Raw genomic sequence first — 57,671 nt, forward strand, 5'->3', positions numbered from 1 at the left:
CGGAGATCGAAGCGGCAGCAAGTGACATGGGTCCTGGTACCTACACGTCGATGACACAAGTCGCATCCGAGTATCTCGGATTGCCAGTAGAAAAAATTCGGTTCAGTCTCGGACACTCGGATTTTCCGTCAACTCCCCCGCACGGGGGATCGCAAACAATGGCCTCTGTCGGGTCTGCTATAAGAGCCGCGTGTTTAGACGTGCAGGCTAAAGCTCTCGAAGAAGCGATCTCGACTAAAGGGAAGTTTGCCGGACGGAAGGCCGATGTGCTCGACTGGAGAAACGGAGCTCTTTTTGAAAAAAGAAGCGAGACTGGCGGTATTTCATACAGTTTGATCATGGCAGATAGCGGCCTCGCCGAGATTGTAGGATCAGCAAATGTAACGCGAGATCCAAGCGCCTCCAGGTCCTACTCTATGCACTCGTTTGGTGCCGTTTTCGCCGAGGTGGCTGTTGACCCCGACGTTGCGATTATTCGCGTGAGGCGCGTCGTTGGCGCATATGGTGTGGGAAGAGTGGTTAATCCAAAGCTTGCAAGGAGCCAATGCATTGGCGGTATGATTGGTGGAATCGGCATGGCCATTATGGAGCGGACTGTGCTCGATCCCAGGGATGGCCGCCCCATCAACGCGCATTTAGCTGATTATCTTGTACCGGTAAACCTCGACACGCCCCACCTTGAAGCGCACTTCATTGATGAAGACGATACCATTGTTAATCCACTTGGCGTGAAAGGGCTAGGCGAAATCGCCATTGTTGGAATCGCTCCGGCAGTAGCAAATGCGATTTTTCACGCAACTGGGAAAAGAATCCGAGAACTTCCGATAACGATCGAGAGCCTTATCTGAAGCGTAAGTTCAATGTCTGAAACTACATTCTCAGGTATTAGTCTGGTCCAGAGTCAGGCAACACGCACACGAATGACAATCAGATACGAGCGTCCTACCTCGAATACGGCGCGTGGCGGCAAGGAGCGGGCCTGTTCAAGCTTGACCTACCGCAGGTGATTTAGGACGCATCAAAAGATCTTTCCCCTGCCATGCCCAAGTGGATCGCTGGCCTATTGCCGACTTCGGTCAATTGGAACAGCGCATAGGTGAGGTCACGAAAGAAATCGCTTCGATCGCCGATCGGGAAGATGTTGCGCGGCGGCTTATGACAAGCATTGGAGCCTTGGGAGCCACCGCACTTCTGGCGGCGGTTGGCAGTGTCGCCAGTTCCAGAGAGCCCGCGACCTGACTGCCTGGCTTGGTCTTGTCCGTCGAGAATATTTGACCGGTGGAAAGCAGAAGCTTCTCGGCATCAGCAAGTGGGGAAACCGCTATTCGCAAACTGCTTGTCCATGGCGCTTGGTCCTGCTTTCGGCGTCTTGATCGAACGAGTGATCGACTGGGAAGCTGGCTTGCCTCTAAGCTCGGATGCATCCCAATAACGCCGTCGTTGCACTTGTCGCTAAGATCGCCCGGACTGTTTGGGGCGCACTGACCAAGCCTGGAGAACTCTACGAACAGGGATCCTGCATCACCCGACGCTCCTGGCTCGATTGCAAGTTCGGGAATAGTGATGACGAAACAGTGGATCAACACGCCGTAAGTCCTGTTCAAAAAAAGCGGCCTTCGTGCCCGAACCATTTATTGGAAACGGCGTGTGCGTATCTCATCATGGCCTGGCTGCAACGGCAGCCCACTCGCGACAGGCCGGATACATTTATGATACTGGAATCGTCATTTGCGATGTCGCTGCACGGATGGGGCGGACCATAATTTTTTTTAAGCGACATCCTTCAAAATAGCATTATCATCTCGGTCAGCAGCTTCTTCACCTTGGCGTTCTCATCTTCCAGAGCCTTCAGCTTGCGGGCATCGGAAACCTCCATGCCGCCAAACTTCGTTGTATTGTGAAAAGTCGCTTCGGATATTCCGTGCTTGCGTCTGCCGTCCTCAGGCCGCTCTCCGGCTCATTCAATATCCCGATGTTCTGTTCGTGTGTAAACCGCGAATGCTTCATGCTGTCCGTCTCCTCAGTGTAACGGACTGCACCAAATTTGGAGGAAAATCAGGGGCTCAGGTCACCGCCCGGTGCCTGGTCACTGTAGGCCGATTCGTAAGCCGCAGGTAATGAAACAAAATCCGCGGGAGTAAAGGATTATGAAATTTCGCGAAGAAATATCGACAGGTTTTCACACAAATTTGCAGCGTATAACATGCCCTCAAGTCACAACATCGCTATCCTCATAACCAGTCGCTCACCGAAAATCGTGGACGGTAAAGACACTAATTTTAAGATCGTCCTGGGGCCAGAGGATCATTGTTCATGACAAAAAACGCTCCAAAACTCACCCATGCCACAGGTGCACCGGTGGTTGACAACGTAAACACCCAAACCGCTGGGCCCCGCGGGCCGGCTCTACTACAAGACATATGGTTGATCGAAAAGCTGGCGCATTTCGACCGCGAAGTAATCCCTGAACGCCGCATGCATGCAAAAGGATGGGGCGCGCACGGTACCTTCACCGTGACTCATGACGTCACACGCTTTACTAAGGCGGCGATCTTCTCCGAGATCGGAAAGCAAACACCCATGTTCGCGCGATTTTCTACCGTCGCTGGCGAACGCGGCGCGGCCGACGCAGAACGTGACATCCGTGGCTTCGCATTAAAATTTTACACAGGAGAAGGAAACTGGGATGTCGTTGGCAATAACACACCGGTCTTCTTCTTCAGGGACCCGCTCGGTTTTTCTGATCTCAACCACGCGATCAAACGTGATCCCCGCACGGGCATCCGATCCGCGGATAACAACTGGGATTTTTGGTCATTCCTTCCGGAAGCCCTTCACCAAGTAACGATCATTATGTCCTCCCGCGGGATTCCGAGAAGCTTTCGCCACATGCATGGCTTTGGCGGTCATGCCTTTTCATTTGTAAACACCGCAAATGAGCGCGTGTGGGTTAAGTTCCATTTTCGAACTCAGCAAGGGATCGAAAATCTATCGGATGAAGAAGCCGAAGCTCTTGTCGGCAAGGATCGCGAGAGCCACGGGCGGGACCTCTTTGACAATATCGAGGCCGGCAATTTCCCAAAGTGGAAGCTGTTCATTCAAGTGATGACGGAACAGCAGGCGCGCCATCACCGGCACAATCCGTTCGATCTCACCAAGGTGTGGTCTAAAGCGGAATACCCGCTGATAGAAGTCGGAAATTTCGTGCTAAACCGAAATCCGGAAAACTATTTCGCTGAAACAGAACAGGTTGCTTTTTCGCCCGCAAATGTTGTTCCGGGCATTGGCTACTCGCCCGACAAGATGCTTCAGGGGCGCCTCTTTTCATACGGCGATTCCCAGCGCTACCGCCTGGGTGTCAACTACAACCATATTCCGATCAACGCACCGAAGTGCCCATTCCAAAGTTATCATCGCGACGGGCAGATGCGCACCGATGGCAATCTTGGCGCAACGCCCACCTACTGGCCGAATTCCAAGGGCGCCTGGATTGGTAACGAACCCGAGCGGAAGGAGCCCCCACTGCCACTCGAGGGCGATGCAACATGGTGGGATCACCGTGTTGAAAATGATTATTACGAGCAGCCTGGCGAACTTTTCCGCAATATGAATCCGGCAGAGCAGCAGGTCCTTTTCGACAATACCGCCCGTGCAATGGGGGATGCCCGTCCCGAGGTTAAGCAGCGCTACATCGAATTTTGCACGAAGGCCGACCCCGCTTACGGCACAGGTGTTACCCTCGCCGTAGAACGTCTCAACATTACCACCCTGTGAGGTACACGAAAATGGGAAATGCAGAAATCATTGCTGGTATCAAAATACCTGATAGTCAGATGGCCAAGGCCGTGACTGAGCTGGTTCGGGATACAGAAACCGACCTTCTTTATAACCATTCGCGCCGCGTATTCTTGTTTGGGGCGATCACCGGAGAACGCAAGCGGCTGAAATACGATCCCGAGTTACTCTACGTCGGTACGATGTTCCACGACATGGGACTATTCGATTCCTATGCGAGCGAGACTGAACGTTTCGAAGTCGATGGCGCCAACACGGCACGTAATTTTCTGAAATCGTACGACATTCCGGAAAGAGATGTTGACGACGTATGGGATTCGATTGCGCTGCATACGACGCCGGGCATTCCCCAGCATAAACGCCCCACTGTGGCATTGGTTACGGCAGGCGTCGAGATGGACGTTCTTGGTATCGCCTATCACGATTTTTCGGACAAAGAACGCGAAGAAGTTTGCGCCTGCCATCCGCGTGGCCTGCGCTTCAAGCACGCTATTCTCTCCGCGTTCTGCTACGGCACCATTCGCAAGCCAGGTTCGACCTTCGGCAACGTCAAGGCCGATGTTCTTGAGCGCATGGACCCAACCTACAAGCGCGAGAATTTCACCGAAATTATTATGGGATCAGCGTGGGATAGCTAACCCAAGAATACAGTCTGTTCACCGGACGGTTGCACAGCTAGCCCCCAAGCCCAGCAATCGTCCATTGCCATCGGAGGCCTACTCCTCAAACTGGCCTCCGATGGCCTTACAGCGTCACGATGGCGACGGCTACCCCGGGTCTGCCGTCGCCATCGTGACGCGCTTACGCTCCAGTACTCCGCATGGCATACGCTACATTATTCGTCATCCCCGCATAGTGTTGGCGAAGGATGCATGATTATAGGATGTTCGGATAGTGGCATCTTCCTTCTTGTCAACACCCACTTCACACCAAGGAGATCGCAAATGTCCGAACACACTAACCAAGTTGCTATCGTCACCGGCGCTTCTCGCGGCATCGGCGCGGCAATTGCCGAGCGTCTTGCATCTGATGGCTTTATGGTTGTCATCAACTACTCGGGGAGCGCTGCACCGGCCGCAGAACTGGCTCGCAGCATAGAAGCCAAGGGTGGCAAGGCCATCACCGCACAGGCCGACGTGTCCGACCCGATCGCTGTCGCCCGCATGTTTGAATCGGCTGAAGCCGCCTTTGGGCGCATCGATGTTTTGGTGAACAACGCCGGCATTCTCAAGACCATTTCACTGGCCGACACTAGCGACGAAGAGTTCGATCGCCATTTCGCAATCAACACTAAGGGTACGTTCAACACCCTGCGCGAAGCCGCCAAGCGCCTGCAGAGCGGCGGCCGCATTATCAACTTCTCGTCGACAACGCTGGCGCTGAACATGCCAGGTTATGCGGTCTACAATGGCACGAAGGCCGCCGTTGAAGCCTTTACCCATGTCTTCGCCAAGGAATTGCGCGGCCGCAACATCACTGTGAATGCCGTAGCCCCTGGTCCGATCGCCACCGAGCTGTTCCTTAACGGCAAGAGCGACGAGCTGATCGCCCAATTCTCGAAAATGCCGCCGCTGGAACGCTTGGGACAGCCGTCCGATATCGCCAGCGTCGTTGCCTTCCTCGCCGGTCCTCACGCGGGCTGGATCAACGGCCAAATTGTCCGAGCCAACGGTGGCGTCGCATAACCTTGGACCTCCGAACCAGAACCCAACGCAAAACCAATTCTCACAGAAGGAGTAGGACCATGACTAAGCAAGTTATCGTCGTCACCGGTGCTTCCAGCGGGTTCGGTGCCATGACCACCCGCCAACTCGCCCAGGCCGGCCACACTGTCTACGCCGGCATGCGGGCAACCGAGGGCCGCAATGCCTGGGCCGTTTCGGACGCCAAAGCCTTCGCTAAGGAACATAATGTCGATCTCCGCTCTGTCGAGCTAGACGTTGCCTCCGACGCCTCGGTCGAGGCAGGCATCGCAAAGATCATCGCTGATGCAGGCCGTCTCGATGTCATCATGCACAACGCTGGCCACATGTCCTTCGGCCCGGCTGAGGCCTTCACCCCGGAGCAGTTCGCTGAATTGTATGACATCAACGTTCTTTCCACCCAGCGCGTCAACCGGGCGGCACTTCCTTTCCTGCGGAAGCAGGGTAAGGGTCTGGTGATCTGGGTCTCCTCATCCAGCACCCGTGGCGGCACCCCTCCGTTCCTGTCACCCTATTTTGCCGCCAAGGCCGCGATGGACTCGCTCGCGGTGTCCTACTCGACGGAGCTGTCCCGTTGGGGCATCGAAACCTCGATCGTCGTGCCAGGCGCCTTTACCAAGGGCACAAATCACTTTGCGCACTCAGGCTCGCCTTCCGATACAGCCGTAGCGGCCGAATATACCGAAGGCCCATACAAGGGTATTCCCGAGCAGGCCTTGAAGGGACTGGCCGCTCTGGAGCCGATCGACGCTGATCCGGCTGCCGTCGCAGTCGAGGTAGTCCGGATTGTCGATTTGCCCTTCGGCACCCGACCGTTCCGCGTCCACATTGACCCTTCACAGGACGGAGCAGAAGTCGTGGCCGCCGTCGCCGACCGTGTTCGCGCCGAAATGTACCGCAACATCGGCCTGCAGGACCTGCTGAAGCCAGTCGTCAACAGCTAACTAATGGCGCCTCGGCAGTTAGGCCCTCGCTGCAATCCTAAAGATAGAGCCGCCTTGATGAAGCTAGGACAGGTCCTTCAGATTGGCCCTCTTCTACCCGGGCGGATGGTGACCCCGCCCAGCTGCTTTCGGCCCATTTTTCCAACATAGTAAGAGGTTCGCTGGCAGTTTGAGCAACTCGCCTATGCCGGGTATCCATGTTTCATTATGTGCCGTGGGCAATATTCGACTCGCGTTGCAACCGATGCAAGCGTTTGGGACCGCTCTGCATGGACTGGTGCGGAGATCGCCAAGCGGTTCCAGGAAGAAATTACTTGGGTGTTAGCATTTGGCTCGGCTCAATCCGTGAAACCGGGTCAAGGACGCCGTTGTTTCTGTCGGGGAGCATTCTGGGCCCAAGCCACTTTGGAATTAGAAGAGAGTTCGCTCGGCGTTCCTGGAGTTTCCTGTGCTGGGAGGAGACTCTCCAGCAGCGCCGTCGCCGTCCTTAGATCTTGAGACCCGAACCCTTCCGTAAAGCGCCGCTGGATTGGAAGAAGCAAGCTGCGCGCCTTGTCAACTTCTCCCTGTTCGCTCCACATTCGGGCCAAGGTCGTCGCGGTCCGCAATTCCCACCCGCGCGCAGCCTGCGATCTCGCTAACTCTAACGAGTGTATCAGAGCTGCCTCAGGAAGCGTGGGCTCCATGGCCGGGTCAGCAAGTAGTACGACGCCTTGAACCCTCAGAAGCTCAGGTAGATCAAAGGTTCCTCCAAATGCCTGCGCACGCTCCACGGCGCGGGCAATGAGCGGCTTCGCCTCCTCGTGCCGCCCGCAACGGACGAGGCCTTCGGCCCACGCACGAGAGGCCGCGGAGACCACGACATGGTGGTCATCTGCTATCATAGATGGGATACTCGACTGGAGAAAGTCAATTCCGTCCTCCACCGCGCCGCTTAGCACCATGAGTTCGCCCCGCATCGCGGCAGCAACGTCCTGATAAACCGGTAGCGCGTGCCGTTTAGCATGATCTGTTGCGCGACCGAGTACATTCGCAGCAACGTCGAACGCGCCGCACCATAGGAACACATATGTTGCCCAAAGAAGGCTTACGCACCGGGTGACCGGATGATCGCAACGGTCAATCTGATCTAACGCTACGCGAGCAGCGTCGACGGCTTGATCTGGCAATCCCGCCAGCCAGAGGGTGCGCGCCAGAGCTACCTCAGCTCGAACGCGATGGTCATATGCGAAGTAGTTGACGTGGACCGCGGGAGATGCGGCTTGTAGCGCAAAGCCGCGCTCAATACGGCGACGTGCCTCGGCCTGGTTGCCGAGCATGTGGTAAGTTTGCCCAAGCATCCACTCGGCGCACACCTCGCCCGCTGGTCCGACATCCTTGGCAACGTCGGCATAGCGCTCGGCCACCGTAAGCGCGACTCGGAAATTTCCGCGCCGTACCAAAAACAGGTTGAGGCCGGCAAGGAAGTGCAACTGATGCTCGCTGTCACCCTGGGCATCCGCAAGTTCCAGGCCTCGTTCGATTTCGGTGCGGACCTCTGGAGTGTTCCCAAGCGTGTACATTGACGCAATAGAGAGCACCTTTCTCAACGCAAGCTCGTGACCCAAGTTATCAGAGTGTTGAGGAGCTGCGGCCAGGGCGCGACGACACCACGCCCGGCATTCGCTGAGCAGCGACAAGCCCAGTAAAAGCGGCGCGGCGTATACTACGAGCTTTAGGGCTACATCGGCGTCGCCCTCGGGTGAGAAGCTCCATTCCACCGCGGCCCGAACATTTCCAAGATGCAACTCTAACGCGGAAGCACTGTAGCCGCCGAAGTCAGCGATCTGTGGGGTTTCCAAAGCGGCTAGCAGGTTTGAGACATAGATAGCATGACGCCGCTTTATGGTGTCCGCATCTTGCTGTTGGTGAAGTTTGCTCTCTGCAAATGCTCGCGTAGTGTCTAGGAGTCTGTAATAGGTGGAGCCTCGAATTGAGGTGATCGAGACTAACGACCTGTCGGCGAGGCCTGCGACTGCGGTCGCGCACTCTCCGGCAATTGACCCGACCTCGTCCGATACGGCGACAGCCGCTTCGAGATCGAAGGCGCCTCTGAAAACAGAAAGCCGACACAGAACCCGTTGCTCGGTGTCGGAAAGCAGATTGTAGCTCCAATCCAGCATGGCGGCGAGGGTCTGGTGCCGAGGGACTGCATTTCGGCAGCCATTCCAGAGTAACTTGAAGGGACCGTCCAACATTTTGGCAGTGCCTGCGACGCCGTAGGCGCCGACCCGGCTGGCCGCGATCTCTATGGCAAGAGCAATACCGTCCAGGCGACGGCATATATCTGCGACGAGTCCCACTTCAACTTCACTTAGTTCGGCGCCGTAGCCTGACGCCGCCGCACGTTCTAGAAAGAGTTGAGCGGCGGGCGACGCGAGCGCTTCGGCGACAGTAAGGTCAGCTCCCTCATGGGGGCCGTCCAGGGGCGGAAGTAGGTGGACATTCTCCCCAGTAACTCTGAGAGCTTCCCGACTTGTTGTCAGGATATATAGATTGGGCGCCGCGCTAAAGAGGCGCGCCGACAGCGCGGCAGTGGCATCAACCAGATGCTCGCAACTATCGAGGATAATGCAAACTTTCCTGTCGCCTAAGAAGGCGAGCACGCTGGAAAGCGTATCCTCGCCGGAGGAGTAGGTGCCGAGGGTGGCGGCAACGGTACCGGCGATAAGCGAAGGATCAGTAAGCGCTCCGAGGTCAATGAAGTATACCGCGCCGTCGAACTGCTCAAAAAGGGCATGAGCCACTGCAATGGCTACCGTGGTCTTGCCCATCCCGCCCGGCCCAACAATACTCACAAACCGACGGGACATCAGGACATTCGATACGGCTTGGATCGATGCTGCGCGACCTACCATGCGTGAGAGCGCGGCTGGGATCTGTGTCGCCTTCTGAATATGTGCGCCACCCGATCTCGATAATCCCTCCTGGGGGTGATTTCGAACTGGAGCTACAAAACAATATCCTCGGCCCGTAACATTGACGATGTAGCGGATGCCGTCGATCCCGTCACCAAGCACCTTACGCAGGCCGGCAACGTGCACCCGAAGATTGGAATCTTCAACAATCAAGTGTGGCCAGACGAGCGCAGTCAGCTCCCGGTGAGTCAAGGTCCTGCCCGCGCAACAGACCAGTGAAATGAGGATATCGAGTGCACGGTCGCCGATCACGACTGGCGCGCCATTCTTTAAGAGCAGGCGCTCCGAAATGACAAGGCGAAATGGACCGAAGAACAATGTATCACTGGTGGGCATTCCGGCCGATCTCCATAGGGCTTTAGGCCTCCTGTGCCAAGCTCCTCTAGAGGCTCATATTCAACCATACTGGCTTGAGTTTCAACCTGCAACAGTCGCAAAACACTCGTTGTCGTTCCTATCCGATCACTGTTTATAAGCCATGGCGACGTGGGGGCAGAACACCGGTGTGCGAAGGTATCGACTGCGTGTTGCGCGTCGGCGAACCGCAGGGCAGCGACATGGTCGGGCGGCGTTTCGCGATGTTGGACGAGGTGACGTGCGAGTCTTCCGGGTATATCGCGCGCTACGCACGACCCGAGCACGTCAAGGATTTAAAGGAGCATGTCATGGTTGGCTTCCGCTCGTCTGCGACAGGCTCAACGCCAACTGTCAGGTGGATGGCCAGGTTGTCTGTCGCCAGTTGCCAACCATCATTAACGTCGGTGCGGCCGAAAGCTTCACTAAGCCTTTTCTACACTATCGGGAGCAGAAGCGAGTGCGGGAGGATCCGGACACATAACTCGTTTCGCCGGTTGAACTCCTGACGTTACAGTGGGAGACGCTTTCAACCATATCGGTGACCAGCCCGGGAGTTGCACGATGTGCCGTCTGTAAATCCGAAATTATAATTGATCTTCAAGAGCTTCGCTCTATTGAGCGACTAATATGTGGAATGGATAGGGTTATCCGTTGGCGACAGCAAAAGGAGATCACACCATGAACAATTTGAAAGTCGTTTTCATCACCGGTGTCAGTTCTGGTTTTAGCCGCGCCACTGCTTTCCGCCGGATACCGCGTCGTTGGCACCGTTCGCAGCAAAGATCAGATCACCGACTTTGAAGCAATTGATCCGGGCAGGGCGCACAGCGTTATGCTCGCGTAGGAAGAGACGCCGACGTCGCAACGGTGGTAGGAGCAGGTCGAGTCGGAGACGGCCGAGTTGATACTGGCGCGCGGGCTTCTCCCCGATTATTCTTGAAGTGGTATCAAGGCGAAGGTGAAATCGCATACCGGATTAACGGCTCCGCTTCTTCGCAGGCAATTGTGACCGAAACGTCATGGGCGTCACCGGAAACGTCGCGTGACGGGGTCGGTTTCATTTTCGGATAAGCTGTTTATTAACACGTCTCAAGCGGGCCGTTCTCTCGGTCGTCAAACGAACCATCATCGCATCAACCGGATCGCTGTGAGAATGGTTTGGACGCGCCAATGATTGGAGCCGTGATGGTGACCGGCATGGAAGCGCGACGTGCACATATTGACCACCTCGCGCCCCAGATAGTCTTTAAAACGACGTGGTTGATTTTAAGATTCGCGATTATCATGCCGATCGGATCGGTTTATTGGAATCAAGTCACGCCGCTCGGAAGGGGCTACTCCGAGAAACCCCGACGGTTTCAAATACCATGTGCAGTCTGCAGTAAAAAATTATTGAACCGCATACTCGGACAGTTCGACAGTCACTGTGCTAAAGTCTTTGTCGGGAGAGCCGTCAGGTCTGCGGGCAAATACGCTTCGACGTGTTGGAAATTTGAAGCCATCCACCTCAACGTAGTCGGACAGGAAATGTGCCGCCGGCGAATTGGCCCAGACATCGACTTCATAATCGTGTCGGCACAGAAGGCCGTCCGTTCCAAAATAGAAGCGTTGGTCTCGCGTATGGCTGTGAACATTATCGGGAAAGCGCACGGCAAGGCCACGAAGGTTCTGAACGTCACTATGCACAGAGGGTATCTCATGTACAACATATCCCGGTTCTGCCAACAGAAATGGCAACGCATGGTAGGTCCACATTGCGTAGCCATTGAAATACGCGAGGTTTAGCGGATCCCAGTGAGTTTCAAAACCACGATCACCGAACGCCTCTCGCCCATTGTCACGTTCGGCGATTATCGTCCCCGCCTCATCTGTAATTTCGACATGTTCTGGAACCCAGCGCATTTTCCAGTCGGGGTTCCCAAATCCATCTATCTGCGTCCACTGACGATGAAAGTCGGTTGTTGCGCGCCTCGGGGTACGATCCATTTCGATACCTTTTAGACCCCACAACTTTCCGCCCGTCACGATCGTTGAAGCTAACCCTTTTGCCTGCCGCCAGCGGTTGATCCCGCCGTGAGCGTCAAAAATTTCCTGGAGAAGGCGGTCTAATTTGTCGCTCATGATCAATCCTCTTGTAAGATCTATAACCAGCATATCGGCAGTTAGCTTTGTCTCAAAAGACGTTTTTACCTCTTTTTAGGACGTATTGGCTTGCATCTAAGAGCGCGCCTGTTGAAATGACCCCCGACAGTTTGCCTATTTGCCTACGAAAAAGGCCTATCTAAAATACTGGAGCCCTAGCAGCAAATGCCGAGCAAAAAGCGCACACCATCCACCATCCAGGCGTTGAGGCCATTTCACTTTGCCGGTCTGCTACAGTTGGCAGACCTTTCGCGCAGCTCTTTCTACCGTCTGCAAAGGTGTTGTCACTAACGGAGCGGCATGCCGGCCTCATAGACGGTATCAAGCCATCTTCGCCCGTCACAAGGGCCGCTGTCAGATCACTGCGGCCATCTGCTAGGAGGGACAGCGCCTGATGGGTCAGATGGGCATGAAGTCGCTGGTGCACCCGAGCTTTGGCTGTCAAAGGCGCGTCGGCTGATGATCTATAGGACACAAAAAGTTAAAATGGCCTACGCCTTACACAAAGTATGTTTGCACGGGGTCCGTGCGACTTATTGCAGCGATCATTATTCACGATGACATCACGTGTGACGGCGATTACCAGCGTATCTATCGGTGATGAAGCGGGTGAGTGCCAAGAGTGCGGCAGGCTGATAACGTCGACTGGGATAATAAAGGGATAGGCCAGTCGAGGGGGTGATGTATCCGCCAAGGAAGCTTTGGAGTTTGCCCTTGCTGACCGCCTCGGTAGTCCACCAGTCGGAAAGGTAGGCCAAGCCAACCCCGGAGAGCGCTGCCTCCAGCATCAATCCGCCATCGTCCAACGTGAACCGACCGCGGACATCTAGCTTCAAGGTTTGCCGGTCTACGTCGAATTCCCAGGGATCGATAGCACCGCTCGGCATTCTCGATCGGATGCATTCGTGATCCAGCAGGTCTTGTGGGCTGAGTGGCGGCTGCCTGCCGTCCATGTAGGCAGGCGAGCCGACGATCGAGAAATGCTGGTCAGGTTCCAGTCTCAGCGCGATCATGTCCTTCGCAATCAGATTGTTAGGCCGGACTCCCGCATCATAACCTTCCGCGACGATGTCGATAGGCCGGTCCTCAGTTACGAGATCCACTTCGATCTCCGGGTAGTGTTTCGAGAACGCGATAAGCAGCGGCGAGAAGACTCGGCGAGCCGCGCCTACCGACATATTGATACGCAAAACCCCCGCCGGAAGACTACGATGATCATTCACCATGTCGATCGCGTTATGTATTCGGGCGACCGCAGGGCCAACCTCACTAATGAAGCGGGTTCCAGCCTCGGTCAGCGACACACTTCGTGTCGTTCGATTAAACAGACGGACGCCGAACTTAGCCTCCACCGCTGCAATCCTCTGGCTGAGAACAGTCGGAGATACGCCGACGTCCAACGCGGCAGCCCGAAAGCTTCGGCGTTTGGCCACGGCAACCACACTCTCCAACTCTTCGATCCTAAGACGCATTATCCCGTTTTCTGCAATTAGCTATCTTAAACTATGTAGATTATCCGAGATGATTATCAAGCCTATGTTTTTGGCAACGCTTGAAGGAGGCGATCATATGAGAGATATCATACAGATCTACATCAACGGAGAGTTCGTCACGCCGCATGGCACGGAGCTTTTTGATTTGCATAATCCGGTGGACGCAGAAGTAATCGGCCGAGTTCGGCTCGGTGATGCTCAAGATGCACGTATTGCCATTGCTGCCGCGAAGGGCGCATTCAAGAGCTGGTCACGCAGCCCCAAGCCGGAGCGCATAGCGCTACTACACAGACTTCACGAGGTCGTTTGGGCTAAAAAGAACGAGCTAATTGAGGCTATCGTTCAGGAATTCGGTGCGCCGGCAACACGTGCCTATTGGATGGCATCGAGTGCAGCCAACAGCTTCCTGGATGCTGCTCGTGCATTGGAGAAATACGATCTCATTCGGAAGGTTGGTACGGCAGACGTGGTGATGGAGCCAGTAGGAGTCGTCGGCCTGATCACGCCGTGGAACAGCAACGTGGGTTTCATCTGCAACAAGCTTGCATATACCCTCGCGGCTGGCTGTACTGCCGTGATCAAGCCCAGCGAAATGAGCGCTACCCAGACACAGGTCCTACTTGAAGCGCTGCACGAAGCTTGTGCCCCGGCCGGTGTATTCAACATTGTGAACGGTCGCGGCGACATCGTTGGCGCCGAACTGACGACGAATCCCGATATCGCCAAGATTTCCTTCACGGGCTCGACGCCGGTGGGTAAGTCGATCCTCCGTGAAGCAGCTGCAACTTTGAAGCGGGTAACGTTGGAGCTGGGTGGAAAGTCCCCGACCATCATCCTGGACGACGCCGACTTCGACAAGGCAATTCCAACCGCACTCCAGGTCGGTTTAGGCAACAGCGGGCAAGCCTGCCTCAATGGCACGCGCATTTTTGTTCCCGCGTCGCGCAAGGACGAAGCCATCGCCTCGATTAAGAAGCACTTTGCTTCCGTCCAAGCCGGTGAACCCCTCGCTCCAGACACCACCATCGGACCAATGGTCAGCCAGGCCCAATACGAACGTGTCCAGCGGTATATCAAGCTTGGGCTCGACACAGGCGCTACTCTGGTCGCCGGAGGGGAAGGTCATCCCGAAGGACTTGGCGGCTATTTTGTCCGCCCAACAATTTTTGCGGACGTCAGCAACGATATGGCCATCGCGCAGGAAGAGATTTTCGGTCCCGTTCTTTGCGTCCTGACCTATGAGGATGAAGCCGAGGCGATCCGGATGGCCAACGACACTCCTTACGGTCTTTACGCCTATGTCCTTTCCGCCAACGAGGAAAGAGCGACGAAAGTGGCCATGCAGCTCGACGCCGGTCGTGTAGCGATCAACGGTGCGGCTCATGATCCTGACGTTCCCTTCGGGGGGTTTAAGCAGTCGGGCATCGGCCGGGAATATGGCGTATTCGGCCTCCAGTCCTATTTCGAGCCGAAGGCGCTTCTGGGAGCTGTGCTTTGATGTCTGATAGCGAAAACGGAAAATGGGTCTACAGTGAACTTCGTGGTTCGGATCGTACATCCCTAATGGTGGAACTCGCCGCCGGGGAGGGTGCCCAAGCGGTGATTGCCGGGCTCTCACTGGAATTCGTCTTCGGCAGAGTGTGGGCTCGGGACGGGCTTGACCGCAAGCAGCGAAGCCTCGTGACCATCGGTACTCTCATCGCCTTGCGGCAGACATCGGAACTTGAAAACCATTTTCGTGTCGGCCTGACCAATGGGCTGACTTTCCGTGAACTAGAAGAGGCGGTGATCCAGACCGCCCCTTACGCAGGATTTCCGGCCGCATGGCGGGCGGCCGAGCTCCTTGCCGAGTTGGCAAAGACTGCGGGTAGTTGCGATACGTCATGATGTCGAAGAAATCGCCAAACAGAACTGCCCACGCGCATGGCATCTACTTCACTGCGGCCTGCACTTCCGGAGTTTCAAACAGAGGCATGAATGAACCCTATCAACGAGGTGTGGGCTTCTGCTCGGCCTCCCTGTCTCAATCCGGATCGACGACGGTACACCGTAACGAATTCTGGACGAGAAACGGTAGTAATTACGGTATGGTGTGCCTATGGACAGAAATTCGGCGACCGCTTTGCCGCAGGTCGAAGCCGGTCCAGCGAGGTCGCGTGTCCGTAACTTCTCCTCCTCAAGACGGCCTCGATCGTCGCCAACGCGGCGCTGCCTGCTTCTTCCTGGCCAAGGTGATCCGACATCATAGCTCCCGACCATATTTGACCAAGCGGATTGGCAGTCCCCAGACCAGCGATGTCGGGTGCAGACTTATGAACCTCGAAAAGAGAGGGAAATTTGTGCTCGGGATTTATGTTTCCGGAAGGTGCTATTCCGATCGTACCAGTACAGGCAGGGCCAAGGTCCGACAGGATGTCACGGTGCAAACTCGCATACTGTCCACAGTCTGCGGCGGTCGTGCATGTTTTTCAAACCGGTTAACCTCATCCTTGCCTGTCATTAGCACATGTAGGTAAGTGCCTCGTTTCCCGCTCCGTCTATCTCAGGCAAGCTTTTCGCAGACAGCATCGTCATTACACGCGCGAGGGGTGAGGCTTTGACAGTGCCTGCCTAGGCTTTGTCGACACTTGTCTCGCATATCCGGGTTATTGCGCCGCGCCTTGGCAAGCACTACTGTACACGTGAAAGAACGTGACACGCGATGCACCGCGAGTTCCATGGAGGATATAGAAGATGGAGGTTGAGTGGCTCGAGGATTTTCTTGCCGTTTCGAACCTCAGCAGTTTTTCCGCCGCTGCAGAAGCGCGAGATATAACACAATCCGCTCTGAGCCGAAGGATTCGGTCGTTGGAGGAATGGGTTGGTGTCCCCTTATTCAACCGTACAACCCACAAGGTAACTCTGTGTCCGGCGGGAGAGTCCTTCAGAGTAACGGCCGAAGAAGTGCTGAGACAGCTTCGCACGGCGCGCGCAGAGGCCAAGGAGCGAGCAGAAGAAGCCACGGCGAGTTTGCGGTTTGCGTCAACTAACGCTTTATCATTGGTGTTTTTTCCCGTGTGGCTGCGTCAACTCGAAGCAACACTACAAAGCCCAATCAACGTTCAGTTGGTCGCCAATCACATGGAAGCGTGCGAGCGTATCATGGTCCAGGGGCAGGCACAGTTTCTACTTTGTCACTACCACCCTGCCGCAACGACTCTGTTGACGACCGACCAATTTCGATCTGTTCGGGTCGGTGAAGATGTTTTGATGCCTGTTAGCGTTCCCAAGGTGTACGGAGACACCGAACCTTTATTTCGTTTGCCTGGCGACGCTCAGCACCCTGTGCCCTATCTTTCATACCGTCCGGAGTCTGGAATGGGGCGAATCGTATCAGCAGTGCATGCAGCTTCAACTAAGAGATGCCGGCTTAGACCGACGTTCACTTCACAACTGGCGAAGCTCTTGGTGACAATGGCCCTTGATGCTAGGGGGATGGCCTGGCTGCCAAAAAGCCTGGTTGACGATTACTTGGATACTGGGGCCTTGGTCCCCGCAGGCGACGCGTCATGGAATATTCCAATTGAAATACACCTTTTCAGGCCGCGAGCCAGGCAATCGATGGCCGCGGAGCAGTTCTGGGTTCACGTGAATTCCCTGGCCAAATGCGGAACGGATTGAGACTAAGGTCTAGCCCCCGCTCCGAGTATAGGAGCGGGATCAGCGAGCCTGCGCTCGGAAGTCGTCAGCGTGGCGCTTCTTCGAAAAAGTCGATCGGAAATTGAGCAATTCGAACTTATGCTAGAGGAGATCGAGGCCCCCCGTGCCAGAATGAGATGCGCTCCGGGAAAGCTCTTTGCCGCAGTTGGATGACACACCCTCCGCAAGCTAATTAGACATAGCTTAGCGAGCTAACTTAATCCCACCCTTGTGCTTCATCTTTAAAGGGAAATCTCCCCACGCGCTAAATGGTGCATTTCCCTGTGCGAACGGGTAAGCACTTAAAAGTGAGTTATGCCAGTTTCTTAAAGATATCCACAGCCAGATCGATATCAGCTTCACTAATATGACGATGCGTCACGCACCGCAAAAGGTTGACGCCCCAGGGCCTTACCCACAAGCCAGCGGTCTCGAGTTCTGAGCGCCATTGAAAACTGGTCCGTCCCGACCCTGAGACGTCAACCTGTACGATATTAGTCTGGGGCCGGGACGCTTTAAGCCCTGTCCTGCCATCATTTAAAGCCTCGCTCAGGCGACGGGCGTTCGTGTGGTCATGGATCAGACGTGCGCCCATGTTTAAAATGCCCTCCAAACCCGCGGCGGCGAGAATGCCAACTTGCCGCTGGGTGCCACCGAGCATCTTGCGCAAGGCTTTAGCACTTTTGATAGTTTCCCCACTGGCGACTAAGATCGCGCCGGCAGGGGCGCTCAGTCCTTTTGAGAGACACACGGATACGCTGTCTGCGTGTTTCGAGATCTCACTAGGCTCAACGTCTAGCGCGACGGCCGCATTGAATAGTCTTGCTCCGTCCAGATGGACCCGCACACCCTGTCCTTGACCAAGTTCGAACACCGTTCTCATATGCTCAAGCGGAAGCACTGTCCCGCCGGCATTGTTGTGAGAGGTTTCCATGCAGATCAACGCGGTTTTCAGTTTGTTGCGATTGTACACGACGGCGTCGGTGAGCAGATCTATGTCCATTGCACCATCCTCGCCCGCGATCGGTTCATAGAAAAGGCCAGAAAACGTCGCTGATCCACGTTCTGAAGTAAACATATGAGCGTTCGCTTCTATCAGAACCTGCTCGTTTCTTCCTGCTTGGCTGATGGCCGCCACAAGATTGGCCATTGTGCATGTTGGGAAGAACAAACCAGCTTCTTTTCCCAGGATATTGGCTGTGGTCGCTTCAAGACGCTGAACCGTTGGGTCCCCTTCCAAACCGTCGTCCCCTAAAGGTGCGCTTCGCATACTCGCATACATTTCTGCTGTAGGCCTCGTGACGGTGTCGCTCCGAAGGTCGATTTGGACTTCAGCAAGCGATGCGTTCGTTTCATTTGATTGGGAGGACTGCATTTTCGAAGCCTCTCAGTGTTGCAGTATTTTTGACAGGAAGAGGCGAGTGCGATCAGCGCGGGCGTCGAGATTGTCAAAGAATTCGTTTTTACCGCAGTCTTCGATTATTCGACCACCATCCATGAAGATGACCCGATCGGCTACCTTGCGGGCAAACCCCATTTCGTGAGTGACGACCATCATCGTCATTCCCTCTTTTGCAAGATCAGTCATCACGTCCAAAACTTCGGTCACCATTTCGGGATCGAGCGCGGATGTCGGCTCATCGAAAAGCATCGCGGTCGGGTCCATTGACAAAGCCCGGGCGATTGCGACGCGCTGTTGCTGGCCGCCGGATAATGTTGCTGGATATTTATCTTTGTGCGACGATAATCCCACCCGCTCGAGAAGTTTGAGGGCTCGCTGCCTTGCCTCGTCCCGACTTCTTTTCAAGACCTTGAGCTGAGCGAGGCATAGGTTTTCGAGAACGCTCAAATGCGGAAACAATTCAAAATGCTGAAATACCATGCCTGTGGTCGCACGAAGTTTTGGCAAATTGGTCTTCGGATCTCCAACGGATATATTGTTAACGATTATCTCGCCTTTTTGAAAAGGCTCCAGCGCGTTCACGGTCTTGATGAGCGTAGATTTTCCTGACCCTGATGGTCCGCAGACCACTACCACCTCACCCTTTTTGACAGAGACTGAGCAACTGTCTAACACTTGAAGGGAACCGTACCATTTACTTAGATTTGTGATTTCGATCATCTGTGAGTCTTTCATATTTGGTCAGCGGACCACCTGGACGCGTTTCTCCAACAGCTTGACTAACCGTGATGCCGAGAAGCAAATAATTAAGTAAACTGCTGCCACAAACAAGTACATCTCGGTCAGCCGGCCGTCTCTTTGGCCAATTTTAGATGCTGCACCAAGGAAGTCCGTTAGCGACAGAACGTAGACAAGTGATGTATCCTGGAAAAGTATAATTATCCGCGTGAAGAGCGACGGAAGCATATTCCGCGCGGCCTGGGGTAGCACGATATTCGTCATGATTTGTCTGTAATTGAGCCCAAGCGCCACCCCTGCAGATACCTGACCCCGCGAAATTGATTGGATGCCTGTTCGCATGATTTCGCAAAAATAAGCGGCCTCAAACAAAGTAAAACTGACGACTGCGGACCGAAAGGCGCCGACTTTAATAGGGCGGTCGGCTCCTACTATCCAAGCCCCGATGTAGGGCACCAGGAAGTAGAACCAAAAAATAACCAGCAGAAGTGGGATAGAACGCATCACATTCACGTAGATGCCGGCAGGCACTGAAAAAATTCTTAAGGGTGACAGCCGCATGATGGCGAGAAGAGTGCCAAGGGCTATTCCCATAATCGCCGAAAGCGCCGTTATGGAGAGTGTGAGCGCCATACCGGTTTTAAAAAGGTAGGGAAGGGCTCCAGCCAAAGAAGAAAAATCAAGTTCACTCATATCTGTCCACCTGATGAGAAGGCTATTTTGTGCCCGATGATCCAACTAAGCCGGGCACTGCGACGGCGCGTTCCAGCGTTCGCATCGCTGAAACAATTGTCCAATTTATCGTGAGATAGACCAACGTCGCCGCGGTAAAGGCTTCAAAAATATGGAAGCTGAATTCTTGCATTGATCGAGCTTCGCCGGTCAGTTCCAGCAGACCAATTGTCAACGCGACCGAGGAGTATTTAACAGTTCCGACCAGCTCGGAGGTCATGAGAGGGATAATGATCCTAAACGCTTCGGGAAGAATTATGTATTGATACACTTGAACTTCCGAGAGACCCAATGCAGTGCCGGCTTGCAACTGGCCTCTTGGCAGCGACTGAATACCCGCACGAACTTGTTCTGAAACGCGACTCGCACCGTAGAATCCAAGACAAAGAAAGGCCGGGAGCAACGAACTCCATGGCTGCGGCATTTGTTTCATTGCCAAACCCAGCCGCACAGGGAGCAACTCGGGAAGTACGAAATACCAAAGGAACATTTGGACCAGCAACGGAATGTTTCGGATGATTTCGACGTAAATTGTTCCCATAAGATTTAGACGGCGCGATCGCGCCGTCCTCATTACCCCTAGAATTGAGCCCAGGGTTAAGGCGAACAGAAATGAGCTTGCAGCCAATGCAAGCGTCCAACCAGCGCCCATCAGTATCGTCTCAAGATACGTATGAACGCCGTCTGGGGAAAGTTCGAAGAATACCTGCCAACTCCAGTCGTAATTCATTTCGAATGTCCCAATTCCTGATCTCTGTACGCCGGCCAAAAAAAGACTGGCAATCATTGATAATCGGCGGGATCGCCCGAATCCGTTGGATGCTTCAGCGCTTTTTTAAGCGCAGTGCTCATCGGATATTTGAGATTGATGTTCTTGGGTGGAATAGGTGTGTTGAAGTACTTCTCATAAAGCGTGGCAATCCTGCCGGTTTTCATCAGATCGATGACCGCGTCATCGACCACCTTCTTAAACTCTGGATCATCCTTAGGCTCAACAATCCCGTACGGCGCCAACTCCAGCCCTTTGGTGCTGATAACGAAAGCTCCCGGATCCTTCGATGACGCGACTGATGCGTAAGCCAGCCCGTCGTCATTTGCCGCTGCGGCGGCTCTTCCGCTTTCCACCATCAGAAAATTCTGGGCGATGTCATTTGTCGCCACAACCGTTATGCCGTAGTTATTTTTTGCATTCAATTCGGACACAGTCTTAAAGTTTTGACCTCCCGCCTGGGCGGCGATCGTCTTTCCGCGAAAGCTAGCCAGATCGTCTACATCCAGCCCACTCTCCTTGCGCGCAATCAGTACGATCTGCGCGACGAAGGTCGTGGGTGCGAATGATACAAAATCGTGCCGTTCAAGCTTGTTGGTCGTGTTCCCACATTCCAGATCGATCGTGCCATTAGAAATCAACGGAATTCGGGTAGCAGATGTCACAGGATTATATCGGATTTCGAGCTTATCTAATCCGAGCTTCATTTTGATCGCCGCCGCAACCTCCTGGCAGATTTCGACGGTGTAACCGACAGGCTTCTGATTTTCATCGAGAAATGCGAATGGCACCGACGTCTCTGGATGGCCAAGAGTTATGGCGCCGCTTTGCCGGATCTTTTCGAGACGGCCGCTGCCTTCGGCAAAAGCTGCGGTGCTTGATATGCCAACAGCTAGGACGACGGTGAATGCTGCATATAGTTTCATTTCAGTTCCCCTTTTTTCTATCAGGCTGCTCGCTGGCAATCCTAGATTTTTGGTAGTTGCTGATCCGCTGGGCGAGCTAATCTTGATTGCTTAGCCACGCTCCAACAGCGTTAAAATCGTCGAAGGTTGCAACTGTCTCGCCAAGCCGTAGGCCGACTTTTGTTTTTTCGGCTAACGCTGAATATTGATACATCGGCACCCTTCAATATCCACTATTGCTTGAGCATAAATTGATGCTTGTTGCGCATACTAGATTGGGCGCTTGCGATTCCACTCACCTTGCGGATAAATCTTACTTCGCCATCTTATTGAAAAAAAAGAGAAAGAAAGCATTGATCGTGGGCTCGCGTCGCCGCCAGAACGAAACCAATAGGTTCGCTTGTCTGCCGTAGCAGCACGATCTAGGCATCGGTCGGGATTGTTCATAGGGCTTAGCTGCAGTACAAAAAACTTGTTCGTAAGGCTATTTGGGAGAGACCGGCAAAGTCCGGCGCCGACGGAGCAACTACCCCGGAAACTCTCAGGCAAAAGGACCAAATTGGCGTCGAACATCTGGAGAGTGGCAAGCCAAAAGATTTGCCCACCGAAGGAGAAAGCCGGGCCGGTGAAAACGGTAAGCGCGGCCAACGACACAGGTGGAAAACATCTGGCGTGGCGCGTGTCGGATAAACTCTCAGGTTCCCTGACAGATGGGGTTTCGCGCCGTTTTATGCGGCGAAACCGCAATTTGATCCTGAGGACTCTTATTCATGACCAATATCGCAATTGTCGGTGCCGGTATCACCGGTGTCACGACCGCCTATACCCTTTCTCGTCACGGTTATAATGTTACAGTTTTTGATCGCAACCGGTATGCTGCTATGGAAACTTCATTTGCAAATGGAGGCCAGCTTTCGGTGTCCAATGCCGAAGTATGGAACAGCTGGTCGACCGTCTTCAAAGGCTTAAAGTGGATACTTAAGAAGGATGCGCCTCTCCTTATAAATCCCAAACCAACCTGGCATAAATATTCTTGGATGGCAGAATTTATCCTCAATATCTCAAACTACGAGAAGAATACGATCTTCACAGCTAAACTGGCTATCGAGGCGCGTAGGCGTATGTTCGAGATCGCGGAGGAAGAGAAGATCGATTTCGACCTGGAGAGACGGGGCATTCTCCATATCTATCGCTCCAAGCGCGCCTATCAGCACGCCTCTGAGGTCAATAAACTATTGGAGGTGGGCGGATTGGAGCGCAGGCCCGTAAACGTCGACGAAATATATGCCATCGAACCAACGCTAAGCGGTGCATTTTACGGTGGCTTCTTCACCCGATCTGATTCAACTGGTGACATTCACAAATTTACACGCGGACTTGCGGAAGCCTCCGTTCGGCGCGGCGTGCACTTTATCAACGACGCAGTTGTCGAAACGGTGAAGCATGGAGAAAAGAATCTCTCGGTTTGCTGGCGTCATGCATCGTCGCGGTATCCCGACCTAAACATCGACCATTTTGATGCTATCGTGATTTGTGCCGGCGTGGCCAGCCGTGGTTTCGCCGCACAGCTAGGCGACCGGGTGAATATCTATCCTGTCAAAGGATACTCCATCACCGTCAACCTTAGGGATAACAGTAGTCAGGCGTCTGCCCCTTGGGTCAGCTTGCTCGACGATGACGCAAAAATCGTCACCAGCAGGCTGGGATTAGGGCGCTTTCGTATTGCCGGAACTGCCGAGTACAATGGCGAAAACTTGGACATACGCAGCGACCGGATCAAACCACTTGTGGCATGGTGCCGCGATTGTTTTCCAGGTGTAGACACCTCAGATGTGGTCCCCTGGGCCGGCTTGCGGCCGATGATGCCAAATATGCTACCGCGCGTGGGCAGAGGCAATCGGCCCGGTGTCTTTTACAATACCGGCCATGGTCATTTGGGCTGGACTCTCTCGGCAGCGACAGCGGACATCCTCGTGAACTCTATTAACGACGTCTACGCGACCGTTCGCTAGCCGACCTTGAGACTGCTATTGAAGATAGCGACTAGGCTCACAGGGTGCCATTGACACTCGAGCAAGGCCTCGCTCGCCGGAAATGGTTGTCGCAGCTGAACCGCCACGAGATGGCCGACGTAGCCCTGGGTGGGTCGTTGACCTTCGACTTACCAGGCGAGCAAACGGCGGCCTGTAACCGATCCGAGGATAGAAACGATGATTATTGCGACATTATACCAAACAGCCACAAACGCGGCGCCGTCGTTTTTGCAAACGAAAGCATAAGCTGCCCCGCCTATTGTACCCGCGAGGAGCCCTGCCATTAACCCATCTCTACCCGGCCGTGTTGGAACGCCGCACTTTAAGACACACAAAATTGCCACAAGTACCGGGAGAGACAGCAAAACGATTGCGCCCACACAGCTAAGGACAGATACGGCGCTCACGCCCGGTGTCGGGAAGGCCGAGTTGTCCAATGCGATGCCCGCGGCCATCAGCGATAAACCGGGAACGAGCGCCATTACCCCAAGACGCCCAGTCCCCGGTTGGCCCGCTTGCCGAACGAGAAGCAAGGCTCCAGCAGCAAGCGCGACCATCACCACAAACTTGAAAAGGAACGGAGGTCTTGTAAGAATGCTGACGACCTCAAGATCGCTGCCAAAAATTAAAAATGCAAGCGCGATTGAAACGGCAAGCATCAGGAATGCGGCTGGTAGTAAAAGCTGCTCGAACGACAATTTGCGCTGATCGCTGCGCTGGGATGCTTCAATGACCATCTTTTTAATCAGGGCAGAGGTATCATCAGCGGTCTTCATATCTTCATCTTCTTTTATGGCGGGGAGCGAGGTGGCCAAAATCAGAGAGACGCTGCAACGCTCGATGTAGAGTGACACGAACGGCGCCTTCGCTAGTCTCCAGCCGTTCGGCTATCTCACGCACAGACCGTCCTTCGATCGTGAGAGATGAAACGACATCCCGTTGACCGGCTGAAAGGGTTTCGAATGCCCGTTCAATGTCGGGCATGTGACGGTCACTGTCCGGAGCTTGGATAATTTCGGCGACCTCATCCAGTGTAATCTCACAGTATAAGCGGGCTTCCCGGCTGCGCTTACGCACCGCGTCACCGACTTTGTAGCGCACGATTGCCTGCAACCACGGGATAAATGGCCGCTCGACATCCCAACGGTCGCGCATTATGTGAAGGCCCAGGAGTACCTCCTGGACAATATCCTCGGTCTGACTAGCGCTCATCCCAAGCCGCGAGAGTTTGCGATTTACAAGGCCGCGTAGTGTCCCACCGATCTCCTCAAGTAATCTCTCATAGGCTGCGGAATCGCCAAGGCGAGCTGCACGCATTGCCCCAGCCCATGTATTTTCGCGAAGGCTCATTCATTCGATTCACATTTAAAAGCCATCGTTAGATACTCACTCGCGCGCGCTTTTTGTTATCACAAAAGCGTGAAAATGTTGCGTTTGTAGGGCGAGGGCCGAACTAGCAAATGGAGCGTCTTGCTCCAAACGGAACGTTAAGGACAAACGTAATGAACATTTTCCACAGGACGGTAGTCGCTGCCGCCGCAATTTTGGCTTCTCTTTCGATTCCCGATCTCTCGGCGGCCGCCTCTTCGCCGCCGGTCAAGGCACTCAATGTCGTGCTGGTACACGGTGCCTATGCCGATGGCTCCAGTTGGTCCAAGGTAATACCGCTTTTGCAAAAAGCTGGACTTCACGTCACTTCAGTACAAAATCCCCTGACGTCATTTTCTGACGATGTGGCGGCAACCAAGCGCGCGCTCGACCTGCAAGACGGGCCAACAGTCCTTGTGGGCCATTCTTATGCGGGAATGGTTATAAGCGAGACTGGTATCGATCCCAAAGTCACTGCACTCGTCTACGTTGCGGCACGCGCACCGGACGCCGGTGAAGACTACCCGGCACTAACCGGCAGGTTCGCAGCACCGCCTGCAAGCAAGGGTCTAGTCCATAGCGGCGGTTTTGCCCAACTTAGCGAAGAGGCATTTGTCCACGACTTCGCAGGAGATCTTAGCCATAAAGACGCTATGGCACTATATGCGGTCCAGGGACGAATTTCGGACAAATTGTTTGCGACTAAGACCACGCAAGCCGCCTGGAAGACGAAGCCTAGTTGGTACGCCGTTTCAAAGAATGATCGTACGACAAATCCCGACCTCGAGAGATTTCTTGCCAAGCGCATGGACGCGACAACAGTCGAACTGAATTCCAGTCACGTGTCACTGATCTCACATCCACGCGAGATCGCCAACCTGATCCTTGCTGCCGCAGGCTATCCGGTCAAGCATTAAAAAAGGCCGGGCGGGAGGGCCCGGCATATGCGTGCTATCGGAAAAGATGATGCAAATGAAAGTTACCGGTTGCAATGAGGCCAGATGGTTCAGCAGCTTCAGTTTCGAACCGGTATATTCGAAAATCAAACAAACTCGGAAAAAACTGCCATGCCGTTTATATGGTGCTAATGTGGGTTCGTTGAAAAGCATTAGGGCGGTTCGCCACTAGCGCGCGAAATGTTGTTGGAACAGTGCCTCCATTCATGTGTGCCTAGTCGGAGGTTGCGTCTTAGCTTCAATCTCAAGGACTTGCTGCCAAAAGCTTCTTTAAGGAGGACGTTCGGCTTTATCATTATCGACTCCGCAGATGGTGGGGTTTCGTTTGGCGCACGCGAGAGATCGCGAAGTTGGGGTTTGAGTGCCAAACTAAAACTTTCAGGAGCGAACAGCACCTGGCCTGCAGGCCGGAGCGACTTTGATAGCGAACGTGCGTCTGGTTTGTCCTGCCGAGACAATATGAGTACAGCGGAAGGCCAAAAACGCTAGCGGATCACATTCGCTAAGCTATTCCCTCAAAGACGTACAATCGAGTTACCGACATTGATCAGCGGCAGCGCGAAGAGTACGATGAAAGTAGCAATCTTTCCACGCCCAAGCCGTAAAATCGCCTACTCCCGAACTCATCGATGCAATGTTTGCCACGGCGCCTCGCGCCTCCGTTTCCTCGGCTGAGATGTCGCGATTGTAGTTTACGACCTTGCGCAAAGCCATTCGATTGCGGTTCCGTATGATGGCCTCGAAGTTTACCGGGGCGCTTTTTCTCCGGCACCGGGGCCTGTACCTTGTCCTACGGGCCGGGTTCCGTCTTTAGCCCATCCAACTGCCTCTTGACGCCGCCAATCGGTCGCGTCTCGTAAAACTATAGCTGCACGCGTCATATGCGTTCGGTGCATCAATTTATGCGCGTTTTGCCGTAGTCTTTGATACTGCAAAAGCTATTTTGGAGGCTGATCCAGTAGCGACAAAGATCATGAACAATGGCCACAAAAACACTTTACGACAAGATCATCGATGCGCACACGGTGCGAAAATTGGACGACAATGACCACATACTTTTGTATGTCGATCGCACTGTCTTGAACGAATATACAAGTCCCCAGGCCTTTTCCGGTTTACGCGAGGCGGGTCGTCAGGTTTGGAATCCGTCCGCAGCTCTGATGGTGATCGACCATGTTAACTCGACTGCGCCGCACCGCACGGGCAAAATGCCGGATGCTGGTGGCCAGATGCAAGCTGATTATTTCGCAGAAAACGCGCGCGACTTTGGGATTGAACTGATCGACATCCTTGATGCTCGGCAAGGGATTGAGCATGTCGTTGCTCCAGAACAGGGCCTTGTCCTGCCGGGCATGGTTGTCGCAGCAGGTGATAGCCACACGACGGCCTATGGAGCCTTGGGTGCGCTTGGATTTGGGATCGGGACATCCGACATCGAGCACTATCTGGCGACGCAGACGCTTGTCTATAAGCGATTGAAAACAATGAGAATCGTTATCGACGGCGTTCCTGCGGTGGGAATTACTGGAAAAGATATCGTCATGGAGGTCATCCGAAGAATTGGCGCTGACGGTGCTACTGGATTCGCCGTCGAGTTTGCCGGTGCCGCAATCTTGAACATGAGCGTCGAAAGCCGAATGACGATCTGCACTATGATCGTGGAAGCGGGCGCGCGCGGTGCCGTCATAGCGGCGGACAATAAGGTTTTGAAATATATTGAGGGTCGGCCTCGCGCGCCCGAGAGCCACATGTGGACTGCCGGTTGTGAGGCTTGGCTTTCGCTGAGGTCCGATCCCGGGGCCTTGTTCGATCACGAGGTGGTGATGGACGCTGCGGAGGTTGCACCCATGGTGACATGGGGGACGAGCCCTGACCAAGCAACTACGATTTTAGATCGCATCCCGGACCCAATTAATATGTCCGACCCCAAGAAAAAGGCAGCCATTGTTCGCGCGCTTGATTACATGGGATTGGCTCCGGGACTTTTGATGACTGAAATCAAGATTGATCATGCATTTATTGGGTCTTGCACAAACTCAAGGATCGAAGACCTACGAGACGCCGCCCTTGTTCTGAAGGGGAGAAAGGTCGCCTCAGGCGTACGGGCCATCGTCGTGCCGGGATCAACTCAAGTTAAAAGGCTGGCGGAAGCCGAGGGGATACATCAGGTCTTTATAGACGCTGGTTTCGAATGGCGGCAATCAGGGTGCTCAATGTGCCTTGCGATGAACGATGATGTGCTGCAGCCGGGCAATCGTTGTGCCTCCAGCACCAATCGGAATTTCGAAGGAAGACAGGGGGCTGGGGCACGTACCCATTTGATGAGTCCAGCAATGGTTGCCGCGGCGGCAATCAGCGGACGGCTAACTGATGTCAGAAAATTGGTACGCGAGGCGAGCTGATGCGAGCATTTATTTCGGTCACGGGGAGAGCTGCGCCGCTGCCGTCGGCCAACATCGATACTGATGTAATCATGCCAAAGCAGTTCCTGAAGGGCGTTGATCGTAAAGGGCTGGACAGGGGCGCGTTCTTTGATCTCAGGTTCAATTCAGCCGGGCAGAAAAATCGAGACTTTGTTTTAAATCGCCCAGAATGGCACGATGCACGATTCCTGATCGTTGGTTCGAATTTCGGATGCGGGTCGAGCAGAGAACATGCGGTATGGGGTCTTTCGCAATTGGGTATCCGCGCAATTATCGGAACGAGCTTTTCAGGGATATTCGACGATAACTGTCAACGCAATGGTCTGCTGACCATCACGCTCAACCCCGACATTGTCGATCGTCTGCTTGTTTGCGCGGCGAAGCCCGCAACAAACGTTCTTACCATAAGTCTTCAAGATCAAAGGATCACGGTCGACTCAACAGGAGAGCAAGTTACCTTCGCGATCGACGGGTCTCGGAAAGACGGACTGATGCGTGGTCTGGACCCGATCGATGCAACTCTGGAACTTGCAGCCGATATCCGTGTGTTTGAAGCCAAGCATTTTGAGATTAGCCCTTGGTTGGACTGTAGATCGCAGAAAACGCGATAGTTTTCTCGCTGGAGACGCAAAACACGAATGTACTCGAACTTTTACCATTTCCTTAAATCGTGCGTTGGAGCTTGGCCATGGGTGCTCGCAATATTCTCGTAACCGTCCCATTTTTTGATAATCAATCCAAATCGTATCTTGAATCGAACGGATGCACCGTTAGACTTGCAAAGCCTGATGGCAATGCCACAAGAGAGCAATTGGTGGAACTTCTTGCGGGTTGTCAAGGATGGATCGTTGGACACGCCTGGGTGACGCGAGAGATCCTCGCGGCACATCCCGATTTGCTTGTGATCGCGCGCAGGGGAGTAGGCTATGAACGTGTGGATGTCGCAGCAGCTGAAAAGCTTGGTAAAGTCGTAACGATCGCTGCCGGCGGCAACGCTCCGTCTGTGGCAGATCATACAGTAGGACTTATGCTGGCTTCCGGCCGACGGTTTCATGAGTCTCAGGCGCAAATGGCAGATGGCGACTGGAGTATTTTAGTAGGAACCGAACTGTTTCAGAAGACGGTTGGACTAATCGGATTTGGTAGCATCGCACGACAGGTCTCACAGCGGCTTGCTGGCTTCGATGTAAATGTCCTGGCCTATGCGCCCCGACCAGATTTGAGTGAGGGTATCCGCCTCGGCGTTAGCTTCGTGGATCTCTCTACCCTTTTACGGCAGAGCGACTACGTTAGCTTGCACTCTCCCCTGACGAATGAAACGCGCAATTTGATCGACGAGAACGCCTTGCGGCAGATGAAGCCCACTTCGATACTTTTGAACACGTCTCGTGGCGGCCTGATCGATGAAGTGGCACTCCTAAAAGCCCTGAAACATAAGTCTATTCGTGGTGCAGCCCTCGACGTTTTTCACGGCGAAATAGACCCGGCGTTCAAATCTGTTGCTGATGAGCTACTGGCGCTGCCAAATTTCGTCGCAACTCCGCACGCCGCTGGTTCAACCGACGAAGCTTTGGCTAGAAGCAACCTACTCGCGGCTCGATCGATCATCGCGGTTTTCGACGGCACGTCACCATCAAGCAACTGCATAGTAACTGATGGGCGTGCTAATCGATAGGTGCCCCTGATATGCGCTTTAGGTCGGTTTGTTCGCCGCGCCTGCCGATCTAGACGTTCAGTTATGGATCAATCACAAATTGCGCGCTTGCGCGCCGGATCGAGACTCCAGTCCGCGCCGATACTGTCGCCTAGCTCTAGCCTGTCACCCAGCCTCAACGATTTTTCGACAGCATGCACCTTAGCAGTCCTTTGTAGCGATTGGTCGTCGAACATTTAGCTTGTCACGCTCGTCCTCGAGTTGCCGCCAATCCGGCATTGATCAGCGTAAATATGAACCAATTGTGAAAGTTGGGTCGTGAATTCTTATCCCCGCTTGCTCCAGACCTCGCCGATCGCGTGCCGTCCTCCGCTTACTTCAACACGTGGACAATATGCGTCCCGGTGAAATCTTGCCGTTCATTGCTGCTTTATGCTGAGGCGAAGGATTTCCCATTGGGCATCATAAGCAGGAAACTTCAATTCCAGATGACTTGTCTAAGAGCCTGCCCCGAAAAGAGTTGAGTGCTTTCAGCCAGTTGTGGTTCCTTCGGATTTGCTGAGATTCGATGGAGAACACGATGGCCTAGACTGGAACCACCCGGCGGCAATATGTACGTCGAACGAGCCGGTATGCAAGCGACGTTACAGATCGCGAATGGGAATTTGTTGCCCCTTTCATGCCAGCGCCGCGGCGTCTGGGCCGTCCGCGCAAGACCGATCTGCGCGATGTTTTGAACGCCCTTCTCTATATTGCTTCGACGGGCTGCCAGTGGCGGCTGCTACCGAAGGACTTTCCGCCGTGTTCGACGGTGCAGCGGTATTTCCATGAATGCATGCAATCGGTCTCAGGATACGGATCAACCATCCCCTCGTCATTGAGAGGGAAGAAGCCTCTCCTACCGCCGGTGCCATCGACAGCCAAGTGTCAAAACGACTGAAAGCGGCGGTATCCGGAGCTTTGACGCTGGCAAGAAGATCAAAGGGCGCAAGCGTCACATCATCGTCGATACCCTCGGGCTGATGGTCGGCTCATGGTGCACAGCGCCGATATCCAGGATCGCGACGGTGCTCCCGATCTTCTGAAATCCATCCGCAGCCGCTGGCCGTGGCTCCTTCTTGTCTTCGCCGATGCCGGCTTCTCTAATCGGCGGGCTGAGGTCAAGCTCTTTTCCGTCTATCCGTTAGTCGAGAAGGCAAGCGATCGTCCGCAATTGGCCCGAAGCCGACTTCGAGAATGCCGTAGGTGTGGCCTAACAAAAACTAGGAACCGGCCTATCGGAGTCGTTATATTCCATACGTCATGGACAAGAAGAACAGGAGAGGCCAATGCTAACGATGCCGGAAATGGTCGAACGCGAACCACAGCGTTATGTCGCTGTTCGTCTGCCAGTTGTGATCCCGTTCGCCGAGGAGGTCGATCCAGCTTTCGATGAATTGTTTGATGCTTTCGCGCGAGCGGGGGTTGCGCCAGACGGAGTCGAGTTCATCAAGTTCAACCTCATCGATATGCCGCGCCTCGAGATCGAAACGGGTATCACCACAGATGGGTCCATTCCTCTTTCGGGTCGTCTGGTCGAAGGGGTGCTGCCCGGAGGACGATACGTCCGAATGACCTACACAGGCCCATACGAGGGACTTTACGATGCCACCGCCATGCTCGTCGGATGGGCAAAGGAGAAGGGCTTGATATGGGACTCATCGAGCACGGAGGCCGGAGAGCTATTCGCGTGCCGGCTCGAGGTCCACGACAACAATCCCTCCATTGAACCTGATCCAAGCAAGCTGGTAACAACGTTCCTGTTCAAGCTGGCAGACTGATTAAGCAACTGCCGGATGGCCGCTGTTGGCGCTTTGCAGCAGAACTCGCTGCTCGACATAAGGTCCAGAAAATCGGTAAATGGACGCTCGAAATCACCAAGCGCTCCGACAAGGCCAAGGACTTTGAAATCCTGCCGCGCTGCTGGGTCGTTGAATGGACCTTCGCATGGCTGGGCCGATGCCGCAGGTTGGCCAAGGACTTCGAGAAATCCATCGCTTCAGCAGAAGCATGGATAACCATTGCCCATATCCGCAGACGGTCAGGGACGCCTCTTGGCTTTGTCCTGACGGGTGGCGAGACTTCCAATTATCTCGCTGTTCCACATCTTCTCGCGATGCCGGTAAACAGGCCTCGTAGTCTCCTCGCGGACAAGGGATATGATGCCGACAGCATCCGCCAGGAGCTTCTATTTCACGGCACACGCCCGGTTATCCCGCCGAGAGCAGGCCGCAAGGAGGGCTCACGCCGACTTTCACTTACCGAATTGAATATCGTGGGCACACCAAGTCCGTCCGTATTCGCAAGAGCAATCCCAAGGGCTGGATTGGCCGAGTTGTCCAGGAGGCGTTTCCAGGTTTCGAAATTTCCGAACCGAGTCTGTTTGGCAAGATAATCCGCCCTGAACTTGCCCCTGACAAAACGCATGCGGGTAAGTGGCGACTTCAATGCAATGACGAGGGTTCGGGATTCAGCCTCAGTGTTGTAGAAACAAAAGATCGATAACGAAGCCTTGGTTGAGATCGACGTTGTCAACACGACCTAGGTGGGATGCCGAGCGAGATGATTCAACAGGAGCGAGGTCACGTCTTCTGGGGCTTGATCAGAGACGAAGTGACCAACTCCTGGTAAGGATTTGAAAGTATAGTCGGCTTCAACAAAATCGGCTGTTCCTTCGGCCGCGACGCGGCCCACAGTATCATCGCTGTCCCCCCATATATAAAGGGTCGGAACCTTCGTCGGTCCGACGGGCACATGTCGAGTGCCTCTGGCCCGATACCAAGCGAGCGCGGCCTCCATAGCCTGGGGATTTCCTATTACTGACAGGTGTTTTGCAATCGCCTCACTGGGTACCCCATTCTTTGTCAGACGAGTTCGAAGCAACTTCGAGTCTTCCGCCAAAATGTTGGGGCCAGCTTGGGGATCCAAAAATCGACCGTGATGCTGTGAACGCTGTGCTTGCTCGGGGTCTTGTTCCAACGCGCGGTTAAAAGACAGTGGGTGCGGGCGAGATAGGATGGTTATCGACGCCAGTTTTTCAGGAAAGCGATTCGCAATTTCCCAAGTGAGACTGGCTCCCCAGTCGTGACCGACCAGATGGAAACGGCGGTTCCCATTGCCCAGTCTTTCTGCGATCGCGAATACGTCGCTAATCACCTCGTCCATACTGTACTGCGGGAAATCGGCCGGATCTGGACGAGCATCTGGGGAGTAACCTCGCTGGTTGGGCGCAACGGCGAAAAATCCGGCGACCCCCAGAGCATCAAGTTGAGCGTCAAAGGAATGGCGAGAAACACCGAAACCATGAAGCATGATGACCAAAGGCTTATCCACATCTCCCGAAACCGAGACGTCAAACACCATACCGGGGGCCGTCTCAATACGCCGTGTTGCCACAGTTTTCAGCATCCTAAGCTCCATCATTAGAATAATTCTCACAAAACTCTACGGGCTGGCGCCCTTCACCCTAAACAGTAACCACGTACCAGCGGTCGCCTCTAGCTACATCAAAGGCCTTACACTCAAGATATCCCATATGATCGGCTTCCAGGAGGTGAGGCACAATTGTAACTGCTTGCTGCGCCTCTCTCTGCCTTTCGGTGCAGAAAGACTCAAAAACGAATTCCGTGGGACACCTTCTCGCTTCGAAATGGTTGAAATTCGTTTTCGTCAGCAACAGACACTCCCTCGATATCGGCCGCCATTCTGAACAACGTCGAAAACGGGACCTTATTCACAGAAAGGGGGGTGTATTTCTGTAAAGCGAAATCCACGGTGACAAATGTTGCTCTCGCCATTTCCTCACGGGCGGCTACCTCTTGGCGGACCGTTATTCGTATCTTACCGCTTCGCCTGAGTTGACGATTTCTGCACTGGGTTCTGAGGCAAAGAATGACGCCCCAGCGTATAATGCGTGCTGTGTTACTAACCTGCGTTACGAATCGGCAGGGCAGGCAACCCATGCACCATGAAGGTCTGCGACAACGGATTTCGACGCGTAATCGCATCACCCAAGAAGCGCTTGGGAGTTTTCCAAGAGGGAGAATTGGCCATGATGCGAGTTGTCATCTCCGTTTGTCGTCGCTTAGCATTTCGCTGGCATCGATATCAAACAACGGCTTCACACGTAATGCAGTGGAGCGCATAAGCTTATTCCTACTATGAACTCGAAGTCATTTGACCCCAGCATTCCACCAATTCAGTTGAGGTGGCCGGAGATAGATTGTCAAAAGGGAGCGTGATTATCTGCTTGGAGGTGATATCGCCGCGAAGTTCCTGAACGCAATTTTTTCGCAAGCAACAGGAGGAGGCCTGCGGCAGGGATCATGACCATCGCCGGGCAGAAGTAGAGTGAGCGTCCGGCGGCCTGGTTTTTCGGCTTAGGGGATCATCTCTCGCAAGGACCGATTTGCTGGGACCTCAGTCCGCGACCGTGACCATGTTGTATTCATCAAGTTGCCTTACGAGAGTTATGTCTGCAAGGATTGAAAGAGCCAGCGCGGTGGAGTCACGCGCCTTGCTGAACAGCCCAATTGGCCCCTTGATCCGAGAGACTTGTCCCTCTCCATGCCCGCGGACGCGCAAAGCATCACAACGTTGGGCATGAGTGCGTTTGCTCCCGAGCGCACCGATGTAAAAGCATGAGGATGCCAAGGCCCGTTCGAGCAAAGCTCTCTCCTTTTCGACGTCGTGAAAGAGGAGGGCCACCGCGCTGTCAGAGTCCCAATGAGTTGCATCAATCTCCGACGCTTGATCACACACGAAAACTTCGAACCCGGCCGCACTCGCGACGCGCGCAACGACGGTAGTTTCCAAAGAGTTGCCACCGAGGTGGAGACGCAGTCGCGGTCGAAATTGGCGCAGAAAAAGGCTACTCTTCGAGCCTGTCACTTCTCCTGCGCCAATTGAACAAATGCGTTGTGACGCAGGGTCGTATGTCAGGCTGATGCGCTGTCTCTTTTGCAGAGCCTCGATCACGCCGAACAACACATCAATTTCGTTCAGGACATGGATGGAAACGGTGATTCCGCCGTCGCAGGGAAGAACGATGTCGAAAAATGGAGATCCAACTCCCAGCATAACGTTACGGTCTACGCCCCTCACGATCGAAAGCACGGCTTCGGCCGCAAGGGCCGCTTCCGTGCATCCGCCCGATACGTAGCCACAATATAGGCCATCGGCGCGGACAGCCATTTGTGCCCCTAGTGCACGGGCTGCGCCGCCGCGGATTCCAATCAACGTAATGAGAGCTGTCCCGTGACCCGCGGTGAACGACGCGCATGCAAACTTTAGAATGTCAATCGCATCGTCAGTGAGCATCGCGGCCTGAGGCGCGGCATAGTCAGGTTCCAACAGGGAAGATGCCATGTGTCCTCCAGATATCATAACCCGAACAAGGGGCGACTTTATCAGCCAATACTGGACGGAGTCGGAGACTTGATACAATTAAGAAACGTGAAATTTCGGGAATGCCTGTGTGCACCATGGTGTTAGAAAGTTTTCAGCCGCTACACAAGTGACTTGGATCTGGAGAGCGGATCTCCGAACATAGGTTCACAGACAGCGTGAGCTGAGCAGCGGGTTCCTGGTGGCGGCTCCTCCCTACTACCGTAGGCGTGCTGCCCGGGTTTTCGACACGGATCGCAAGGAAGTATCCAGAAAATCAGTTGCATATTTTAAGCGGCACGACTGATATTGTTGCAATCTCGCGGGCGGTCAGATCAATCTCGGCTTCATCTACTAGTGAAAAATATCGGGTCCTTACGTCTTCATCCATGAGCGCTATGTTTGCGGTCGGGGAGAGTAGTGCGCTTGCCCCGCGAGATGATATTGGGATCGATGATCGACGCTACCAGAAGATTATTTCCTTCTCCGACAAAACTTCTCTTACACCGAAAGGTATTTCGCCGCATAGTTCGCCGAGCATGATCTAACGCGGAATATCGCTTACCCCTGCGACGACACGTTTTCTCTGATTCCGCTGGGCTGGAGATCGGCTTTGAGCCGGAATGAACAGCGATCTTTCGGCACGGAGGCGGTTGCTAAAGGATCATTGACCGGCTCTACAACCTTCGTCCACGCCAGCAATCATTAATCATCGCGTCTCTGATCGTGGAGTTTTTTCTATTCAACTTGTTTCCACTCGGTCCGTAAATGCCTCAACGCCCCTCACGGCCAAGTCATAGGTTGCTGAATACCTATTGCTGGCAGCGCAGTGTTCCGACAACCGGATGTGGCATTACGACCACGCCGAAGCAACAGCCGCGCCTGCCCATTGTTGGAACAGCTGGCTCGTCGGGCCATATTTCGCAATACCTTCGCATTTGTTTGTTCTGTATTAACTCGTAATCGTCATGAATGCGGCTCTTGCGTGTACGCGCACTCGAATTGAAGGTCTGAAATGCAGCTGAACCCGATGCACCTCAAAGTCTCGACCTTGCTCACAGGTCGGCTCTTCCGAATTCCAGAGTATCAGCGCGCCTATGCATGGGGACCACGGCAACGATCAGATCTTTTTCACGACATATTGGATGCGAAGATCTCGGGCCGTGAACATTTCATGGCTACGGTCGTGGCCCTTTCCAAAGGTGATCGCCTAATTGGTGCTGACCAGTTCAGAACGGTAGAGATCGTCGATGGTCAACAACGCATCACGACACTTGTGATACTTTTCAAGGCGATCGTGAAAGCTCTTAATGTCAGTGATGCTGTTCAGGAAAAAATTTGGAGAGACATTTCAGAGCTCCTCGTGAAGGGTGACGACCACTCACTGGTGTTGCTTCAGACAAACCACGACAGCAGTAGCGTATTCACCGACTACATTCGTGCGGGAGCCATCAACGAGGATCAGGCTAAGACTGCCTCCGACATGAACTTGATTCATGCCGCGAGAGAGTGCGAAGCCTTTGTACGGGATTGGCTGCTCAGGTTTCCGATTGTCGAACTGGTGGCGGTTGTAAAGAACCAGCTATCGATGATCTACCATGAGATACCAGACGAGGCGACGGTCTACCGCGTATTCGAAGTTCTCAACAGCCGCGGTCTCGATGTCAAATGGATCGACAAGCTGAAGAGCCAGCTAATGGCGCTGCTCTTTGAGCATGTCGAGCCCGGCACCCGGCAAGAAGCCGTGAAAGAAATGCAAGAGATTTGGAAACAAATCTACCAGGCACTCGGGCAACGTGGAAACCTAGGGGATGAAAGCTTGCGCTTTGCCGGAACCTGGTCACTCGGACAACAACCAAACCGGATTATCTCGCAGGAGGATTCGGCATCAGCGCTAACTATTGCTGCAGGAGTCAAACTCAACAGCGTGATCGTGGTCGGCGAAAACTTGAAGCGGGTAGTGCAGGCCGTGAATGCGCTGGATGGTAATGTGCGACTACGCGCTGTGACGAAAATCGTCCACGCACGCTTCGTCGCAACGGCAATTCTACTCCGAAGGTTCGATGCGGACGTCGAGAGACGATTGCTTGGGACCTGGGAGAGGGTGACGTTTCGCATTTTTGGTCTCGGCGGCGCGGACACCCGTCATAAAATCGGAGACTATGTCCGACTCGGATACAAGATCATCGCCGACAACCTTGATGTCACTAAGATCGAGGCCGGATTGGCAGATCTCGGAACAAACTATGATATTGCAAACGTTCTGAAAGCCAAAGATTATTGGAATCAGTCTTACGAAGGATGGACAGAAGAACTTCGCTACATCCTATTCCGATATGACGAGCACCTCGCAGCAGCAGCCGGAAGTCCATTGAACGAATTGCAGTGGAATAAGATCTGGCTGGAGGAGCCGTCACGGTCCGTTGAACATGTGATGCCGCAGAGTAGTGGTGCCGCCTATATTCACAACATTGGAAACTTGACGATGCTTCCACCGCGGGTCAATTCGTCGTTGCAGGCAACTTCTCCGGTTGCAAAGGCCAGTGTTTACCAATCGAGTGGCCTTCTTGGCACTGCGGCCATCGCGGTGACGATCACCACGAACAATGGATGGGACGAAACCGACGTTGACGCGCGGACAACGGCTATCGACGCATTTGTCAGATCCGAATGGGGTTGAAGGGGAGTATGCATCACAGGCGAGCCTGGCTGGGCTCGCCTTGGTATTTTAGCATCCCGACTTTGCTTTATACGATGACATTGTGATTGTCGCTAGCGGACCGTTGCCGTCAAATGTCACTGCTATGTCTACGGAGACCGCCGTATCATTTGTTGGGCTCGTAGTGTGAGGAAATGTGGTGTGAAAGTTTTTGCTGACTTCCGCTTGTAGAATAGCAGCATGTTCTTGTGCCATCCGCAGTGCCTGTTCCAAAGAAGCGAGATTTTCCCAGTGTGCTTTCCAGAGGGCTGGCGCGGCTAGTTCTTCGAGGGCCAGTGGCTCAACCTGGCCCCAAGCCTCAAAGCGAGCCAGCGCAGAAATGCGATCTTTTAGTTTGGAAACTTTCCTGGTGGTTGGAGAGCTTGGCGCAGCACCTTCAATCCAAGTGCGCCACTCTTGTGCACCCTTCGACTGATTACAGCGTCCGCAGGCGGGGACCATGTTCTTGTAGTCCGAGACGTAACCTGTTGGGCGTTTGTTCCTTACCAGGGCGCGTAAATGGTCCCAATCTGAAGCGGAGCCGCCGCAATACGCGCAGGAGACAGTTTCCAGCTTCATACCCAAAACGTCCAGGGCTTCATCTCGTTCATGCGGTTTTGGCGAAACCCACGGGATCACGGCTTGTACAAAGCTGTTAGTCACCGAAGTTGTGCGCTGCGTGATCTTCAAAGGCTTTCGATACTTCATCAAGTGTTCTCGTTTCATTGATCGCGTGGAGCGCCAGTTCTCAATCGAAAATATGAAAAAAACCGTAACTGCTCGGTTGAGCGTTTGCCGATGCGGAAGCGTCACACCATGCTGACCAACGATCTGAATCAGCGCCTCATCCTCCAAATCGATTCCCAAGAATTGTTAGAAGAAGTTTAGCCAGGGGCGTGAATCCCCAAGCAAGCGGTTGTGAACGCCCGGCTCTCACCATTGAGCTACGGACCCACTTCAGTGGGCTTCGGCCAGTGCGAGGGATGTCGTATCACCCCGAGTGGGCGATCGGGGTCTCCCTAATCTAACATGTGCCACCACCTACATCGGGCACAGGCACATCGTTTTCATGACGGGGCTCAATCCAAGCTGAAGAGCGGCACCAAGGCCATGGCGACCAGCAGGCTCAGTAACGATGGTATCAACACTCGTTTGAACACAACAAGCCGCGAGCGGTCCATTCCAATCGTGGGGCATGAGTGTGTCTCGTATCTTGCACCTGTGGAGGCTGGTATCGGGGCCGTGCCAACGCTGTTTTTCAATGCCATGGACGGGTCTGCTGCCGATGACTGGCGGCAGCTTGATCGCCAGATGAAACTTGTGCGCCAGTACCAGGTGGAGCGCCTTCAACGCTTCGTGGCCTTGTCGGTAGATCTCGTTACCAACGCCGACGCTGCGCGTATCCAGCAGGCTCGTGTCGCGATAGAGACAGAGATGAAGTCGCTGCGAAAGCATATGCGAAACTCCCGCCCAGCGTTCGCCCGTCTCATCAAACGCTCATCGAGCAAATTAAAAATGGGCATCCCAGTTCAATCGCCGCCTCGCTTGCCCGGCGTGGTGCTTGGGACAATTTCGAAATCACGCACTTTATCGGTTCTGGCGTTCGGGCCGACGCGAATCGGCGGTCACACGACTATCTGGCGAAGTTAACTGGACCCATTGACAGTCTTGAAGAGAAATTTGCATCTCTTCCGGAAATCGAAGGTTTGCTGGAAACTCTCAAGGAGGACATTAAAGTCTGGCGTCAGGATTGGTAGTTCGTTCGGTCACTGGGGGCAGAACCACTTTCAAACCATATTTGGATGGTTCGTCGGACTTCTGGTCGAACCTCCGCGCGCGATATGGGGCTGGGAAAGGTTACCGGGAGGACATCGCAGAAATGGTGCAGGACTGGTTCGAACAGACGCACTGCTTGCGGAGGCACGTAGCAAAGTCGACGCCAGGCTCAGCGATGCGTGGCACGAGCTTGTGGTCCATCGTCTTATAGAGGCGACTGCAACCCAGGAAACCGCGTGAGCGGGAACCCGTCTCCCTTCGCTCCGGCTGCTTTCGGAATGGATCGAACGGCTATAGGCGATCGTGTCCCGCCGAGTGGTGTAGCTGGGCGATAGCGAAGCCGCTCGCAAGCGCACCTTCCATAGTGCTGTAGGGAGCGGGCGGCGTAGCGGTGGTCACCAGTGTTTTCCGGTAGGGTCGGGTTGTTCAAGACCAACCTGAAGGACACCACTGATGACCGACGACATGATGAACCTGCGCTCACTCGTTGAGAAGAGCGCCGACGCCGATTTGCTGCGGGATATGATCGGCTTTGCTGCCGAGAAGCTGATGGCGCTGGAGGTCGGGACGAAGACCGGCGCGGGTTATGGCGAGAAGAATGGCTTCCGACTGGCCCAGCGCAACGGTTATCGCGACCGGGACTGGGAGACGCGAGCGGGCACCGTCGAGTTGCGCATTCCGAAGCTTCGCACAGGCAGCTATTTCCCGAGCTTCCTTGAGCCGCGCCGGATGGCCGAGAAGGCTCTGACGGCGGTGATCCAGGAGGCCTATATCCAAGGCGTCTCGACCCGATCCGTCGATGACCTCGTCAAGGCCATGGGCATGTCGGGCATCTCCAAGAGCCAGGTATCCCGGCTCTGCGAGGAGATCGACGATAAGGTGAAGGCCTTCCTCGACAGGCCTATCGAAGGGGAATGGCCCTATCTGTGGATCGATGCCACCTATCTGAAGGTCCGGCGCGGTGGCCGGATCGTCTCCGTCGCCGTCATCATTGCGGTGGGCGTCAACACCGACGGCCGACGCGAAGTGCTCGGTATGGAGATTTGCACATCTGAGGCCGAAGCGATCTGGACTGAGTTTCTTCGAAAGCTGACCCGACGGGGCCTGCGCGGCGTCAAGCTTGCTGTCTCCGATGCGCATGAGGGGATCAAGGCGGCCGTGTCGAAGGTGCTCTCCGCTACCTGGCAGCGCTGCAGGGTCCACTTCATGCGCAATGCCTTGGCCCATGCCGGAAAGAGCGGACGGCGCGTCGTCTCCGCCTTCATCGCCACCGCCTTTGCCCAGGACACCCCAGAGGCTGCAAGCACCCAATGGCGTAATGTCGCCGACCAGATCAGGCCCAAGGTGCCGAAACTCGCCACGCTGATGGATAATGCCGAACAGGATGTGCTCGCCTACATGACCTTTCCCAAAACGCACTGGACCAAGCTTCATTCGACCAACCCGATCGAACGCCTCAACGGCGAGATCAAGCGTCGCACAGAGGTCGTCGGTATCTTCCCAAACGACGAGGCTATCGTCCGCCTCGTCGGCGCGTTGCTCCTCGAACAGAACGATGAATGGGCTGTGCAACGTTCCCGCTACATGACGCTTGAGACCATCGCCACAATGAGCGATGATCCTCTCATCAGCCTGCCAGCGGCAAGCTGACCCATTCCCGGCTCTGTCCGGAAGGCACGGCGACTGCCGAAGCTACACCACCTCCTGGGACACGATCCTATAGGCTGTGGGGCAGTGGCCTATCCCTTCGACAATCACTAGCTTGACGACCGAGAGTTTTTGACATGACAATTATTCATCGACACTCATTTCAGAGCCATCAAATGACTTCACCCGAACTGCTTTCCCCTACCCGTGGTGACTTGACACCCCAACATCCATTGAGCTCACAGCGGTCTGGAGAAACTTTGCGAACTCCATGCGAGTACGGCACCGCCCTCACAGAGATTGTTGAGGCACTAGATGGGGTGCAACTCGAGAGCGGCACGTCGGTCGCCGAGGGCTATGAAGGGGGGTTAGAAATAACATACGACCTTAGCTATGTGTTCCCCAAATTCAGCTTCGAAGAATCGCATCCAAAAAAATATAAAATCGTTTGGAATGGCAACATGATGGGAACCTATCGGGCGACAAGTAAACACTTTGCTTTATGTTTACTCGCTTTTGATATGGGATGGGGCAATATGGAGCAGCTGCGTTACTCAGAAGACCCGGTGTTAGAAAGAGATCATTTTTACGGCGAATTCGAATTTGTTTAAGTCGCTGTTGATTTCCGTATCAATTCTTAGTTTAGCCCTTTAACCGCTGTGCCAATGCATCCATACCGACAGTCCGAGATTGCTGTTGACAGTTAGATCCCCCCATGGGTTAAGGATGCGGTGGAGGGCGAGGGCTATCGGTACCAGCTCAGGTCTAAGTCCGACTTTCCTGCGGTCCGCCGGAAAAACGCCAAGGATTTGCTGCGGTACGCTCGATACGAAACGAGCTTGGTGGATCGCGTTATGCTCCTTTCCGCGCTGTCCGAAGCCGGAACGCTTCGACTCTCGGAAGCTATTTCAATGGCAACTGGAACCTGCGCGATACCCATCATCGTCTCGATGATCCTCAACCGCCAGATCACCTCACGTACCCGAATGATTACATCTGGACGGCACTTCGACGCCGAAGGAAAATTGATATTGTTTTGAACCGCCTGTCCGACGCCCGCTAGCCAGGTCGCGCCGAAACCATGCCTGGCGCAGTGCGTTCAACAACGCCGAGCTTATAACTATCATACGAGTCTGTCGATCTTAGAATAAGGGACGTCCTGCTGAGCATTTCCGGCTTGCTGGAGTGCAAAGACCGCCTCGCCGAAAATCTCTCGTCGGCGTTGCACTCTTGCTTTTGCCGCACGGTCTTGTTCAGAGGGTGTTTTGGCCACGGCCGACACTACTGGACCCTCATTTTCCAACATGTCGATCAACAGGTTGCGCATTACCCCATTTTGCTCTCTCAAACGGCTTAGCTCAATATTCGTCCGGGAGTTTGAAAGCTTACGGACAACGATGTCATCAATTGCCTTTTCGACCAGTCTCGTCTTCGCGGCGAAAAAGCGTCCAATAAAGAACGTGCAAATTATAGCGGACATGGCAAGAATGAGGTACAGCATCGTCAGGCTTCAATTACTTAGTCAAGATCGGGATATTGGAGGCTGTTTTCAAGATGGTGGCGGGCAAGTTCCTTGTGCGGTTTCCACGGCGAGCCGAATTCTGGTGCCGGCGGTGATCTGATCATTCCCCCTCGGGTGGTGAAGGCGGGCCGGACATTTTCGTTCATCTCACCACGGCCCAGAATTCCAAGTTGCCGTTGTTCGATTCCGATCTTAGGCTCCGATACCCGGTAATCGTTAAAACCGGCAGGCCCATTGCTCACGATTTCTCCGTGGTCAAGGTCGCACGAATAAAGGGATTGTGGAAGTACCAAAGGAGAGCCGCTCCGAAGGTTCAGAGTTCGACAGCGCGCTTGAAGAAAGAGCGGGATCTTCGCGATTATGAAGTGCACGGCTGTCGTATCCGAGTAGCGCGCGGCCGAAGCGGTCAAGGATTGGCCTCGTTCCCTAGTTGAGCGTAGCCACTCAGAGCAAGTTGGCGACCCACGGCGTAAGGTGTATTGTTTTGCGCATTGGTCCAAGAGGGGGAATTCCAATGTTCCGACTGATATCATTTTTCTTCCCCGTATTTTGCTTGGCCATCACGCCAGCAGCATTTGCGGCACCAGCAGACAGTGAATTCAGCAAATACGTTCTAGAGGCGGTCGAAAGAACGTATCGAGATCACGGCGGACTCGGGTACGGAGACTCGGCGCTCACACACGATCTTCAATTTGGGGACAACGGTACAATCAAGGCGTCCTCCGCCGCTCCCCTAACGATGTGCGTAGCCGCTCAACTTGAGGTGCTTATTCAAGCCCTTAACGGGTATGCACAGGTCACCAGGGACAATGCTCCATTTCACTTTCTTCCAAAAGGCTATTGGGAAAAACTGAGACCTCGTTATCTACGGGGCATGATTTGGCAGGTGGAGAACAGTAATTCTTCCGGCTTTGGCTACGCGGTCGATCAGATGGGGATGGGAAAACGGGTTGCGTTCAAAGATTTGTTTCCTGGCGCGTTCGTGAACTTTAATCGAGCTCGCAGCGGTCATGCAGGAGTATTCCTGAATTACCTTGATAAGAATGGAAACGAGCTTTCCGCGTTTTCCGCCCAAGTAGCGGGCTTCAAATACTTCTCCTCGCAAGGCATGAACAAGCCCAAGCCCATTTCAGGCATGGGGTACCGCTACGCGTTTTTCAGCGATGTCACCTGTCCTGCTACGCTCCCTGATGGTCATTTGCGCGATTGCGGCGTTCTGCGCTCCGACAGATACCTGACGGGAGGCTACGTGTTGATGCCTCAAGATTGGAACGGCGATAAGGCGAACGCCGCGGTCCTGTCAAACAACAACGCAACGGACCCGATTCTGACCACGGAGGGAGTCTTTAATGCTAACTACTTCAATGGTGAGACGACGGATTGACCTTGTCGCCGTTTTGATCGTGCTTGCAGCGACGGGATCTGCCGCTGCCTACGACTTCACTTTGAGCGACGTGAAGACAGAGATGGAGCTCGTCCAAGACTTTGCGGATGGTACTCTAGATACGTCCGCATTGTCTGAACGAGCGAGACAGGGGCTTGAGCGACCATTGGGGGCCCCCAACAGCCTTGAGATTATCAAGGGACGTCTAGAGGAGATTTGCCCAACTGTGTCCGTTACCAACGAATACGGCCACCAGTATCAGTTTAGGTCTAAGCATGAAGGCGGGTTGGCCGATTGGATCGTCACGACGCCTTCAGACGTCGGAACACAAATCGACGGTGTCCTGATCTTTGTTGTCCCATCCGGGTCCGGGCAGTCTGTAAACGGCCCGCCAGCGATCCTCCCACCAATGCTACCGGGAGCACGAAAACTACCACCGGGTAACCTTTGCCTCTCGCCAAGCAAGCTAAGCTTGCTTGAGCAGCGGGAAAAGGAAGCTTGTGAGCAGTGGCCCGATTTATGTACTGATCCGCCGAAATGAACTTGCTTGGTCGTCGCCAGTTTTGCCTGTGCCTAGCGTCATTGCCAGTCGCCTTCGAAGACTCCGCCGAAAGGGAAGCTACACACACTTGCGGTTTGTCTTTTGATGCCCAGCAATCTTCGGTGGACAAATCGACGATCAAACCCCTCGACTTCGCCAAACAAAACTATGCCAACGGGCTCGTTATGATTCTCGATGATCTTACGACGTACCTTGGCATCAACCTCGAGCTATTCACCTATTACGATGGTGAATCACCGAATGCGGCGTTTACCCGAGACCTGACGTACCGTCCGCCAAGCTGGACAGGTGCTGCGACTGCGACGGACGGGATAATCCTTCTAGGGGAAAATCTAATTAAAGAGATGGAAGCCTACTTTGGCACTTTAGGGGCACCGCTTACGGCACTCTGCGCCCACGAAGCTGGGCACGCGCTGCAAGCCAAATACAATCTAGGCAATTGGAAGAGTTACACAACTAACCCTGAGGATGACCACCACCAAGATCGTTATGAGCTCTGCGCTGACTTTATTTGTGGATACGCTGCATGGCACCGACAAACTATCGATTCTGGCTATCCGGCCGGATTGCAGGCAACGACCCAGTCGTCACCCTGCATTCGCTGAGCGGCGAAGGCTACAGCTATCCGGAACTGAAGACATTCGCCATCCAGGCGCGCGACATGCTGTTGACGACGCCGGGCGTCGAAAAGGCCGTGATTATCGGCGATCAGCCGGAAAAGATCTATATCGACATTTCCTCCGCGGTGCTTGCGTCGCGCGGCCTGACGCTTGCCGATGTGCAGAACGCCATCAAGGGACAGAACACTGTCGATCCGGCTGGCTCCGTCGATACCGGCACCCGTTCGGTGCGTGTATCCGTCGAAGGTGGACTGACCAGTGCTGCCGATATCCGCGAGCTGCGCCTGCGCTCCGGCAACGAGGTGACGCGGCTTGGCGACATCGCCGCAGTCTCGTCCGGCCTTGAGGATCCCTATCAGCGCAAATACCGCTTCAATGGCGAGGACAGCGTCCAGATCGGCGTGGTCATGGCCAAGGGCTACAAGGTGACGGATGTCGGCGCTGCGGTCGAGGAAACCTACAAGCGTTTCGAAACCGCGCTTCCCTACGGCGTCAAGGTCGATCAGATCGCCGATCAGCCGGAAGTTGTCACCGAGGCCGTCGGCGAATTCATGAAGGCGCTCGGCGAGGCGCTGGTGATCGTGCTGATCGTTTCGTTCGTGTCGATCGGCTGGCGCTCGGGCCTTGTCATCGCCATTGCCATTCCGCTGGTGCTGGCTGCCACCTTCGCCATCATGTATGAGCTGGGTATTGACCTGCAGCGCATTTCGCTGGGGGCGCTGATCATCGCGCTGGGTCTGCTGGTCGATGATGCCATGATCGTGGTCGAATTGATGGAGCGCAAACTGGAGGAGGGGCTGGACAAGCTCGATGCTGCCAGTTTCGCTTATTCTTCGACGGCATTCCCGATGCTGACCGGCACGCTGATCACCACAGCGGGCTTCATCCCGGTCGGTTTTGCGGCCTCCACTGCCGGTGAATATGTCCGATCGCTATTTTATGTCGTCGGCATCGCGCTGGTCGTCTCCTGGTTCGTCGCCGTCTATTTCACCCCTTGGCTCGGCTACATGATCCTCAAGCAGCGCGCCCATGCCGGAAGCCATCACGACGTCTTCGACACGCGCTTCTATCGTCGCCTGCGCGCCACCGTCGGCTGGGCCGTGCGCCACCGTGTGATCGTTCTGTCGCTGACGCTCGTCACCTTCGTCGCCAGCCTCTGGGCATTCCAGTTCATCCCGAAGAACTTCTTCCCGCAATCGTCGCGCCCTGAAATTCTCGTCGATCTCTGGCTGCCGGAAGGCACCAGCATCAAGGAAGTGGAAACCCAGGCCAAGGCACTCGAGGCGAAAATACTCGACGACACCGACAAGAAATTCATCGCCACCTATATCGGCGAGGGCGCGCCACGCTTCTTCCTGCCGCTCGATCAGCAGCTGCGCAATCCGAATTTCGCCCAGCTTCTCGTCATGGCCAATGATGAGCCGGCCCGCGAACGGCTGATCGTCAAGCTGCGCACCATTCTTGCCCAGGACTTCCCGTCCATCCGTAGCAAGGTCGATCGCCTATTCCTCGGCCCTCCGACCGGCTGGCCGGTCCAGATGCGGATTACCGGACAAGACCGCGCCGAAGTCCGCCGCATTGCGGATCAGGTGAAGGCGAAATTCGCCGAAAATCCCCAGCTCGGTGCTATCCATGATGATTGGCTTGAGCCGGTGCCAGCAATGAAGCTGGTGATCGACCAGGACCGTGCCCGTGCACTCGGCGTCTCGTCGCAGCGCATCCGACAGATGCTGCAGGCAACGATGAGCGGGGCGCCGCTTGACGATTTCCGTGATGGCGAGGAAACGGTGTCCATCGTTGCCCGCGAGCCGGATGCGAACCGTCATCTGCTGTCGGCCGTGCATTCGATCTATGTCCCGACCGATTTTGGCAGCTACGTGCCACTGTCGCAGGTTGCCAAGGTCGTGCCTGTTCTCGAACAAGGTGTCGAATGGCGCCGCAATCGCCTGCCGACGATCACGGTGCGCGGCACGCTGCCCGATGGCGTGCAGCCCAATGATGTGGCCATGAAGATGTATGCCGACCTGAAACCGCTGCGCGATAGTCTTGCGCCCGGTTATGCAGTCGAAATCCAGGGCGGTGCGGAAGATGCGGCCGAAAGCCAGCAGTCGATCGCCGACAAGGCGCCGGTCATGCTTGCGGTCATCGTTGTGCTGCTGATGATCCAGCTGCAGCATTTCGGCAAGGCGATGCTGGTTCTGGCAACCGGCCCGCTCGGCATTATCGGTGCCGCCGCCGCCCTGCTAATCAGCGGCGCACCGTTCGGCTTCGTCGCGATCCTTGGCGTCATCGCGCTGCTCGGCATCATCATGCGCAACTCGATCATCCTCGTCGATCAGATCGACCAGGACATCGCCGCGGGCATGGAGCGGACGGAAGCGATCGTCGGCTCGGCTGTGCGGCGTTTCCGGCCGATCGTGCTGACGGCGATGACTGCGGTTCTGGCGCTGATCCCGATTTCGCGCGGGGTTTTCTGGGGGCCTCTCGCCTATGCGATGATGGGCGGTATCCTCGTTGCCACCGTTCTGACCATCCTCGTTCTGCCGGCCGGTTATGCGCTGTTTTTCGGAAAGCAGCCGGAGAGCAAGATTGCCGAACCGGAGCCGGCAAGCGATGAGACCGAAGGGACCGTCCACTATCCTGCCGCGATCGCAGCGGAATGATAGTCCTCCCTCAAATGGCACCTGCAGCAGATGCTGCGGGCGTAGCCATGCAATGCCCACCGAACACAGGATGTCGGCATTGAAACGATTTATGCCAGGGAAAGCCATCTGCTAAGCGCATAGCGCATGGCTGCTCTGCAAAATTCTGCCTACGAATTAAGCGGAAACAATGTATATTGAACTCATCGAAGTGATGCACCTCCTCCCGCAAAGCTTCGATATGTAAGTGGCCTCACTCCTCCTCCCAGAGGGCACTTGCGGAATGGCAACACTCCTCCTCCCAGTTGCCATTCGGTTCTATTCGAAAGCCTGCCGCACCTCCTCCCGCGGCAGGCTTTTTCGATTCTGGGCCTCTTTATTTCCGTCTCCCACGCCGAATACAAAAAAACCGCCGCGAAGTTTGACCTCGCGACGGCTCGGGCAGTTTATGCGTTTCGATCAGCGAAGCGGCGGTGCGTAGACCAGGCCGCCATTGTTCCACAGGTTGTTCAGGCCACGCTCGATCTTCAGCGGGCTGTCCTTGCCGAGATGGCGTTCAAAAACTTCGCCATAGTTGCCGACGGCCGAGATGGCCTGGAAAGCCCATTTCGGATCGAGGCCGAAGTTCTTCGAAATCGCGCCGTCTGCGCCGAGAAAGCGCTTCTGCGCCACGGTGCCGTCTTCAGCCGTTTTGGCCGCATTTTCCTTGGTGATGCCGAGTTCTTCCGCCTCGATCATCGCGAACAGGGTCCAGCGAACGATCTTGAACCATTGCTCGTCCCCCTGGCGGACGGCCGGCCCAAGCGGCTCTTTGGAGATGACCTCGGGCAGGACGATGTAGTTGTCGGGATCGGTCAGCGTCAGCCGTTGGGCATAAAGGGCGGAAGCATCCGTCGAATAGACGTCGCATCGGCCGGTGCCGAAGGCCTGCACGGTCTGGTCGGGCTTTTCAAAGGCAATCACGTTGTACTGGATGCTGTTGGCGCTGAAATAGTCGGCCATGTTCTGTTCGGTGGTGGTACCGGTTTCGGTGCAGACCGAAGCGCCGGACAGTTCCTTGGCGCTCTTTACGCCCAGATCCTTGCGGATCATGAAAGCCTGGCCATCATAGTAGTTGGCGCCGACAAAGCTCATGCCGAGATCGGTATCGCGCGACAAGGTCCAGGTGGTCTGGCGCGACAGAAGATCGACTTCACCCGATTGCAGGGCGGCGAAACGCTCCTTGGTGGAAAGCGGCACATATTGCACCTTGCTGGAATCGCCGAGCGTCGCTGCTGCCACAGCACGGCAGAAATCGACGTCGAAGCCCGCCCATTCGCCCTTGTCGTTCGGGCTCGAAAAGCCCAGTACGCCCTGGCTGACGCCGCAACGAAGCGCACCGCGCTCGCGGGCGATATCAAGCGTGCCCGCCTGTGCTGCCGTGCCCGCCAGCGTTGCTGCGGCCAATAGTCCAAAAATTGCTGATTTCATGGTTTCGTTCTCCTCCGGTTTTTAGTCGCACGTATTCCGTCCGGGCAGCGCCAAGCGCTGCCAAGCTCTTCGTTCATTCGTCCTCTCATATTCGCCGGGGCTGTCAGCCCCGGGCAGTAACTGCCTCGAATGTTTCCTCGAGCACGGCCAGCAGATGGTCGGCGTCGCGCCTTGAGAAGACCATAGGCGGCCGCATCTTCAGCACATTGTCATGTGGCCCTTCGGTGCCCATCAGCACGCCGCGCTGACGTGCGCCGTTCGAAACGGCCCGGGCGAAATCCGTCGCTGGCGCCTTGGTCTTGCGGTCGGTCACCAGTTCGATGCCGAGGAAGAGCCCCATGCCGCGCACGTCGCCGATCACCTCGTAGCGCTCCTGCATCGCCCGGAACCCGGCCATCAGGTAATTGCCGATCCTCAGCGCGTTTTCGCGAAGGTTCTGGCCCTCGATGACGTCGAGCACGGCGAGACCGACGGCGCAGGAGACCGGGTTACCGCCGAACGTGTTGAAATATTCCATGCCGTTGTCGAAGCTGTCGGCGATCTCGCGGGTGGTCACGACAGCAGCCAGCGGATGGCCATCGCCGATCGGCTTGCCCATGGTGACGATGTCGGGAACGACGCCCTGTTCTTCGAATGCCCACCAGTGGCTGCCCACCCGGCCGAAGCCGACCTGAACCTCATCGGCGATGCACACACCGCCTGCGCCGCGGATCATTTGGTAGACTTGCCTGAGATAACCTTCCGGCAGAAACACCTGACCGGCGACGCTCGGGATCGATTCGGCGATGAAGAAACCCGGACCTTCGCCCCTTGCCTGCATCTGCGCGATCAGTTCGGCGACGCTTTCGGCGTAACGCTTGCCATGTTCTTCAATCGGCCAATCGGCCGGGGCGCGATAGCTGTCTGGAACCGGCGCCACATGCACATGCGGCTTCTTGTCCTTGCCGCCCTTGCGGCGGAACTTATAGGGGCTGATCTCGATCAGCTCCTGCGTCGTGCCGTGATAGGCCCAGTCCAGCACGATGGCGTTTTCCCGGCCGGTATGGGCGCGCATCATCCGGAGCGCCAGGCTGTTGGCCTCCGAGCCGCTGTTGACGAAACCGGCAACCGTCAGCTCCTTCGGCAGCGTCGCGGTCAGCCGTTCGGCATAGGCAACGATATTGTCGTGCAGGTAGCGCGTGTTGGTATTGAGGGTCGCTGCCTGCCGCGCCATCGCCTCGACGACGGCCGGATGCGCATGGCCGATATGGCAGACATTGTTGAAGCAATCGAGATAGGCCCGGCCGCTGTCGTCGATCAGCCAGACCCCGTCGCCACGCACGAACTTAATCGGCTTGTCATAGGAAATCGACAGGTTGGGGACCAAAAGCTCCTTGCGCAGCTTGACGATCTCGTCATGCGATCGCCCGGTTTTTGCATAGAATTCCGGTGCGATGCCGGCAAAGGCGTTGGCATGGGGGAAAAGCTCGGCCCAGACATCGAGATAGCGTTCTTCGCCGACGCCGAGGATTTCCGTGGCGGAAAGCCGGGTATCGACGGAGAGCTGCAGGTGCAGGTGCGGCGCCCAGCCTCCGTTTTCCGCCGGAGCGCCCATCTCGCCGACCAGCGCGCCGGCGTCCAGGCGGTCGCCCGCCTTCAACCGGCCCAGCGCTTCATGGGCAAGATGGCCCCAGAGGCTGATGAAGGCCGGGCAGCCCTCGGGTTCATGGCGCAGAGCAATCAGGCAGCCGTAGCCGAGCGGATCGGGCTCGATCTCGACACTGACGACCGTGGCAGCGATCGGTGTGTAGAGCCTAGTGCCTGCGGCCATGAACAGGTCGAGGCCGAGATGACGGATGCGGCGAGTGTCTTCGATCAGCCGCGATACGAACATATCGCCGGAATAGACCGTGCGTGCCTCGCCCCAGGGACCGATGCCGAGATCGACGCCCCGTTCGGCGCAATAGGCTTCCCAGATCGCCTGCGCCTCGTCCGGCTGTTCGCCGGCGGACTTGACCGTCATCGGATGCTGCGGATCGGCATAGGGAATCAGGGCAGCCGGATAAGTTGCGGCGGGACGGTCGAGCAGCGGACGCAGCGTCTTCCGGTTTGCCTCGATCCAGGCGGTGACGGCGCGTGTGCCCGGCGTTGCCTCGAAACCGCAGGCATGCCGCAGGATTGCGGTGGCAAAACGCGGGTTTATCGCATCGAGTTTACGCAGCAGCGTCCAGGCCGGCTTTTCGCTGATGGCGAGATAGGGATTGCCGCCGGTATGGGCACGGCGGGACGCTGAGATCGTCACGGATGTGACGAGCCGCATGGCGATCAGATCGAACAGAAGATCGAGTTCCTCTTCGAGCAGCGGATACTCGGCATGGAAACCGCGGGCGATATCAGCGGCAGCGCCGATCGGATCGGCATGGTCGAGCCCGGCATAGGCGGCAGCGATAGCGACCTCGGCGATGACGGGAGCGTAGAGCGCATCGCCGAGATCGATCAGGCCGGCGATCCGGTCGTGATCATCATCGGCAACCAGCACGTTCCAGTCATTGGCATCGTTGTGGATGACGGCCGAGCGCAATTTCGGCAGTCTCGGCTCGACCACCGTTTCGAACCGGGTAAGGAAGCGCTGCAGAAGTGCGCGGTCGTCTGTGCCGGCAATATGGTGCAACCGCTCAGCGGAGCGGCCGGCATTGCGAATATTCCAGTCGAGATCGCGCAACGCGCCTGGGTGCATGAAGCCTTTCAATGCAGCATCGAACCGGCCGAGCAGACCGCCAAGCGATGTCAGCGCTTCAGAACTGCGGGCAGACTGTGCCAGCGGCGTGCCCGGCACCCAGCCGACAAGGCGCAGCAGATGGCGCACACCATGTATGCTGGTCGTTTCGCCCAGGCTTGCGCCTGAGATCGTCGGGCGGATATGGGGAACGGGCAGGTCGGGCGCATGTTCACCGACATGGCTGAGAAGCGCCGTCTGGAAATCGCTTTCTACCGGCGGTTCGGCGGCGTTGACGATCTTGAGGATGTAAATCCCGCCGGTGCTGGCCGCTACCTTGAAGTTCTGGTCGCGTTCGCTGTCGAGCGGCGATAGCGAACCGGCGAGGCCATAGTGCTCCGCCAACAGGCGCTTGGCATCGTCGATGGAAAAATCCGGTGTGGTCTTCAGCATATCGGTCATGATGGGTCCTCGTCTGCTGTCAGAGTTGCACGGGCCGTCAAACCTTGCACCTGACAATATGCCGGTTGCACCGGCATTATGTTTATAATAACCGTCATCTTGTCGGTTCCCGGAAAGGCGCATTATCATGCAGGACACAGACGCGATCGACCGCACGATCCTAAGCATTCTGTCGCGTGAAGCGCGCATCCCGATGAAGTCGCTGGCAGGCCGCATCGGCCTGTCCAGAAGTGCAACGACCGAGCGCGTCAACCGGCTCGAAAAGGCGGGGATCATTCGCGGTTATCGTGCCGATATCGGGCAGCTCGACGAAGGCCAGGTCCATGCCTTCCTGCTTCTGACGCTGAAGAAGACCCCATCCATCGGCGTGCTCGACCGGCTGGCTGGCTTCTCCTCGGTTCGCAAGGTGTCATCGGTCAGCGGACAGCTCGATCTCGTCGTCGAAGTCGAAGTGGGCTCGATCAACGCGCTGAACGAACTGAGAAACGAGGTCGCGACGATGGAAAATGTCGATGACCTCACCACATCGATCGTTCTGCGCCGCGACATCGAACGCAGCTGAGCCATGCTTGACTTTGCTGCAAATGCTCACAAAATGATTTACGGCGTCTGCGGCAGTCGCACCGCGAATCTGACGAAAGGGAAGCGCCGCTTCCCGCCGGCCGAGCCCCGTTCCGCCAAACACTGTTCCCCCAAAAATTTGAAAGTCTTTCGTTTTCAGCGTCGAAATGGACGGCTAGCGATCTGCAGCGCGAAAACGCACAATCATAAAACCGTGAATGAGACATCCGGACTGCCGCAACGGTAGCCGGAGACTGATCGGGCAGGGGCCCTGACAAGCCGTGATGGCTTGAAGATCGGTACAGTTTTGGTTGGTTCGCCAGAGGAGAAGGCGGTTCAACCTGTGGCATGCGCCGGGAATGGATTTTTCCGGCCAAGGGAGGAAATATGTTTGAACGGCTCTTCAAGCTGAGTGAGCACAATACCACGATCCGCACCGAACTGGTTGCGGGCGTCACGACATTTCTCACGATGTCGTACATCATCTTCGTCAATCCGGATATTCTATCGACCACCGGCATGGACCGCGACGCGATCTTCGTGGCCACCTGTCTCGCCCCTGCACTCGGCTCGATCGTCATGGCGCTCGTTGCCAACTGGCCGATCGGCATGGCGCCGGGCATGGGCCTCAACGCCTTCTTCGCCTTCACCGTCGTCGCCGCACTTGGCTTCACCTGGCAGCAGGCGCTCGGCGCCGTCTTCATCTCAGGCCTGATCTTCGTCTTCCTGACGGTGACCGGTATCCGCAGCTGGCTGATCCAGGGCATACCGCATTCACTGCGCAGCGCAATTGCCACCGGTATCGGCCTCTTTCTCGGCATTATCGCACTGAAGAACGCAGGCATCGTCGTCGACAATCCGGCAACGCTGGTCGGCCTCGGCAGTCTGAAGGCAGCCGGACCGCTGCTGGCGATTTTCGGCTTCTTCGTCATCGCGGTGCTCGATGCGCTGAGGGTCAAGGGGGCGATCCTGATCGGCATTCTGGCCGTGACCATCCTCTCATGGATGACCGGCGTCAGCGAATTCCACGGCATCGTCTCGATGCCGCCGAGCATGGCGCCGACCTTCCTGCAGCTCGATATCGTCGGCGCCCTGCATGGCGGCCTGATCCACGTCATCCTCGTCTTCGTTCTGGTCGAAGTGTTCGACGCCACCGGCACGCTGATCGGCGTCGCCAAGCGCGCCAACCTGATCCAGGAAGGCAAGCCAAGCCGCCTCGGCCGCGCGCTTCTGGCCGATAGCACGGCCATCGTTGCCGGTTCGCTGATGGGCACCAGCAGCACCACCGCCTATGTCGAAAGCGCCTCGGGCGTCCAGGCCGGCGGCCGCACGGGCCTCACAGCCCTGGTCATCGCCGTGCTGTTTCTGGCAGCACTGTTCATCTCGCCGCTGGCGGCCTCCGTGCCCACCTATGCGACGGCTCCGGCTCTGCTCTACGTCGCCGGCCTGATGATGCGCGAACTGACCGAAGTCGATTGGGAAGACCTCACCGAAGCCGCACCGGCGGCGCTGACGGCCCTTGCCATGCCCTTCACCTATTCGATCGCCAACGGCCTCGCCTTCGGCTTCATCAGCTATGTCGTGCTAAAATTGTTCACCGGCAAATGGCGCGCCATCCACCCGGCCACCCTGATCGTCGCCATCCTGTTCGTCATCCGCTTCGCGTTCTTCGCGGAGTGAGATGAGGCGGCGAAGCGGCGAACGGTCGCCTCGTTTCCGACGATTTATCCACGGTATGGGCCGCAGGCGTTGCGGCCCATTTTTTACGGTAGGTCCCAGTCATCCATTGTCGCTCAGTTTCTATCATACGGCCCTAGCGCCGCGCGAGTATGTCCAGAACTATGTCTTCAATATTTGCGTCAGGCCAATGCTCGGAATGGAGCAGTTCCTGTGGTCGGGTTTCACCAACGAAATAGCTTCGAGAAGCGAAGTTGAGCATTGGAATATCGCCATACGAATCCCCGACTGCCGCCAAGGACGCCCGTTTCATTTTGAGTTCAGCGAGTAGCGAATTCAGATAGATGGCCTTATCTTCCGGCCAGAAATGGCTGAGGGTATCGTCCTCTCGCCAGCCGGTACCAACCGCGTAATCGGCACCCAACTCTGTCGCGAGCCATTCGACTGCGAATTGCCAAGTAATCGAAACAAGGGCGATCTTTATCCCTGCAGCCTTTAGCCGGTTGAAACCTTGGGTAACCCCCGGAGCGAGACGGAGATCAGCCAGATGCTCAATCAATTTGGCCTTGCTGAAAGGAAGGTACCATTCCAGCATAGCCTCCCGTCCATTGGTGATGTCCTCACGTGAACGTAGAAGCTCGAAGGCAACCATTTCGGTTGACCGCCCAATATTTCTGCCGATGCAACCGCAGACATTTTCACCTCGGAACAGTGTTCCATCCACGTCAAAAGCTACTAATCTGATATTGGTAATTTTAACACCCGAATTTGTTCGCTCAAGACGTGTCCATGCAACCCAGGATTTTCATTTGACATGAACGAACTATGTGTTCAACCTAAAGCAACACTTGTGGTGTCCGCAGTGCCGCTCAGTCATACCCGGACTTCGGTTGTGAAAAGCAATGGGCCAAGGATCTTCCTTAGCGTTCTTCAATAGGTTCAGCCGACCTGGACAGCAGTGATTCATGCTGGGCGTGATGATAGAGGAAATCGCCAGGATAAGACGATCAGGAGATTTCGGATGGACCAGCTTGCTTACTCAATCGTGCTTCGGACCCCCTCTACAGAAGAATATCTTCATCTTCGTGCGGTGGCGGGGCTAAGCCCATTCTCGGAAGAGGCGGCAAGGAAAGGTTTGCCGGGAACTGTTTTTTCCGCATTGGTTTTGTGCGAAGGCTCCGCGGTTGGAATGGGACGGCTGATCGGGGATGGAGGTTGCTTTTTTCAGGTCGTGGACATTGCAGTTCATCCCGCACATCAGGGACGCGGGCTCGGAAAGATGATCATGAAAGCCATTATGGCGCATATAGAAAGCCAACTTCCTGCTTCAGCCTATGTCAGTCTGATCGCGGATGTGCCCGCAAACACGCTCTATGAACAGTTCGGCTTCAAGGAAACGGCCCCACGGTCTCTCGGCATGGCCTATCGTGTTGTGCGTTAGCATGATCGCAAATGGCGTGCTCTTTGCCGCCTTCAGTCATCTGCAATACCTGCCAAGCCACAGTAAATTCCAGAGACTAGGCGACGATTCTCAGCCGCCGCCGCGCTTCGCGGGCGCTCACCCACGAACTTTCGTGACCTGCGTGTCAGCTTCTCATTGCCAGTCAGCCATCTCATACAACGGCCGGATTTCGATCTCGCTTGGCCCAGGCATCGGATTGGGACAGCGTTTCACCCAGGCGACGGCCTCGTCCATATCCTTGACGTCCCAGAGCCAGAAACCGGCGACCAGTTCGCGGGCTTCAGTGAACGGCCCGTCGATGACGGTGCGGTGGGGACCATCGAAGGCAACGCGCTTGCCCGCCGAGGAGGGTTTCAGGCCGTCGGCGTCACGCAGGATGCCGGCATCGCGCAGTTCGTCGTTGAACTTGCCCATCGCCTCCATCATCGCGTTGGTTTCGGCCGTCGGCACAAAGCTCTTTTCGCTGTCTTCGGTCGCTTTCACGAGCACCATCACACGCATCGTCTGTCTCCTTGTTTGAGCCGGCCTTAATGGCCGGTCATCCTAACGACGAACGAGCTTTTCGGAAATCGACATCGTCCTGCAAATTTTTTGACGGTTGAAGTGCGGGCGCGCTGGATCGGCCCCAAGGATCGCGTACGGCTCACCGGATCAGGAACGGCGTATCATAAAAATGCTCTTCCAGATTGACGCCCTCACCCGCGCGGTCGACCACCGCGAAGTCGGAGAGGCCGTCGAGCGGCGTGAGGATGCCGTGCCAGACATTGCGGCCGATATTGACGCCTTGGCCGGGCGCCGTCTTGAAGGCGATCGGCTCGCCCGGCCCATCCGGCGTTTCCTCGGCAACGACAACGAGGAACGGGTGTTCGCTGAGTGGAATGAAGGCTTGGCTGCCGAAAGGGTGCCGCTCGACCATGCCGAGTTCCAGCGGCAGCGGATAAGGTTCGCCACGCAAAAGGCTGATCATCGGCCGTGCCTTCTCGCCGGTCGTCTCGATCTTGGCCAGATCATGGTAGCGAA

At 55.5% G+C, this 57,671-nt stretch carries 44 protein-coding genes, 8 pseudogenes and 1 riboswitch (2 of these 53 running past the window's edge); of the genes and pseudogenes, 30 read left to right on the plus strand and 22 right to left on the minus strand.

Annotated elements, in window-relative coordinates:
• Positions 1-848, plus strand: partial view of a xanthine dehydrogenase family protein molybdopterin-binding subunit gene (locus ACP7E6_RS21190; protein ID WP_426231697.1) — the 3' end only. It extends 1,381 nt beyond the left edge of the window; the window shows 848 of its 2,229 coding nt (coding positions 1,382-2,229); the start codon falls outside the window, past its left edge; it ends in the stop codon at positions 846-848.
• A gap of 372 nt (positions 849-1,220) precedes the next feature.
• Positions 1,221-1,373 (plus strand): annotated as a pseudogene (locus ACP7E6_RS21195) (transposase); the annotation flags it as partial.
• Positions 1,374-1,792: 419 nt separating this feature from the next.
• Here ACP7E6_RS21195 and ACP7E6_RS21200 read toward each other — a convergent pair.
• Positions 1,793-2,007, minus strand: a pseudogene (locus tag ACP7E6_RS21200) (transposase); the annotation flags it as partial.
• Between the two features lie 306 nt (positions 2,008-2,313).
• Here ACP7E6_RS21200 and ACP7E6_RS21205 point away from each other — a divergent pair.
• From ACP7E6_RS21205 to ACP7E6_RS21220, 4 genes are all read left to right on the plus strand, one after another.
• Positions 2,314-3,774 carry a catalase gene (locus tag ACP7E6_RS21205; protein ID WP_426231698.1) on the plus strand — a complete coding sequence of 487 codons (1,461 nt, stop codon included), beginning with the start codon at positions 2,314-2,316 and terminating at the stop codon, positions 3,772-3,774.
• A gap of 11 nt (positions 3,775-3,785) precedes the next feature.
• The gene (locus ACP7E6_RS21210; RefSeq protein ID WP_426231699.1) at positions 3,786-4,433 is read left to right on the plus strand and encodes an HD domain-containing protein; all 648 of its coding nucleotides are present in this window, start codon (positions 3,786-3,788) and stop codon (positions 4,431-4,433) included.
• Between the two features lie 306 nt (positions 4,434-4,739).
• Entirely contained in the window at positions 4,740-5,480 is a 741-nt protein-coding gene (locus tag ACP7E6_RS21215) for an SDR family oxidoreductase (RefSeq protein ID WP_426231700.1), read from the plus strand.
• Between the two features lie 59 nt (positions 5,481-5,539).
• Positions 5,540-6,442 carry an SDR family oxidoreductase gene (locus ACP7E6_RS21220; protein ID WP_426231701.1) on the plus strand — a complete coding sequence of 301 codons (903 nt, stop codon included), beginning with the start codon at positions 5,540-5,542 and terminating at the stop codon, positions 6,440-6,442.
• A 356-nt stretch (positions 6,443-6,798) separates the two neighbouring features.
• On the opposite strand, the gene ACP7E6_RS21225 is transcribed toward ACP7E6_RS21220, so the two are convergent.
• From ACP7E6_RS21225 to ACP7E6_RS21235, 3 genes are all read right to left on the minus strand, one after another.
• Positions 6,799-9,735: an ATP-binding protein gene (locus ACP7E6_RS21225; protein WP_426231702.1), complete on the minus strand. Its 2,937-nt coding sequence runs from the start codon at positions 9,733-9,735 to the stop codon at positions 6,799-6,801.
• A gap of 1,410 nt (positions 9,736-11,145) precedes the next feature.
• Complete coding sequence (locus ACP7E6_RS21230; protein ID WP_426231703.1) at positions 11,146-11,877, minus strand: hypothetical protein; 732 nt, start codon at positions 11,875-11,877, stop codon at positions 11,146-11,148.
• Positions 11,878-12,461: 584 nt separating this feature from the next.
• The gene (locus ACP7E6_RS21235; RefSeq protein ID WP_426231704.1) at positions 12,462-13,370 is read right to left on the minus strand and encodes a LysR family transcriptional regulator; all 909 of its coding nucleotides are present in this window, start codon (positions 13,368-13,370) and stop codon (positions 12,462-12,464) included.
• Between the two features lie 97 nt (positions 13,371-13,467).
• On the opposite strand from ACP7E6_RS21235, the gene ACP7E6_RS21240 reads away from it, so the two are divergent.
• On the plus strand, positions 13,468-14,889 hold the full coding sequence (locus ACP7E6_RS21240) for an aldehyde dehydrogenase family protein (RefSeq protein ID WP_426231705.1): 1,422 nt from the start codon (positions 13,468-13,470) through the stop codon (positions 14,887-14,889).
• Positions 14,889-15,278 (plus strand): carboxymuconolactone decarboxylase family protein, encoded by a 390-nt coding sequence (locus tag ACP7E6_RS21245; protein WP_426231706.1) that lies wholly within the window; start codon positions 14,889-14,891, stop codon positions 15,276-15,278. The genes ACP7E6_RS21240 and ACP7E6_RS21245 overlap by 1 nt, the downstream gene beginning before the upstream one ends.
• Positions 15,279-15,494: 216 nt before the next feature.
• Here the strand turns inward: ACP7E6_RS21245 and ACP7E6_RS21250 are convergent.
• Positions 15,495-15,823: pseudogene (locus ACP7E6_RS21250) on the minus strand (isocitrate/isopropylmalate family dehydrogenase); the annotation flags it as partial.
• Between the two features lie 301 nt (positions 15,824-16,124).
• On the opposite strand from ACP7E6_RS21250, the gene ACP7E6_RS21255 reads away from it, so the two are divergent.
• Positions 16,125-17,051: a LysR family transcriptional regulator gene (locus ACP7E6_RS21255; protein ID WP_426231707.1), complete on the plus strand. Its 927-nt coding sequence runs from the start codon at positions 16,125-16,127 to the stop codon at positions 17,049-17,051.
• Between the two features lie 331 nt (positions 17,052-17,382).
• On the opposite strand, the gene ACP7E6_RS21260 is transcribed toward ACP7E6_RS21255, so the two are convergent.
• Genes ACP7E6_RS21260 through ACP7E6_RS21280 form a run of 5 tightly spaced genes read right to left on the minus strand, consistent with a single transcriptional unit; the run spans position 17,383 to position 21,636 of the window.
• Complete coding sequence (locus tag ACP7E6_RS21260) at positions 17,383-18,444, minus strand: threonine aldolase family protein (protein ID WP_426231708.1); 1,062 nt, start codon at positions 18,442-18,444, stop codon at positions 17,383-17,385.
• Positions 18,445-18,456: 12 nt separating this feature from the next.
• Positions 18,457-19,191, minus strand: a complete 735-nt coding sequence (locus tag ACP7E6_RS21265; protein WP_426231709.1) for an amino acid ABC transporter ATP-binding protein — start codon at positions 19,189-19,191, stop codon at positions 18,457-18,459.
• Between the two features lie 21 nt (positions 19,192-19,212).
• The gene (locus tag ACP7E6_RS21270) at positions 19,213-19,902 is read right to left on the minus strand and encodes an amino acid ABC transporter permease (RefSeq protein WP_426231710.1); all 690 of its coding nucleotides are present in this window, start codon (positions 19,900-19,902) and stop codon (positions 19,213-19,215) included.
• A 22-nt stretch (positions 19,903-19,924) separates the two neighbouring features.
• Positions 19,925-20,671 (minus strand): amino acid ABC transporter permease, encoded by a 747-nt coding sequence (locus ACP7E6_RS21275; protein ID WP_426231711.1) that lies wholly within the window; start codon positions 20,669-20,671, stop codon positions 19,925-19,927.
• Between the two features lie 53 nt (positions 20,672-20,724).
• On the minus strand, positions 20,725-21,636 hold the full coding sequence (locus tag ACP7E6_RS21280) for an amino acid ABC transporter substrate-binding protein (RefSeq protein ID WP_426231712.1): 912 nt from the start codon (positions 21,634-21,636) through the stop codon (positions 20,725-20,727).
• A 458-nt stretch (positions 21,637-22,094) separates the two neighbouring features.
• Positions 22,095-22,182, plus strand: a riboswitch (glycine riboswitch).
• A gap of 203 nt (positions 22,183-22,385) precedes the next feature.
• On the opposite strand from ACP7E6_RS21280, the gene ACP7E6_RS21285 reads away from it, so the two are divergent.
• A complete protein-coding gene (locus tag ACP7E6_RS21285; protein WP_426231713.1) occupies positions 22,386-23,627 on the plus strand; it encodes a D-amino acid dehydrogenase in 1,242 nt (413 codons plus the stop codon).
• Positions 23,628-23,776: 149 nt separating this feature from the next.
• Here the strand turns inward: ACP7E6_RS21285 and ACP7E6_RS21290 are convergent, their stop codons facing one another.
• Entirely contained in the window at positions 23,777-24,502 is a 726-nt protein-coding gene (locus ACP7E6_RS21290; protein ID WP_426231714.1) for an NrsF family protein, read from the minus strand.
• Positions 24,429-24,998, minus strand: coding sequence for a sigma-70 family RNA polymerase sigma factor (locus ACP7E6_RS21295; protein ID WP_426231715.1), 570 nt, complete (start codon positions 24,996-24,998; stop codon positions 24,429-24,431). The genes ACP7E6_RS21290 and ACP7E6_RS21295 overlap by 74 nt, the downstream gene beginning before the upstream one ends.
• A 152-nt stretch (positions 24,999-25,150) precedes the next feature.
• Between ACP7E6_RS21295 and ACP7E6_RS21300 the strand changes: the two genes are divergently transcribed.
• The 8 genes and pseudogenes from ACP7E6_RS21300 to ACP7E6_RS21335 all read left to right on the plus strand — a co-directional run.
• Complete coding sequence (locus ACP7E6_RS21300) at positions 25,151-25,933, plus strand: alpha/beta fold hydrolase (RefSeq protein ID WP_426231716.1); 783 nt, start codon at positions 25,151-25,153, stop codon at positions 25,931-25,933.
• Positions 25,934-26,952: 1,019 nt separating this feature from the next.
• Positions 26,953-28,374, plus strand: coding sequence for a 3-isopropylmalate dehydratase large subunit (leuC, locus tag ACP7E6_RS21305; RefSeq protein WP_426231717.1), 1,422 nt, complete (start codon positions 26,953-26,955; stop codon positions 28,372-28,374).
• Complete coding sequence (leuD, locus tag ACP7E6_RS21310; protein WP_426231718.1) at positions 28,374-29,006, plus strand: 3-isopropylmalate dehydratase small subunit; 633 nt, start codon at positions 28,374-28,376, stop codon at positions 29,004-29,006. Before leuC ends, leuD begins: the two co-directional genes overlap by 1 nt.
• A 77-nt stretch (positions 29,007-29,083) precedes the next feature.
• Positions 29,084-30,070: a phosphoglycerate dehydrogenase gene (locus ACP7E6_RS21315; protein ID WP_426231719.1), complete on the plus strand. Its 987-nt coding sequence runs from the start codon at positions 29,084-29,086 to the stop codon at positions 30,068-30,070.
• Positions 30,071-30,589: 519 nt separating this feature from the next.
• A pseudogene (locus ACP7E6_RS21320) lies at positions 30,590-31,217 on the plus strand (IS5 family transposase); the annotation flags it as partial.
• A gap of 160 nt (positions 31,218-31,377) precedes the next feature.
• The gene (locus ACP7E6_RS21325; protein WP_426231720.1) at positions 31,378-31,869 is read left to right on the plus strand and encodes a GyrI-like domain-containing protein; all 492 of its coding nucleotides are present in this window, start codon (positions 31,378-31,380) and stop codon (positions 31,867-31,869) included.
• Between the two features lie 65 nt (positions 31,870-31,934).
• Positions 31,935-32,123 (plus strand): annotated as a pseudogene (locus tag ACP7E6_RS21330) (transposase); the annotation flags it as partial.
• Positions 32,115-32,483 (plus strand): annotated as a pseudogene (locus tag ACP7E6_RS21335) (transposase); the annotation flags it as partial. The pseudogenes ACP7E6_RS21330 and ACP7E6_RS21335, both read left to right, overlap by 9 nt.
• Positions 32,484-32,629: 146 nt before the next feature.
• On the opposite strand, the gene ACP7E6_RS21340 reads toward ACP7E6_RS21335, so the two are convergent.
• Both ACP7E6_RS21340 and ACP7E6_RS21345 read right to left on the minus strand, forming a co-directional pair.
• The gene (locus ACP7E6_RS21340; protein WP_426231721.1) at positions 32,630-33,496 is read right to left on the minus strand and encodes an alpha/beta fold hydrolase; all 867 of its coding nucleotides are present in this window, start codon (positions 33,494-33,496) and stop codon (positions 32,630-32,632) included.
• A 1,011-nt stretch (positions 33,497-34,507) separates the two neighbouring features.
• Positions 34,508-35,455 carry an XdhC family protein gene (locus tag ACP7E6_RS21345; protein WP_426231722.1) on the minus strand — a complete coding sequence of 316 codons (948 nt, stop codon included), beginning with the start codon at positions 35,453-35,455 and terminating at the stop codon, positions 34,508-34,510.
• A gap of 233 nt (positions 35,456-35,688) precedes the next feature.
• Here ACP7E6_RS21345 and ACP7E6_RS21350 point away from each other — a divergent pair.
• Both ACP7E6_RS21350 and ACP7E6_RS21355 read left to right on the plus strand, forming a co-directional pair.
• Positions 35,689-36,071: pseudogene (locus tag ACP7E6_RS21350) on the plus strand (LysR family transcriptional regulator); the annotation flags it as partial.
• A gap of 417 nt (positions 36,072-36,488) precedes the next feature.
• Positions 36,489-38,153 (plus strand): DUF262 domain-containing protein, encoded by a 1,665-nt coding sequence (locus tag ACP7E6_RS21355; RefSeq protein ID WP_426231723.1) that lies wholly within the window; start codon positions 36,489-36,491, stop codon positions 38,151-38,153.
• Positions 38,154-38,201: 48 nt separating this feature from the next.
• On the opposite strand, the gene ACP7E6_RS21360 is transcribed toward ACP7E6_RS21355, so the two are convergent.
• On the minus strand, positions 38,202-39,026 hold the full coding sequence (locus ACP7E6_RS21360) for an HNH endonuclease (RefSeq protein WP_426231724.1): 825 nt from the start codon (positions 39,024-39,026) through the stop codon (positions 38,202-38,204).
• A 255-nt stretch (positions 39,027-39,281) separates the two neighbouring features.
• On the opposite strand from ACP7E6_RS21360, the gene ACP7E6_RS21365 reads away from it, so the two are divergent.
• The 4 genes from ACP7E6_RS21365 (at position 39,282) to ACP7E6_RS21380 (ending at position 42,634) form a co-directional block, all read left to right on the plus strand.
• The gene (locus ACP7E6_RS21365; protein ID WP_426231725.1) at positions 39,282-39,821 is read left to right on the plus strand and encodes a hypothetical protein; all 540 of its coding nucleotides are present in this window, start codon (positions 39,282-39,284) and stop codon (positions 39,819-39,821) included.
• A 579-nt stretch (positions 39,822-40,400) separates the two neighbouring features.
• Positions 40,401-41,597 carry an IS256 family transposase gene (locus ACP7E6_RS21370; RefSeq protein WP_426231726.1) on the plus strand — a complete coding sequence of 399 codons (1,197 nt, stop codon included), beginning with the start codon at positions 40,401-40,403 and terminating at the stop codon, positions 41,595-41,597.
• 173 nt (positions 41,598-41,770) lie between these two features.
• A complete protein-coding gene (locus tag ACP7E6_RS21375) occupies positions 41,771-42,205 on the plus strand; it encodes a hypothetical protein (RefSeq protein ID WP_426231727.1) in 435 nt (144 codons plus the stop codon).
• Positions 42,206-42,433: 228 nt separating this feature from the next.
• Positions 42,434-42,634: a hypothetical protein gene (locus ACP7E6_RS21380; RefSeq protein ID WP_426231728.1), complete on the plus strand. Its 201-nt coding sequence runs from the start codon at positions 42,434-42,436 to the stop codon at positions 42,632-42,634.
• 83 nt (positions 42,635-42,717) lie between these two features.
• Here the strand turns inward: ACP7E6_RS21380 and ACP7E6_RS21385 are convergent, their stop codons facing one another.
• Entirely contained in the window at positions 42,718-43,095 is a 378-nt protein-coding gene (locus ACP7E6_RS21385; RefSeq protein WP_426231729.1) for a hypothetical protein, read from the minus strand.
• A 17-nt stretch (positions 43,096-43,112) separates the two neighbouring features.
• Positions 43,113-43,526 carry a hypothetical protein gene (locus ACP7E6_RS21390; RefSeq protein ID WP_426231730.1) on the minus strand — a complete coding sequence of 138 codons (414 nt, stop codon included), beginning with the start codon at positions 43,524-43,526 and terminating at the stop codon, positions 43,113-43,115.
• Between the two features lie 104 nt (positions 43,527-43,630).
• On the opposite strand from ACP7E6_RS21390, the gene ACP7E6_RS21395 reads away from it, so the two are divergent.
• From ACP7E6_RS21395 to ACP7E6_RS21405, 3 genes and pseudogenes are all read left to right on the plus strand, one after another.
• Complete coding sequence (locus ACP7E6_RS21395; RefSeq protein WP_426231731.1) at positions 43,631-44,500, plus strand: hypothetical protein; 870 nt, start codon at positions 43,631-43,633, stop codon at positions 44,498-44,500.
• Between the two features lie 537 nt (positions 44,501-45,037).
• Positions 45,038-45,667, plus strand: a complete 630-nt coding sequence (locus tag ACP7E6_RS21400; protein ID WP_426231732.1) for a hypothetical protein — start codon at positions 45,038-45,040, stop codon at positions 45,665-45,667.
• Positions 45,640-48,345 (plus strand): annotated as a pseudogene (locus ACP7E6_RS21405) (efflux RND transporter permease subunit); the annotation flags it as partial. The gene ACP7E6_RS21400 and the pseudogene ACP7E6_RS21405, both read left to right, overlap by 28 nt.
• Before the next feature lie 438 nt (positions 48,346-48,783).
• On the opposite strand, the gene ACP7E6_RS21410 reads toward ACP7E6_RS21405, so the two are convergent.
• Both ACP7E6_RS21410 and ACP7E6_RS21415 read right to left on the minus strand, forming a co-directional pair.
• On the minus strand, positions 48,784-49,794 hold the full coding sequence (locus ACP7E6_RS21410) for an amino acid ABC transporter substrate-binding protein (protein WP_426231733.1): 1,011 nt from the start codon (positions 49,792-49,794) through the stop codon (positions 48,784-48,786).
• A 103-nt stretch (positions 49,795-49,897) separates the two neighbouring features.
• Positions 49,898-52,951: an aminotransferase class III-fold pyridoxal phosphate-dependent enzyme gene (locus tag ACP7E6_RS21415; RefSeq protein WP_426231734.1), complete on the minus strand. Its 3,054-nt coding sequence runs from the start codon at positions 52,949-52,951 to the stop codon at positions 49,898-49,900.
• A gap of 127 nt (positions 52,952-53,078) precedes the next feature.
• On the opposite strand from ACP7E6_RS21415, the gene ACP7E6_RS21420 reads away from it, so the two are divergent.
• Both ACP7E6_RS21420 and ACP7E6_RS21425 read left to right on the plus strand, forming a co-directional pair.
• Positions 53,079-53,513, plus strand: coding sequence for an Lrp/AsnC family transcriptional regulator (locus tag ACP7E6_RS21420; protein WP_060509122.1), 435 nt, complete (start codon positions 53,079-53,081; stop codon positions 53,511-53,513).
• A gap of 386 nt (positions 53,514-53,899) precedes the next feature.
• Positions 53,900-55,192: an NCS2 family permease gene (locus ACP7E6_RS21425; protein ID WP_426231735.1), complete on the plus strand. Its 1,293-nt coding sequence runs from the start codon at positions 53,900-53,902 to the stop codon at positions 55,190-55,192.
• A gap of 133 nt (positions 55,193-55,325) precedes the next feature.
• Here ACP7E6_RS21425 and ACP7E6_RS21430 read toward each other — a convergent pair whose 3' ends face one another.
• The gene (locus ACP7E6_RS21430) at positions 55,326-55,943 is read right to left on the minus strand and encodes an HAD family hydrolase (RefSeq protein WP_426231763.1); all 618 of its coding nucleotides are present in this window, start codon (positions 55,941-55,943) and stop codon (positions 55,326-55,328) included.
• Between the two features lie 267 nt (positions 55,944-56,210).
• Between ACP7E6_RS21430 and ACP7E6_RS21435 the strand changes: the two genes are divergently transcribed.
• The gene (locus ACP7E6_RS21435; protein WP_426231736.1) at positions 56,211-56,630 is read left to right on the plus strand and encodes a GNAT family N-acetyltransferase; all 420 of its coding nucleotides are present in this window, start codon (positions 56,211-56,213) and stop codon (positions 56,628-56,630) included.
• A gap of 153 nt (positions 56,631-56,783) precedes the next feature.
• Here ACP7E6_RS21435 and ACP7E6_RS21440 read toward each other — a convergent pair whose 3' ends face one another.
• Together ACP7E6_RS21440 and ACP7E6_RS21445 are read right to left on the minus strand one after the other, a co-directional pair.
• Positions 56,784-57,152, minus strand: coding sequence for a YciI family protein (locus ACP7E6_RS21440; RefSeq protein ID WP_426231737.1), 369 nt, complete (start codon positions 57,150-57,152; stop codon positions 56,784-56,786).
• A gap of 142 nt (positions 57,153-57,294) precedes the next feature.
• Positions 57,295-57,671: the 3' portion of an ureidoglycolate lyase gene (locus ACP7E6_RS21445; protein ID WP_426231738.1), read on the minus strand. 109 nt of this gene lie beyond the right edge of the window; the window shows 377 of its 486 coding nt (coding positions 110-486); its start codon lies off the right edge, out of view; it ends in the stop codon at positions 57,295-57,297.

It is taken from the genome of Pararhizobium sp. DWP3-4 (assembly GCF_049898205.1).
GTDB lineage: Bacteria > Pseudomonadota > Alphaproteobacteria > Rhizobiales > Rhizobiaceae > Pararhizobium.

Bases quoted from the DNA above. Each gene is read 5' to 3' on its own strand.
- ACP7E6_RS21255 (WP_426231707.1), top strand. From the start codon at position 16,125: ATGGAGGTTGAGTGGCTCGAGGATTTTCTTGCCGTTTCGAACCTCAGC.
- ACP7E6_RS21325 (WP_426231720.1), top strand. From the start codon at position 31,378: ATGCTAACGATGCCGGAAATGGTCGAACGCGAACCACAGCGTTATGTC.
- ACP7E6_RS21230 (WP_426231703.1), bottom strand. From the start codon at position 11,877: ATGAGCGACAAATTAGACCGCCTTCTCCAGGAAATTTTTGACGCTCAC.
- ACP7E6_RS21315 (WP_426231719.1), top strand. From the start codon at position 29,084: ATGGGTGCTCGCAATATTCTCGTAACCGTCCCATTTTTTGATAATCAA.
- ACP7E6_RS21205 (WP_426231698.1), top strand. From the start codon at position 2,314: ATGACAAAAAACGCTCCAAAACTCACCCATGCCACAGGTGCACCGGTG.
- ACP7E6_RS21265 (WP_426231709.1), bottom strand. From the start codon at position 19,191: ATGATCGAAATCACAAATCTAAGTAAATGGTACGGTTCCCTTCAAGTG.
- ACP7E6_RS21385 (WP_426231729.1), bottom strand. From the start codon at position 43,095: ATGCTGTACCTCATTCTTGCCATGTCCGCTATAATTTGCACGTTCTTT.
- ACP7E6_RS21415 (WP_426231734.1), bottom strand. From the start codon at position 52,951: ATGACCGATATGCTGAAGACCACACCGGATTTTTCCATCGACGATGCC.
- ACP7E6_RS21225 (WP_426231702.1), bottom strand. From the start codon at position 9,735: ATGCCCACCAGTGATACATTGTTCTTCGGTCCATTTCGCCTTGTCATT.
- ACP7E6_RS21365 (WP_426231725.1), top strand. From the start codon at position 39,282: ATGGCGACCAGCAGGCTCAGTAACGATGGTATCAACACTCGTTTGAAC.
- ACP7E6_RS21375 (WP_426231727.1), top strand. From the start codon at position 41,771: ATGACTTCACCCGAACTGCTTTCCCCTACCCGTGGTGACTTGACACCC.
- ACP7E6_RS21300 (WP_426231716.1), top strand. From the start codon at position 25,151: ATGAACATTTTCCACAGGACGGTAGTCGCTGCCGCCGCAATTTTGGCT.
- ACP7E6_RS21210 (WP_426231699.1), top strand. From the start codon at position 3,786: ATGGGAAATGCAGAAATCATTGCTGGTATCAAAATACCTGATAGTCAG.
- ACP7E6_RS21245 (WP_426231706.1), top strand. From the start codon at position 14,889: ATGTCTGATAGCGAAAACGGAAAATGGGTCTACAGTGAACTTCGTGGT.
- ACP7E6_RS21295 (WP_426231715.1), bottom strand. From the start codon at position 24,998: ATGAGCCTTCGCGAAAATACATGGGCTGGGGCAATGCGTGCAGCTCGC.
- ACP7E6_RS21275 (WP_426231711.1), bottom strand. From the start codon at position 20,671: ATGAATTACGACTGGAGTTGGCAGGTATTCTTCGAACTTTCCCCAGAC.
- ACP7E6_RS21395 (WP_426231731.1), top strand. From the start codon at position 43,631: ATGTTCCGACTGATATCATTTTTCTTCCCCGTATTTTGCTTGGCCATC.
- ACP7E6_RS21425 (WP_426231735.1), top strand. From the start codon at position 53,900: ATGTTTGAACGGCTCTTCAAGCTGAGTGAGCACAATACCACGATCCGC.
- leuC (WP_426231717.1), top strand. From the start codon at position 26,953: ATGGCCACAAAAACACTTTACGACAAGATCATCGATGCGCACACGGTG.
- ACP7E6_RS21345 (WP_426231722.1), bottom strand. From the start codon at position 35,455: ATGGCATCTTCCCTGTTGGAACCTGACTATGCCGCGCCTCAGGCCGCG.
- ACP7E6_RS21285 (WP_426231713.1), top strand. From the start codon at position 22,386: ATGACCAATATCGCAATTGTCGGTGCCGGTATCACCGGTGTCACGACC.
- leuD (WP_426231718.1), top strand. From the start codon at position 28,374: ATGCGAGCATTTATTTCGGTCACGGGGAGAGCTGCGCCGCTGCCGTCG.
- ACP7E6_RS21340 (WP_426231721.1), bottom strand. From the start codon at position 33,496: ATGCTGAAAACTGTGGCAACACGGCGTATTGAGACGGCCCCCGGTATG.
- ACP7E6_RS21260 (WP_426231708.1), bottom strand. From the start codon at position 18,444: ATGCAGTCCTCCCAATCAAATGAAACGAACGCATCGCTTGCTGAAGTC.
- ACP7E6_RS21240 (WP_426231705.1), top strand. From the start codon at position 13,468: ATGAGAGATATCATACAGATCTACATCAACGGAGAGTTCGTCACGCCG.
- ACP7E6_RS21215 (WP_426231700.1), top strand. From the start codon at position 4,740: ATGTCCGAACACACTAACCAAGTTGCTATCGTCACCGGCGCTTCTCGC.
- ACP7E6_RS21355 (WP_426231723.1), top strand. From the start codon at position 36,489: ATGCAGCTGAACCCGATGCACCTCAAAGTCTCGACCTTGCTCACAGGT.
- ACP7E6_RS21410 (WP_426231733.1), bottom strand. From the start codon at position 49,794: ATGAAATCAGCAATTTTTGGACTATTGGCCGCAGCAACGCTGGCGGGC.
- ACP7E6_RS21270 (WP_426231710.1), bottom strand. From the start codon at position 19,902: ATGAGTGAACTTGATTTTTCTTCTTTGGCTGGAGCCCTTCCCTACCTT.
- ACP7E6_RS21370 (WP_426231726.1), top strand. From the start codon at position 40,401: ATGACCGACGACATGATGAACCTGCGCTCACTCGTTGAGAAGAGCGCC.
- ACP7E6_RS21400 (WP_426231732.1), top strand. From the start codon at position 45,038: ATGAACTTGCTTGGTCGTCGCCAGTTTTGCCTGTGCCTAGCGTCATTG.
- ACP7E6_RS21235 (WP_426231704.1), bottom strand. From the start codon at position 13,370: ATGCGTCTTAGGATCGAAGAGTTGGAGAGTGTGGTTGCCGTGGCCAAA.
- ACP7E6_RS21220 (WP_426231701.1), top strand. From the start codon at position 5,540: ATGACTAAGCAAGTTATCGTCGTCACCGGTGCTTCCAGCGGGTTCGGT.
- ACP7E6_RS21440 (WP_426231737.1), bottom strand. From the start codon at position 57,152: ATGCGTGTGATGGTGCTCGTGAAAGCGACCGAAGACAGCGAAAAGAGC.
- ACP7E6_RS21435 (WP_426231736.1), top strand. From the start codon at position 56,211: ATGGACCAGCTTGCTTACTCAATCGTGCTTCGGACCCCCTCTACAGAA.
- ACP7E6_RS21280 (WP_426231712.1), bottom strand. From the start codon at position 21,636: ATGAAACTATATGCAGCATTCACCGTCGTCCTAGCTGTTGGCATATCA.
- ACP7E6_RS21420 (WP_060509122.1), top strand. From the start codon at position 53,079: ATGCAGGACACAGACGCGATCGACCGCACGATCCTAAGCATTCTGTCG.